General features: G+C 40.4%; 42 protein-coding genes (1 of these 42 running past the window's edge). 33 read left to right on the top strand and 9 right to left on the bottom strand.

Features of this window, described 5'->3' with window-relative positions; genetic code table 11:
- From nadB to QAI40_RS01070, 8 genes are all read left to right on the top strand, one after another.
- Nucleotides 1-798: the 3' end of an L-aspartate oxidase gene (nadB, locus tag QAI40_RS01105; RefSeq protein WP_299976293.1), read on the top strand. It extends 822 nt beyond the left edge of the window; 798 of the gene's 1,620 nt are visible here — the last part of the coding sequence; the start codon falls outside the window, past its left edge; it ends in the stop codon at nucleotides 796-798.
- A 303-nt stretch (nucleotides 799-1,101) separates the two neighbouring features.
- Nucleotides 1,102-3,957, top strand: a complete 2,856-nt coding sequence (locus QAI40_RS01100) for a helicase-related protein (RefSeq protein ID WP_299976290.1) — start codon at nucleotides 1,102-1,104, stop codon at nucleotides 3,955-3,957.
- Entirely contained in the window at nucleotides 3,948-8,642 is a 4,695-nt protein-coding gene (locus QAI40_RS01095) for an Eco57I restriction-modification methylase domain-containing protein (protein ID WP_299976287.1), read from the top strand. Before QAI40_RS01100 ends, QAI40_RS01095 begins: the two co-directional genes overlap by 10 nt.
- A 47-nt stretch (nucleotides 8,643-8,689) precedes the next feature.
- Nucleotides 8,690-10,951, top strand: coding sequence for an ATP-dependent nuclease (locus QAI40_RS01090; protein WP_299976284.1), 2,262 nt, complete (start codon nucleotides 8,690-8,692; stop codon nucleotides 10,949-10,951).
- A complete protein-coding gene (locus QAI40_RS01085; RefSeq protein WP_299976281.1) occupies nucleotides 10,944-12,815 on the top strand; it encodes a UvrD-helicase domain-containing protein in 1,872 nt (623 codons plus the stop codon). Before QAI40_RS01090 ends, QAI40_RS01085 begins: the two co-directional genes overlap by 8 nt.
- 168 nt (nucleotides 12,816-12,983) lie before the next feature.
- Nucleotides 12,984-14,405, top strand: coding sequence for an RNA-binding domain-containing protein (locus QAI40_RS01080; protein WP_299976278.1), 1,422 nt, complete (start codon nucleotides 12,984-12,986; stop codon nucleotides 14,403-14,405).
- Nucleotides 14,402-20,704: a DEAD/DEAH box helicase gene (locus QAI40_RS01075; RefSeq protein WP_299976275.1), complete on the top strand. Its 6,303-nt coding sequence runs from the start codon at nucleotides 14,402-14,404 to the stop codon at nucleotides 20,702-20,704. Before QAI40_RS01080 ends, QAI40_RS01075 begins: the two co-directional genes overlap by 4 nt.
- Before the next feature lie 11 nt (nucleotides 20,705-20,715).
- Nucleotides 20,716-22,845 carry a UvrD-helicase domain-containing protein gene (locus QAI40_RS01070; RefSeq protein ID WP_299976272.1) on the top strand — a complete coding sequence of 710 codons (2,130 nt, stop codon included), beginning with the start codon at nucleotides 20,716-20,718 and terminating at the stop codon, nucleotides 22,843-22,845.
- 162 nt (nucleotides 22,846-23,007) lie between these two features.
- Here the strand turns inward: QAI40_RS01070 and ubiE are convergent, their stop codons facing one another.
- Nucleotides 23,008-23,709 carry a bifunctional demethylmenaquinone methyltransferase/2-methoxy-6-polyprenyl-1,4-benzoquinol methylase UbiE gene (gene ubiE, locus QAI40_RS01065; protein ID WP_299976269.1) on the bottom strand — a complete coding sequence of 234 codons (702 nt, stop codon included), beginning with the start codon at nucleotides 23,707-23,709 and terminating at the stop codon, nucleotides 23,008-23,010.
- Between the two features lie 103 nt (nucleotides 23,710-23,812).
- On the opposite strand from ubiE, the gene dnaJ reads away from it, so the two are divergent.
- Both dnaJ and queD read left to right on the top strand, forming a co-directional pair.
- A complete protein-coding gene (gene dnaJ / locus QAI40_RS01060; protein ID WP_299976266.1) occupies nucleotides 23,813-24,913 on the top strand; it encodes a molecular chaperone DnaJ in 1,101 nt (366 codons plus the stop codon).
- A gap of 21 nt (nucleotides 24,914-24,934) precedes the next feature.
- Entirely contained in the window at nucleotides 24,935-25,330 is a 396-nt protein-coding gene (gene queD / locus QAI40_RS01055) for a 6-carboxytetrahydropterin synthase QueD (RefSeq protein ID WP_299976263.1), read from the top strand.
- Between the two features lie 23 nt (nucleotides 25,331-25,353).
- Here the strand turns inward: queD and QAI40_RS01050 are convergent, their stop codons facing one another.
- Entirely contained in the window at nucleotides 25,354-26,736 is a 1,383-nt protein-coding gene (locus QAI40_RS01050) for an NAD(P)/FAD-dependent oxidoreductase (RefSeq protein WP_299976260.1), read from the bottom strand.
- A 214-nt stretch (nucleotides 26,737-26,950) separates the two neighbouring features.
- On the opposite strand from QAI40_RS01050, the gene tmk reads away from it, so the two are divergent.
- From tmk to QAI40_RS01035, 3 genes are read left to right on the top strand one after another with little or no spacing between them, the layout of a single operon-like run.
- The gene (tmk, locus tag QAI40_RS01045) at nucleotides 26,951-27,592 is read left to right on the top strand and encodes a dTMP kinase (protein WP_299976257.1); all 642 of its coding nucleotides are present in this window, start codon (nucleotides 26,951-26,953) and stop codon (nucleotides 27,590-27,592) included.
- A 20-nt stretch (nucleotides 27,593-27,612) separates the two neighbouring features.
- Nucleotides 27,613-28,038, top strand: coding sequence for a DUF3842 family protein (locus tag QAI40_RS01040; RefSeq protein ID WP_299976254.1), 426 nt, complete (start codon nucleotides 27,613-27,615; stop codon nucleotides 28,036-28,038).
- Nucleotides 28,039-28,059: 21 nt separating this feature from the next.
- Nucleotides 28,060-28,263: a CooT family nickel-binding protein gene (locus tag QAI40_RS01035; RefSeq protein ID WP_299976251.1), complete on the top strand. Its 204-nt coding sequence runs from the start codon at nucleotides 28,060-28,062 to the stop codon at nucleotides 28,261-28,263.
- A gap of 77 nt (nucleotides 28,264-28,340) precedes the next feature.
- Here the strand turns inward: QAI40_RS01035 and gltA are convergent, their stop codons facing one another.
- Both gltA and QAI40_RS01025 read right to left on the bottom strand, forming a co-directional pair.
- Nucleotides 28,341-29,753 (bottom strand): NADPH-dependent glutamate synthase, encoded by a 1,413-nt coding sequence (gene gltA, locus QAI40_RS01030; protein ID WP_299976248.1) that lies wholly within the window; start codon nucleotides 29,751-29,753, stop codon nucleotides 28,341-28,343.
- Between the two features lie 35 nt (nucleotides 29,754-29,788).
- Nucleotides 29,789-30,622: a sulfide/dihydroorotate dehydrogenase-like FAD/NAD-binding protein gene (locus QAI40_RS01025; RefSeq protein WP_299976245.1), complete on the bottom strand. Its 834-nt coding sequence runs from the start codon at nucleotides 30,620-30,622 to the stop codon at nucleotides 29,789-29,791.
- A gap of 423 nt (nucleotides 30,623-31,045) precedes the next feature.
- Between QAI40_RS01025 and hmcA the strand changes: the two genes are divergently transcribed.
- The 17 genes from hmcA (at nucleotide 31,046) to QAI40_RS00940 (ending at nucleotide 47,270) form a co-directional block, all read left to right on the top strand.
- Nucleotides 31,046-32,611 (top strand): sulfate respiration complex hexadecaheme cytochrome HmcA, encoded by a 1,566-nt coding sequence (hmcA, locus tag QAI40_RS01020; RefSeq protein ID WP_299976242.1) that lies wholly within the window; start codon nucleotides 31,046-31,048, stop codon nucleotides 32,609-32,611.
- 35 nt (nucleotides 32,612-32,646) lie between these two features.
- Nucleotides 32,647-33,762: a sulfate respiration complex iron-sulfur protein HmcB gene (gene hmcB, locus QAI40_RS01015; protein WP_299976239.1), complete on the top strand. Its 1,116-nt coding sequence runs from the start codon at nucleotides 32,647-32,649 to the stop codon at nucleotides 33,760-33,762.
- Complete coding sequence (gene hmcC / locus QAI40_RS01010) at nucleotides 33,763-34,932, top strand: sulfate respiration complex protein HmcC (protein ID WP_299976236.1); 1,170 nt, start codon at nucleotides 33,763-33,765, stop codon at nucleotides 34,930-34,932. It abuts the gene before it with no gap.
- Nucleotides 34,933-34,952: 20 nt separating this feature from the next.
- A complete protein-coding gene (hmcD, locus tag QAI40_RS01005) occupies nucleotides 34,953-35,084 on the top strand; it encodes a sulfate respiration complex protein HmcD (RefSeq protein WP_299976234.1) in 132 nt (43 codons plus the stop codon).
- Nucleotides 35,085-35,113: 29 nt separating this feature from the next.
- Complete coding sequence (gene hmcE / locus QAI40_RS01000; protein WP_299976231.1) at nucleotides 35,114-35,791, top strand: sulfate respiration complex protein HmcE; 678 nt, start codon at nucleotides 35,114-35,116, stop codon at nucleotides 35,789-35,791.
- A 39-nt stretch (nucleotides 35,792-35,830) separates the two neighbouring features.
- Complete coding sequence (hmcF, locus tag QAI40_RS00995; protein WP_299976228.1) at nucleotides 35,831-37,219, top strand: sulfate respiration complex iron-sulfur protein HmcF; 1,389 nt, start codon at nucleotides 35,831-35,833, stop codon at nucleotides 37,217-37,219.
- Between the two features lie 34 nt (nucleotides 37,220-37,253).
- Nucleotides 37,254-38,153 (top strand): universal stress protein, encoded by a 900-nt coding sequence (locus QAI40_RS00990; RefSeq protein ID WP_299976225.1) that lies wholly within the window; start codon nucleotides 37,254-37,256, stop codon nucleotides 38,151-38,153.
- Nucleotides 38,154-38,168: 15 nt separating this feature from the next.
- Nucleotides 38,169-38,522: a DVU0259 family response regulator domain-containing protein gene (gene divK, locus QAI40_RS00985; protein ID WP_299976222.1), complete on the top strand. Its 354-nt coding sequence runs from the start codon at nucleotides 38,169-38,171 to the stop codon at nucleotides 38,520-38,522.
- Between the two features lie 21 nt (nucleotides 38,523-38,543).
- The gene (locus QAI40_RS00980; RefSeq protein WP_299976219.1) at nucleotides 38,544-40,037 is read left to right on the top strand and encodes a hybrid sensor histidine kinase/response regulator; all 1,494 of its coding nucleotides are present in this window, start codon (nucleotides 38,544-38,546) and stop codon (nucleotides 40,035-40,037) included.
- Between the two features lie 120 nt (nucleotides 40,038-40,157).
- Nucleotides 40,158-40,595 (top strand): RrF2 family transcriptional regulator, encoded by a 438-nt coding sequence (locus QAI40_RS00975; protein WP_299976216.1) that lies wholly within the window; start codon nucleotides 40,158-40,160, stop codon nucleotides 40,593-40,595.
- A 182-nt stretch (nucleotides 40,596-40,777) separates the two neighbouring features.
- Complete coding sequence (locus QAI40_RS00970; RefSeq protein WP_299976213.1) at nucleotides 40,778-42,574, top strand: acyl-CoA dehydrogenase; 1,797 nt, start codon at nucleotides 40,778-40,780, stop codon at nucleotides 42,572-42,574.
- Nucleotides 42,575-42,616: 42 nt separating this feature from the next.
- The gene (locus QAI40_RS00965) at nucleotides 42,617-43,867 is read left to right on the top strand and encodes a thiolase family protein (RefSeq protein WP_299976210.1); all 1,251 of its coding nucleotides are present in this window, start codon (nucleotides 42,617-42,619) and stop codon (nucleotides 43,865-43,867) included.
- 309 nt (nucleotides 43,868-44,176) lie between these two features.
- Nucleotides 44,177-44,830: a hypothetical protein gene (locus QAI40_RS00960; RefSeq protein WP_299976207.1), complete on the top strand. Its 654-nt coding sequence runs from the start codon at nucleotides 44,177-44,179 to the stop codon at nucleotides 44,828-44,830.
- Between the two features lies 1 nt (nucleotide 44,831).
- Nucleotides 44,832-45,296 carry a hypothetical protein gene (locus QAI40_RS00955; RefSeq protein ID WP_299976204.1) on the top strand — a complete coding sequence of 155 codons (465 nt, stop codon included), beginning with the start codon at nucleotides 44,832-44,834 and terminating at the stop codon, nucleotides 45,294-45,296.
- 2 nt (nucleotides 45,297-45,298) lie between these two features.
- A complete protein-coding gene (locus QAI40_RS00950; protein WP_299976201.1) occupies nucleotides 45,299-45,571 on the top strand; it encodes a hypothetical protein in 273 nt (90 codons plus the stop codon).
- A 421-nt stretch (nucleotides 45,572-45,992) separates the two neighbouring features.
- On the top strand, nucleotides 45,993-46,700 hold the full coding sequence (locus QAI40_RS00945; protein ID WP_299976198.1) for an FKBP-type peptidyl-prolyl cis-trans isomerase: 708 nt from the start codon (nucleotides 45,993-45,995) through the stop codon (nucleotides 46,698-46,700).
- A 6-nt stretch (nucleotides 46,701-46,706) separates the two neighbouring features.
- Nucleotides 46,707-47,270, top strand: coding sequence for a flavodoxin family protein (locus QAI40_RS00940; protein ID WP_299976195.1), 564 nt, complete (start codon nucleotides 46,707-46,709; stop codon nucleotides 47,268-47,270).
- Here the strand turns inward: QAI40_RS00940 and QAI40_RS00935 are convergent.
- Both QAI40_RS00935 and QAI40_RS00930 read right to left on the bottom strand, forming a co-directional pair.
- On the bottom strand, nucleotides 47,267-48,526 hold the full coding sequence (locus QAI40_RS00935) for a mandelate racemase/muconate lactonizing enzyme family protein (protein WP_299976192.1): 1,260 nt from the start codon (nucleotides 48,524-48,526) through the stop codon (nucleotides 47,267-47,269). The genes QAI40_RS00940 and QAI40_RS00935 overlap by 4 nt on opposite strands.
- Nucleotides 48,527-48,535: 9 nt before the next feature.
- A complete protein-coding gene (locus QAI40_RS00930; protein ID WP_299976190.1) occupies nucleotides 48,536-50,494 on the bottom strand; it encodes a phosphoenolpyruvate carboxykinase (GTP) in 1,959 nt (652 codons plus the stop codon).
- 182 nt (nucleotides 50,495-50,676) lie between these two features.
- Here QAI40_RS00930 and QAI40_RS00925 point away from each other — a divergent pair, with 182 nt between their 5' ends.
- The 3 genes from QAI40_RS00925 (at nucleotide 50,677) to QAI40_RS00915 (ending at nucleotide 52,705) form a co-directional block, all read left to right on the top strand.
- Nucleotides 50,677-51,585, top strand: a complete 909-nt coding sequence (locus tag QAI40_RS00925) for a PHP domain-containing protein (RefSeq protein WP_299976188.1) — start codon at nucleotides 50,677-50,679, stop codon at nucleotides 51,583-51,585.
- On the top strand, nucleotides 51,582-52,034 hold the full coding sequence (locus QAI40_RS00920) for a pyridoxamine 5'-phosphate oxidase family protein (RefSeq protein WP_299976186.1): 453 nt from the start codon (nucleotides 51,582-51,584) through the stop codon (nucleotides 52,032-52,034). Before QAI40_RS00925 ends, QAI40_RS00920 begins: the two co-directional genes overlap by 4 nt.
- Before the next feature lie 77 nt (nucleotides 52,035-52,111).
- Nucleotides 52,112-52,705, top strand: coding sequence for a DUF3786 domain-containing protein (locus QAI40_RS00915; RefSeq protein ID WP_299976184.1), 594 nt, complete (start codon nucleotides 52,112-52,114; stop codon nucleotides 52,703-52,705).
- On the opposite strand, the gene gcvT is transcribed toward QAI40_RS00915, so the two are convergent.
- The 3 genes from gcvT to QAI40_RS00900 form a co-directional block, all read right to left on the bottom strand.
- Complete coding sequence (gene gcvT, locus QAI40_RS00910) at nucleotides 52,706-55,357, bottom strand: glycine cleavage system aminomethyltransferase GcvT (RefSeq protein ID WP_299976182.1); 2,652 nt, start codon at nucleotides 55,355-55,357, stop codon at nucleotides 52,706-52,708.
- A gap of 224 nt (nucleotides 55,358-55,581) precedes the next feature.
- Nucleotides 55,582-55,836 (bottom strand): hypothetical protein, encoded by a 255-nt coding sequence (locus QAI40_RS00905; RefSeq protein ID WP_299976181.1) that lies wholly within the window; start codon nucleotides 55,834-55,836, stop codon nucleotides 55,582-55,584.
- Nucleotides 55,837-56,056: 220 nt separating this feature from the next.
- Nucleotides 56,057-57,385 (bottom strand): DUF2971 domain-containing protein, encoded by a 1,329-nt coding sequence (locus tag QAI40_RS00900; protein ID WP_299976179.1) that lies wholly within the window; start codon nucleotides 57,383-57,385, stop codon nucleotides 56,057-56,059.
- Between the last annotated feature and the right edge of the window lie 286 nt (nucleotides 57,386-57,671).

Genomic DNA, 57,671 nt, shown 5'->3' with positions numbered 1-57,671 from the left:
AAACGGTTTATGGAAAAATATTCTCCTGACAAGGAACTTGCCTGCAGGGACGTTGTTGCAAGGGCCATTGACACTGAATTGAAGAAAACCGGTGCAGACGCTGTTTTTTTGGATATTTCCCATAAAGATCCTGGCTTTATTAAAAAAAGATTCCCCAACATTTATTCTAAATGCCTTGAGCATGGGATTGACATGACAAAAGATCCTATTCCGGTTGTTCCGGCGGCCCATTACATGTGCGGCGGAGTGGCCACTGACCTGAATGGGAAAACAGATGTTCAACGCCTTTATGCAGTCGGTGAAACCGCATGCACAGGATTTCATGGTGCCAACAGGCTTGCCTCAAATTCCCTGCTGGAAGCATTGGTCTATTCCCACAGGGCATATCAAGCATCAATCGAAGAGTTTAAGACCATTGAAAATAAGGTAAGCACTACCCTTGAACTGTGGGATGAAGCCGATACAACAGACAGTGATGAGGCCATTGTTGTCTCCCATAACTGGGATGAGATCAGACGGTTGATGTGGAATTATGTCGGTATTGTCAGATCAGACAAGCGCCTGCAAAGGGCATTAAGAAGAATCCAGAATATCCAGAAAGAAATCAATGAGTATTATTGGAATTTTAAGATAACATTTGATTTAATAGAACTTCGAAATCTTGCCACAGTGGCGGAACTGATTATTGAATCCGCTTTGATGAGAAAGGAGAGCCGGGGACTGCATTATAATATTGAATATCCTGAAAAAGATGATCAAAACTGGCTGCAACCAACCATCCTTAAAAAACGTTTTTGAAGAATTGAATTCCAGGTTTCATTACTTATCGCTATTTGTCGGAAATGCCAATATTGGCATTTCCGACAAATGATAGTGGATACTTACTGAACCTTGAAAACAGATATCAACAAGATAATCTTCCTATTTTAAATAAGGGAGGTCGTAGCTGGCAGCAGTATATAAAAACACCTGTTATAAGTGCAATTGCTTGACATGTCAGTGTTCGCATACTAAAAAAAATAACTACAAAAAAATGAATCGTTAAGCTAAATTTGTGTCTGCAAATAATGATATTTAAGTGGAGACCTGAAAAAGGATAAGATGAGCCTATCATATTCGATCATAGCTCCTGGTGCAAGAATCGTCATCCGGGATGCTGAGTGGATCGTACGAAGAGTTGATAAGACATCAACAGGCGGTCAGGCGCTTGATGTGATTGGCATATCAGAGCTGGTTAAGGACAAAGAAGCAATTTTTCTGGATGAAATAGAAAAAAAGATTGAAATCCTTGATCCGGCAGAAACCAGATTAGTTCAGGATAACTCCAGCTCATATCAGGCCTCATTGTTATATATCGAGAGCCTTTTGAGGAAGACACCACCCACAGATGAAAATTTGTATGTCGGTCATAAGGGAGCCATGGATTCTGTCCCTTACCAGCTTGACCCGGCGATTCAGGCATTAAAACAACCCCGACAAAGAATATTGATTGCAGATGCAGTTGGGCTTGGAAAAACTCTGGAAGCAGGCATACTGCTCAGTGAACTTATCAGGCGCGGCAAAGGAAAACGCATCCTTGTCCTTGCCGTAAAAAGCATGCTGACACAATTTCAAAAAGAAATGTGGGCAAGGTTTACCATCCCATTGACCCGGCTTGATTCTTCCGGCATTCAACGTATCAGATCCCAGATTCCAACCAACCACAATCCTTTTTATTATTATGACAAATCCATTATTTCCATTGATACATTAAAGCAGGATATTGAGTACAGAACCTATATCGAAAATGCCTATTGGGATGTGATCGTTATTGATGAAGCCCATAATGTAGCCGAAAGGGGCAATAATTCATCTTTAAGGGCAAAACTGGCTAAACTTTTATCCAGAAGATCAGATACATTGATTATGCTCTCTGCAACACCCCACGACGGGAAGGCAAAAAGCTTTGCCAGCCTGATGAACATGCTGGACCCGACGGCAATTGCCAATCCCGAGGATTATGGACCGGAAGATATCAAGGGCCTTTATATCAGACGTTTTAAAAAAGATATTCAAGCCCAGGTAGAATCGGCATTCAAGGAAAGACAAATCAGCGTTGCCAATTGTGAGGCAGGTTTAGAAGAAGAGATAGCTTTTAATATATTCACAAAATTAAAATTTACTTCCATAGATCAGAAAAGAACCGGAAGACAGCTTTTTAAAACAACCCTTGAAAAATCTCTTTTTTCAAGCCCGGCCGCATGCCTTGATACCATTTACAATAGAATAGAACGGCTTGGTAAAAAAGATGCAGGATACAACAGGGATATTGAATCCCTGCAGGAATTGCACGAAACCGTCAGCAAAATTTCACCAGCGGCTTTTTCTAAATATCAAAAACTATTAGACACGATTAAAGACAAGCATAAAGGATTTGGCTGGGCAGGTAAAGATAAGACAGACCGCCTTGTTATATTCACCGAGCGAATTGAAACTCTTAAATTTCTACAGGTTAACCTTTTAAGAGACTTAAACCTTAAAGATAAGCAGATACATATTCTCCATGGCGCCCTGTCAGACATGGATCAGCAACATATTGTTGAAGACTTTGGCAAAGAAGAGTCTCCTGTCAGACTATTGATTGCATCGGATGTGGCTTCGGAAGGCATCAACCTGCATTACCTGTGTCATCGAATGGTTCACTTTGATATCCCCTGGTCTTTGATGGTTTTCCAGCAGCGCAATGGCCGTATTGACAGATATGGCCAGGAAAGAACCCCTCAAATTGTTTACCTTGTTACTAAAAGTGAAAATGAAAAAATCCGGGGAGATATGCGTATCCTTGAGCTTTTAATTCAAAAAGATAATGAAGCAGTTAAAAATATTGGAGATCCGGCTGAGTTCTATGGTGTTTATGATATTGATGAAGAAGAGAGCATCACTGCAAAGGCCATGGAAACAGGCCAGAATCCCAAGAGCTTTGAAGCGTCTATTGCCAAGAAAGCGTTGGACCCGCTGGCAATTCTTTTTGGAGACGCTCAGCCGCCCAAAGGCGAGGATGCCAAAATAAAAACCGTATCAATGCCATCCTTGTTCCCTGATAATTATTCATATATGAAGGCATCCATTACCCATCTGGGCCGACAGAATTTCCAGGCAGCCTTTTATCCGGATGAACAACGCATTGATATGACAGCTCCCAATGATTTAAAGCACAGGTTCCGGTTCCTGCCAAGAGAAGTCTGGCCGGAAAACGGCTCTTTTATCTTGTCAGAGGACAAGGATACCATTCAAAAAGAGATCAAAAGAAGCAGGAAAGATGAGAAAGCATGGCCTCGGATTCATTATCTGTGGAGCCTGAATCCTGTTGTGGAATGGATTAACGATAAGCTTCTGGCTGCATTTGGAAGGCATGAAGCCCCGGTAATCGAACTTGAAAATTCCCTCAAACCCGATGAAACAGTTTTTATTATTTCCGGCCTTATCCCGAATCAAAAAGGTCATCCCCTTGTTCACAGATGGTTTGGAACAACTTTTCTGGAGGGAAACTTTAAAAAGATAGAAGCCTTTGAAAGCCTTGTTAAAAGAGTATCTCTCGGTAAAAATAATATATCCAATGCCCGGAAAACTCTTGATATCGCGCCATTACAAAAAATACTGCCAAATGCCATTGAACAGGCAAAAAAATGGATGAGTGAACAAAGAAACATTTTTGAAGACCAGATCAATGAAAAACTCCAGGACCACCTGGATGCCCTTGAAAGATTAAAGGAAAAACAGCATGTTCAGCTTGAGTTTAAATTTGAAACCAGCAGAATGTCGGAAAAAAGAATACACTCCACAAAAGAAATCAAACGCAGAGAGATAAAAGCCATTTTTGATGAGTACATGGAATGGATTGAACAGACCATGACCACAGAGGACAATCCCTATATCCAGGTTGTTGCGGTACTTAAAGGAAGTCACTCATGTCAATAGATTTTACCGGCATCATCAATGAGAATGAATTTTACAGTCATCACTACCTTTCCGCCATTCTTGAAAGTGATTTGAAAAATGTATTAAAGGGATGGAAAGATGCTGAAAAAGATAAAGATATCAAACCCCCATATGCAAAACTTAAAGGGCTTTCAAAAGAGTATTTCAATCTTTACACTTTAAAAAAAAAGGCCCGCACCCCCGAAGAAAACCTTTTGGTTCAACACCAATTTATTCAAAAACTCCTTCCCATATTTGGGTTTGAATTCAACCCTGAAATAAAAGAACTGGAAGATGGTGCAGTCATGCCTGTCATCCGTGCCGTCAACAAGCAGAGTGGTGCACCCGAGCTATGGATAATTGAAGGCCTTGATATCTCAAATGATGATATGAATCCCCTTGAATATAAACTGTTACCCTGTCAGTTTTCAAAAGATTCTGATTTTAAGGCGAATGTAACGGATGAGTCTCTTTCGACACTCATCAGCCGCCAGATTTTTTCAATGTCGGAACCGCCCCGCTGGGTTATCCTGATCAGCATGTCCCAGATCCTGCTCATTGACCGCACAAAATGGAACCAGAAGCGGATCATGCGCTTTGACCTGTACGAGATTTTCAGCCGAAAGGAGCTGTCCACACTCCAGGTTTTTTGTGCATTATTACACCGGAAAAGCATTTGCCCCAAACAAGGATTAAGCCTCTTGGACAATTTGGATGAAAATTCCCACAAACATGCTTTTTCTGTTTCCGAAGATCTTAAGTATGCCCTGCGGAAGGCTATTGAACTTCTGGGCAATGAAGCCATATCCTATTTAAAAGAAAAAAAGACAAGGGTGTATGACAGAAACCTTGCCGAGGATCTCACGAACGAATGTCTAAGATACATGTACCGGCTTTTATTTATTTTCTATATTGAAGCAAGGCCAGAGCTTGGATATGCCCAACTAAAATCGCCAGCCTACCGAAAAGGCTACAGCCTTGAAACACTCCGGGATATTGAAATGGTTCAGCTGACCACACAAGAATCCCTTAACGGATATTTTATCCATGAATCGCTACAGATACTTTTTAATCTGATTTACAATGGGACCCCGAACAACGACCTTGAGCTTACCCTTGGTATCCAATCTCCTTTCAATATTTTTAATATGTCGCCTCTACAGTCCCATTTGTTTGATCCTGACAGAACAAAGATCCTGAACAGCGTCAAGTTTAAAAATTCTGTCCTCCAGGAAATCATCAAAAAAATGTCCCTTTCCCGGCCCAAATCCAGAAAAGAGAGAAGAGGAAGAATTTCTTATGCACAGCTTGGGATCAACCAGCTGGGCGCGGTCTATGAGGCGCTTTTGTCCTATCGGGGATTTTTTGCGGAACATACGCTTTACGAGGTCAAAAAAGCAAAAGATTCCCATAATGAGCTTGAAACCGCATATTTTGTCCGGGAAGATGATTTAAAAAAATATACAGAGGATGAAAAAGTATTCAACAAGGACGGCACCCTGGCAAGATATCCAAAAGGCACCTTTATTTACCGTCTTGCTGGCCGGGATCGTGAAAAATCAGCCTCCTACTATACCCCGGAAGTGCTTACTCAATGCCTGGTCAAATATGCCCTTAAAGAGCTTTTAAAACATAAAAAAGCAGATGATATTTTAAAGCTCACTATCTGTGAGCCTGCCATGGGAAGTGCAGCCTTCCTTAATGAGGCTATTAATCAGCTTGCAGAAGAATATCTTCAGATGAAACAAAAAGAGCTGAACCAGATGATTCCCCATGAAGACTATATTCTGGAAAAACAGAAGGTCAAAATGTTCCTTGCAGACAATAATGTATTCGGGATTGACCTCAATCCAACAGCTGTGGAGCTTGCCGAAGTTTCTTTGTGGCTGAACACCATCCATGAGGGTGCCTATGTTCCCTGGTTTGGAATGCAGCTGGTCTGCGGAAATTCCCTTATCGGCGCACGAAAACAGGTATTTGCTTCATTGCTGCTTAAAAAAAGTCGGAGAACCGCCCCGCTGTGGTTAGATGAAGTTCCGACAAGGGTTCATCCCGGCAAAAAAAGACCTGAAAGCCATATATACCATTTTCTTCTCCCGGACAGGGGCATGGCCAGCTATAAAGACAAGGTCATCAAAAAATTGGCATTCGATGAAATAGAAACCATCAAGGAGTGGAAAAAAGAGTTTATAAAGCCTTTTACAAGAGGTGAGATTGGTCAATTAGAAAGATTGTCAGAATCCATTGATAAACTCTGGAAACGCCATGCTGATGAGCTGAAAATAATGCGCAAAAGAACAACAGATTCCATCCATGTGTTTGGCCAAAAGCCACAAGACAAAAAATTTACTGACAATAAATGGAAGGACAAAGTCTACAACCAGGAATTGATGTCGGAAAATATCCGGAATTCAAGTTTCTATCGAAGACTGCGCCTGGTAATGAATTACTGGTGCGCACTATGGTTCTGGCCCATTGAAAAGGCAGATCTGCTGCCAACCCGGTATGAAATGCTGCTGGAACTGTCTTTAATCCTGGAAGGCAATGTATATGATTCCGGGTTCAGGGTTGAAGAGGAAATGTCACTTTTCCCTGAAACCCAGCCTAAACAGCAGAATTTAAACTTTATGGATGAATTCGGGTTTGTGGATGTGGACAGGCTCTGCCGGGAAAATGAACGGCTGGGGCTGATAAAAAGTCTTGGTGTTAAATACAGGTTCCTGCACTGGGAACTTGAGTTTGCAGATATCTTTGAAGAAAAAGGCGGGTTTGATCTTGTGTTGGGTAATCCGCCCTGGATAAAAGTGGAATGGAAGGAAGCCGGTGTGCTGGGCGATGCAGAGCCCCAGTTTGTTTTAAGGAAATACTCTGCCTCAAAACTCAATGATCTGAGAGCTGAAACCATTGATCAGTTTGATTTAAAAAGTTCGTATTTAAACGAATTTGAAGCAGCCGACGGCACCCAGAATTTCCTGAACGGTTATCAGAATTACCCCCAATTGTTAGGTATGAAAGCCAATCTTTATAAATGTTTCCTTCCCCAAGCCTGGATGATAGAGAATAAAAATGGGATATCTGGTTTTTTGCATCCAGAAGGAATATATGATGACCCAAATGGTGGCATTTTTCGAGAAGAAGTCTATCCAAGATTAAGAACCCATTTTCAATTTCAAAATGAACTGAAGCTTTTTCCTGAAGTTGACCATCATGCGAAATTCAGTATCAATATTTATAAAAACAATCCGATAAAACCCAATTTTCTCCATATTGCAAATTTATTTGCACCCAAAACAGTGTACTCTTGTTTTGATCATAACTGGCAAGGACTGATCCCTGGAATTAAAGACGATGCAAACAAATGGAATATTAAAGGCCATCATGACCGAATAATACAAACGACGGAAGTAGAATTAAGATTGTTTTCTAAGATGTATGATAAAGATGGTACCCCTTCTCTCCAAGCTCGACTCCCGGCATTACATTCCCATCAACTGATAAGCGTGTTGCAAAAATTTGCGGAAAATCCAAAAAAGCTTAAAGATTTAGATAATGACATTCATCCTACCCAGCATTGGAATGAAACTACATCGCAAAGTGACGGAACAATCCGTCGTGAAACGACTTTCCCTAAGAAAGACTCTCAGTGGATACTATCAGGCCCTCATTTTTTTTTAGGGAACCCATTCAATAAATCACCGCGTGAAAAATGCACAAAAAATTCAGATTATGATGTACTTGATTTAACGATTCTCCCTGATAATTATTTGCCTCGTTCAAATTATATCCCGAATTGTGATAATGATCATTACATTAAGAAAACACCCCGCGTCTTGTGGGAAGATAAAAAACCAGTGTCAACGTTTTATAGGTATATTAACAGAGAAATGTTAAGCCAGTCAGGGGAAAGAACGCTCATTTCTGCCATAATTCCTAAAGATGTTGCCCATATTAATACCATAATAGCGTTGTGTTTTAAAAATTTAAAAACGATGTTGGATTTATATTGTTTTTCTCTTTCTTTACCTGTTGATTTTAGGGTTAAAACTACGGGGATGGGGCATGCCAATATTACGCTTATCAATCAATTACCGATATTGTGCAATGAAAAATTTCGGTTAGAGCTTCATCTTAGATCTCTTTTACTTCAATGTATTACAAAACATTTTAAAGGCCTATGGGACAATTGCTGGAAAGATTCTTTTATTGTCGATTACTGGGCAAAAGCCGACCCCCGCCTTTCAAACGATCACTTTAAAAGTCTCACTCCTGAATGGCAAAGAAATATTGCCCTGCGCACAGATTATGCACGCAGACAGGCGTTAGTAGAGATTGATGTTCTTACTTCCATGGCTTTGGGCCTGACCCTGAAGGAACTAAAAACCATATATCGGGTTCAATTTCCAGTTATGCGGCAATATGAATCTGACACATGGTACGACCAAAACGGCAGAATCGTTTTCACTTCCAGCAAGGGGCTGCCTGGTGTTGGATTTTCCCGTTCGGAATGGGATGAAATCAAAGATATGGAACCCGGCACAGTGGAACGAACGATTATGGATGACACTTTACCCGTAGGACCAAAAGAGAGAACCATTGCATATGAAGCCCCCTTCGACCGGTGTGATCGGGAAAAGGATTATGAGGAAGTCTGGAACGAATTTGCAAGACGTTTAAAAATTAGTTAAGAAATGGGCCAAGTTAAAGAAAAGGAATTAACAATGGACATTAAAATATGAAAATTAAATTTGTTGAAATACAGAATTTCAGAAAGTTGAAATCATGTCGCATCGAATTTGGTGACAAAGAGACAGTTTTAGTAGGTGCTAATAATAGTGGCAAAACATCTGCAATGGATGCATTGATACTATTCCTTAAACAAAACCGACATAAAGAAATAACGACGACCGACATAACTCTTTCTAACTGGTATGGTATAAATGAAATAGGCTCTACTTGGGTTAAGTGTAACAACTCGGCAGAGCTTAATTTGGATATCGGCCAATGGCTATCATTCCTCCCTTCTATTGACATCTGGATTGATGTTGATATGAGCCAAATTCACTATGTAAGCCATCTTATTCCTACTCTTTCTTGGAATGGAGGGACACTTGGGGTTCGTCTAAGTTTTGAACCAAGAGATATTGAAAAATTATATAAGGAATTTAAAGAAGCTTTTAATTCTGCCACTGAAACAGCTTTAAAAAATAGTAGCGAAACCAAACTATCATTATGGCCTCAGTCCCTGAAGGAATTTTTAGAGAAACGTTTATATAGTCGCTTTAAAATTAAACCTTATTTGCTTGACCCGTCAAAGCTTGCTGATCCTGTTGACGGTGTAGCTAATTTACAAAAATTACCAGATAATTTTGTATCTCTTGATATAGAACCGTTTAAAGGTCTTTTTAAAATAGATATTATAAATGCTCAAAGAGGTTTTTCTGATGCAAAAACATCCGATATAACCAATTCTGGAAATAGTATCGGCAATTTGTCCAGTCAACTTAGAGGCTATTTTGACAAGCACCTTAACCCTTATGAACAACCAACTTTAGGTGACTTAGATGCATTGACTGCTATCGAAAATGCAAAAAATGAATTTGATAAAAAACTTAAAACAAGCTTTAGGTCTGCAATATCTGAATTGGAAAGTCTTGGCTATCCGGGATTTAGTGATCCTCAAATTACATTAACCAGTAAAATCAATCCAATTGATGGCCTTAGTCATGATAGTGCCGTGCAATTTAGTATAACAAAGGGCAAAAATTCTACTAAGGAGCCACCTCTTTTTCTTCCTGAAAAATATAATGGGCTAGGTTATCAAAATCTTGTTTCCATGGTGTTTAAATTAATTCGCTTTAGAGATGAATGGATGAGAAAAGGAAAAGCTGGCAAATCTCTTGAAACAGTTGACAATATCATCGAACCATTACATCTTGTTTTCATTGAAGAGCCAGAAGCCCATTTACACGCACAAGTGCAGCAGGTATTTATAAAAAAAGCTTACAATGTATTGCGTAATCATAAGAATTTAAAAGATTCAGCAAAACATTCAACACAAATGATTGTCAGCACGCATTCAAGCCATATAGCACACGAAAATGATTTTGGATGTTTGAGATATTTTCGCAAGAATCCGGCTAACAATAAAAATGAAGTACCTAATGCTACAGTTGTTAACTTATCGAAAACCTTCGGACAGGAAGATGACACATCCAAGTTTGCGACTCGCTACTTAAAAACAACACATTGTGATTTGTTTTTTGCAGATGCAGTTATTTTAGTGGAGGGACCGGCTGAGCGTATCCTTTTCCCCCATTTTATATCTCAAAAATATCCTGAACTAGATTCTCGATATATAACGATTCTTGAAATAGGAGGAAGTCATGCCCATAGGCTGAAACCATTAATCGAAGATTTAGGTTTAATTACTCTTGTCATAACAGATATTGATTCTATTAATAGTGACAGTATCAACAAAATTCAACCTGAGCGAAACAAAAGTTATAGATCGGGTAATTACACTCTTAAGAACTGGATACCTCAAAAAGAAAATCTGGATGAATTGTTGGATTTTCCTATGGATAAAAAAGTCTCCGAGAACGCTTTAGTCCGAGTTGCCTATCAGTATCCGTTTAAAATTACATGGGACAATAAAAACCAGGAGGTTATCCCATATACTTTTGAAGATGCTTTAACTTTTTCTAATGTTGAACTGTTCAGGGATTTGACCAAACCAACCGGACTTATAAAAAAAATGTCGGAGGCACTATCAAAACCGACCTTACCTGAAGCTATGACCGCAATGTTTGATGCCCTTGGTACTGGGAAAAAAGCAGAAATGGCTTTGGATCTTTTATATCTTCAAGAACCAAGCGGAATTGAACCTCCGAAATATATTGCCGAAGGATTAGAATGGTTGCAAGAAAAATTAGAATATAAGGATAACGACTATTTAGGCTCAGGTACAACATCACAGGAGGTTCTTGATGAGTAACTCCTCCATCAGTGTTGATGATCAAATATATTCCTGTTTAAATTTAGAAAAGCCAACTAGTTTTTTTCTTTTTGCTGGAGCTGGTTCAGGAAAAACCCGGTCGCTTGTAGAAGTCCTAAAAAAATTTAAAAAAGAAAATATTCATCATTTAAAAATTAGCGGTCAAAAAGTGGCAATAATCACGTATACTAATGCTGCCAGCGATGAGATCAAAAGACGTCTTGAGTTTGATTCAAACTTTGCTGTTTCAACGATACATAGTTTTTCTTGGGAATTGATTCGGCCATTTCAGAGGGACATTAAAGGATGGATTCGTAGTGATACCCAAAATGTAATATCTGATCTTGAAGAAAAACAGCGTAAAGGACGATTAGGAACAAAAGCTGCAAGTGATAGAGCCTCAAAAATTGAGTCGAAGAAAAAAAGATTAGAGACCTTGGATAAAATCAAATCATTTACATACAATCCGAATGGTACAAATAGTTCCCGTGATTCGTTAAACCATGCAGAAGTGATTAAAATAGCATCAGTTTTTCTATCGAATAAGCCATTGATGCAACAGATTCTTATTAAGAAATATCCAATATTGCTTATTGACGAGAGTCAAGATACAAAAAAAGAATTGATAGAAGCATTTTTTACAATTCAAACAATCCATCAAGACAAATTTGTGTTGGGATTGTTTGGGGATACTATGCAACGAATTTACACTGACGGGAAACTTGATTTGGGAACTAATATTCCCGATTCTTGGGAAACACCCAAAAAGGTAATTAATTACAGGTGTCCAAGGCGAGTTATTACACTTATTAATAAAATAAGGTCAGATGTTGATGGACAGATACAGGAACCTGCAAGTACAAATATTGAGGGTGTCGTTCGTATCTTCATTGTTGATTCAAATATTGAATTGGATAAGCAGGCCATAGAAAAACAGATTTCTGAACAAATGTCTGAATTTACAAACGATGACTCTTGGAAAAATTTGCATTCAGCGGTTAAAACCTTAACGCTTGAACATCATATGGCAGCAAGAAGAAGCGGATTTATTGATTTTTTTGAACCTCTATATAAATCCACAAGTGATTCAACTGGATTGCTTGATGGCAGCATGACAGGTATTCCATTTTTTATTCGTGAAGTTTTACCGCTGATTAAAGCCAAACAATTGGGCGATGAATTTGCTGTTGCACAGATAATGAAAAAATACTCTCCATTGCTGGATAAAAATTTCCTAAAAGGTTGTGATAGTCCTATTGAGCAAATAAAAAATGCAAATACAGCATTAGAAACACTATTAATGCTATGGAACAATAAATCAGAACCATCTCTTTTAGATATTTTAAGAAAAATTAGAGAATTAAACATTTTTACTCTTCCTGATCAATTTGCAATGATTGTTGATCGTTCAGATAAAACTTTTGAAGATAATTCAAAAAATGATAATGATAAAAGTATTGATGCTTGGGAAGGAGCATTAAACTGTCAATTCACGCAATTAGAAAAATACGCTGATTATATTTCTGACAATTCAGCATTTGGAACCCATCAAGGCATTAAAGGATTAGAATTTCCTCGTGTAATGGTAATTTTGGATGATGCCGAAGCACGGGGATTTTTGTTTAGCTATGAAAAACTCTTTGGAGCAAAAAGTCGTACTACAACAGATATAAAAAATGAATCAGAAGGTAAAGAAACCGGTATTGATAGAACACGTAGATTTTTCTATGTAACTTGTAGTAGAGCAGAAAAAAGTTTAGCAATTGTTGCTTACACAAAAAATCCAGATGCCGTAAAGCACTTTGCTATTCACCAAGACTGGTTTGAAAATAATGAGGTGATAATGGAAAGTGAGAATGAATAATTCGCATAAAGAAATCAGTGAGTTCAGTCGGTCACGGTGGTTACACCGCTATTGAGGATAACTGATTGAAAAGATTGAAAAAATCAATTTTAAGCCGGGATGTTCCCGAAATAGATTTCGGGAACATCTCAAGAATCCCGCAAATAGGGGCTAAAGCAGGGGAATCATATGGATTTTAAAAATTTAAAAGAATCCCGGAAGGTTGAATTTAAATCAACCTTTGGAAAAGAAGTGATTATCACTTTGGTGGCCTTTGCCAATACCAGGGGTGGAAAGGTTATCCTGGGCCTGGATGATAAAGGGAAGGTCAAAGGTATTGAGTTGGGAGCTGAGACAGAACAAAAATACCTCAATGACATCAAGACATCTACCTATCCCCAGCTTCTTCCCCATTCTGATACTTATGAAGTTGACGGCAAGACCATATTGGTACTTGAGATAAATGAATATCCTGTAAAGCCGGTTGCTTATAAAAACAGATATTACAAGCGGGTTAAAAACAGCAATCACATGTTAAGCCTGGAGGAGATCGTTGACCTTCGGCAGCAGAGCCTTGATATCTCCTTTGATGCCCATATAGTTGATGAAAGCCTGCCTGATCTTGATACAACACTCATGGAAAAATTCATTGAAAAGGTGAACTCCAAAGGACGGATAAGCCTTCTCGATGACATGGCGACCAATATGACCAAGCTTAAATTCATCAAAGCCGGCAAAACCACTCTTGCCGGTATGCTCTTATTCGGGAATCACGGGTATTCAATTCATATTGGCCGTTTTAAAGCAGAAGATACCATTATAGACGATCTTTTGATTAAAGCACCGCTTTTGACTGCTCTTGAAGAGGCAATGATTTTTATTAAAAAACATATCAATCTTTCCTATGAATTTGACGGGAGCCTTGAGCGTAAGGAAGTATGGCAGTATCCCTTAGACGTGATCAGGGAATTTTTATTAAATGCTGTGGTGCACAGGGATTATAAACACTCCACTGATATTGTGATTAAAATCTTTGATAACCGGATCATCTTTTCAAATCCTGGAACCTTATTCGGCAAGCTTACCCTCAAGGACCTGGAAAAGGATGATTATATCTCTTCCATCCGGAATAAGATTGTGGCAGAAGCCTTTTTTTTGACAGGAGATATTGAAAAATACGGCACCGGGTTTATTCGCATCAGAAAACAACTTAAAGAATTAAAGACAGCGACCTACAAAATCAGTGAGATTGGAGATTTTTTCAGGGTCGAATTATTGGATACACGGTCATACGACCTGGAAAAAGACCCTGTAAAAGAGTCTAACGACCTAGAAAAAGACGTAAGAAACATCACAAACGACGTAAGAAAAGACGTAAGAAACATCACAAACGACGTAGAAAAAAAAATCAGTCTGTCCAAAAATCAAATCTTGATTTTAAAGAGCATAAAAAAAAATAGAAAACTTACCCAGGAAAATTTGTCTGAAATTGTAGGAATCACTTTGAGAAACATACAAAATAATATGGAAAAACTAAAAAAAATGGGGGCGTTAAAAAGAGTTGGTTCTACAAAGGGCGGATATTGGAAAGTGCTGGTGAAGCTCAAATGATACCATCCATACTCTCACAACAGTTAAAACAAGGCGTAGAGGATTTTTTAAAGACCACCTTTCCTGTGTCCACGCCATTTTTCCACGGGATTGTTGATGACTTGTTATCTGAAGATGACAAGGTGTTTAAAGGCCCTTATTTGTCTGTCCAGCTTCCGTTTAAAAAAGGGTCGGGCAGGCCGGATTATTTTATTGATGTTCCCATGAGTTTTGCACCCCATCTTCATCAGGAGCAAATCTTTGAACGTCTTTCAGGGGAAAAACCAAGATCCACCATTGTAGCTACGGGAACCGGTTCCGGTAAAACAGAAAGTTTTTTATATCCTGTGCTCAATTTTTGCTATCAGCACAGGGGTGAACCAGGAATCAAGGCTATTTTTATTTATCCCATGAATGCACTTGCCACTGACCAGGCCGGACGGCTCGCCACGGCCATATACGACAATCCAAATCTGAAAGGGATGGTCACGGCAGGGCTGTATGTCGGTCAGAGTGAAAAAGAACCCCACATGGTGATGGGTCAGGATTTTATCATCACCCACAAAGAGACATTAAGGGCAAACCCACCGGATATTCTGCTGACAAACTATAAAATGCTGGACTATCTTCTCATACGGGCAAAAGATTATCCATTGTGGTCACAGGCAGTACCTGAAACCCTTCAATTCCTGGTTGTTGATGAACTGCATACATTTGACGGGGCTCAAGGCTCTGATCTTGCCTGTCTTGTCCGAAGGTTAAAAGCCCGTCTGAATACACCAAAAGATTTTTTATGCTGTATCGGAACATCAGCTACTCTTGGCAGTGAAGAACAAAAGGATTGTCTTGTTGAATATGCCCGGGAAGTGTTTGGGGAACCGTTTGATGAAAATGCCGTGATCACTGAATCCAGAATTTCACCCGGTGAATTTTTAGAAAAGAGTATGATCACACGGGTAGATCTTGTCGCCCCTGACTTGATGGACAGATTAAACCCTGGAGTCTACGACAATTTCAAAGCTTATGCCCTGATGCAGTATCAGCTCTGGTTTGATGAAATCATTTTGGAAAAAGATTTTGAAGATATGGAGTGGCGGTTTGAACTGGGTGAAAAGCTCAAGGGCCACAGTTTTTTCCAGAACCTGCTCAAGGTACTCAAGGGTGAAAGCAAAAGCTATGGGGACATATTGTTTGAGCTGGAAAAATGTACTGCCGATTTAAAATCGCTTGCCCCGGCGCATAAAATAAATCTTTTCGCAAGTCTTCTGACCCTTGTCTCCATTGCACGAATCAAAATAAATGATACGATTTTTCCCTTTCTTCATGTCAGGTATCAACACTGGATGAGGGAGCTTCGGCGCATGGTGGGTGAGGTTTCGGCAAAACCCTGTATCAATTTTGCTGATGATCTGAATGAAGAGCAGCTGAAAAAGCATTTGCCCCTTATCCATTGCAGAGATTGCAACAGCATGGGATGGGCCGGTCTTAAACGGGAAATGGATAATGAGATTAATCCGGATCTTCAATCATTTTATATTGCCTTTTTTAAGAATGATCCTAAAGTGACTTTTATTTTTCCGGAAAAGAAAAATTCGACACAGTTCTTCATGGATGGACTATTCAACAGCCTTTGCACGGATTGTCTTCATTTGGTTTCAGGCTCAGATAAAAAAGACTGCCCCAATTGCGGCGGCAGCAAAATGATACCTGTTTTCATCCCAAACACGAAAATCCGAAGGAACGACCGAATCTTTGGTACGCACAATTGCCCTTATTGCGGGGGATATAACAGCCTTACCATTCTCGGATCAAGGGCGGCCAGCCTGACCAGTGTGCTGATTGCTCAATTGTATTCTTCCACTTTTAATGATGACAAAAAGCTTTTAACTTTTTCAGACTCTGTACAGGATGCAGCCCATCGAGCCGGTTTTTTTGAGGGAAGGACATTCCGTTTCAATTTTAGAGGTGCTTTGCAGCATTTTATTGAGGATACAAAAGAGATATCTCTTGATCAGGTGTCTGAAAAATTTATCAGGTACTGGTCGGATAAAATGGATGAGAACAGGTTTATTTCAACGTTTCTTGCGCCAAACATGGCATGGCTTCCAGACTATGCTAAATTAAAAAAGGATGGAATTCTTCCCAAAGGTTCCGACCTGAAACATCAGGTACATAAGCGGATCGAATGGGAAATATACAGCGAATATGGTTTTAGAACCCGCATCGGGCGTACCCTTGAAAAAACAAGTTCATCCATTGTCCATGTCAATCCTGTCCTGCTTGATGCAATGTCCCAAAAGCTTTTAGAAATATTGAAAAATGAAATCGGCGGTTTTGAAAAATTAAACACAAAGAGTGTGAAACTGTTTCTTTCAGGATTTCTAACACACCTGAAAAATGTAGGCGGACTTTATTATACAGAGCTGGATGCTTTTATAGAACGATGGGGCGAGCCCTATATTATCAACCGGATTCCCTGGATGCCGAATTTCAGTATTAATGCCAGGACGCCTGCGTTTCTGACTGCAAAAAAATCATATCGGTTTGATCAGATTTTCAGTAAAAAAAACAGCCGCATGACCTGGTATGAATTCTGGGCGGATAAATGCTTTTCTCCTTTTTATCCCCTTGTGGGAGAGCTGATACGTTCAATTTATGAATTCACACTGAAAAGCCTTGTTGAGGATAAAATTTTATATGAGCATAAAATCAATAATGAGCCGGTATGGGGAATCTATCCAAAAAGTTTTAATGTAAGCAAAGATGTTATCCAGTTTACCTGCAGGGAATGCAGTCACAACCTGTCTGTCTCATTGCAGGAACAAACTTTCTGGGAGAATGCTTATTGCATCAGGCAAAATTGCCCGGGAACCTACACCTTGATGGATACCGGGCCTGATTATTATGGGAAATTATATGCGTCAGGAGATATAGAACGGATATTTGCAGCAGAACATACAGGTCTTCTTGAAAGAGATGTAAGAGAAACCCTTGAGAAAGATTTTAAGAGAAAAGATCGAAACCCCTGGGACCCCAATCTTCTATCATGTACCCCCACCCTTGAGATGGGGATTGATATTGGTGATCTTTCCTCGATCATACTTTGTTCTGTACCTCCAGCCCAGGCAAATTATCTCCAGAGAATCGGCAGGGCCGGAAGAGAAAATGGAAATTCACTGAATTATACTGTGGCAAATGCAAGCCCCCATGATCTTTATTTTTTTGCAGACCCCAAAGCCATGATTTCAGGTCAAATCGAACCTCCGGGCATTTTTTTAAATGCTTCGGCAGTACTTGAGCGGCAGTTCACAGCATTTTGCTTTGACAAGTGGGTTGAAAACGGTATCAGTGATAATGCGATTCCACAACAACTCAGGCATGTTTTGAGCAATCTTGTACCTGTTGATATCAATAAATTTCCCCATAGTTTTTTAAATTTCATTGAAACTAACCAGACCATTATCCTTGATGAATTTATTCAATTGTTTTCAAAAACTTTAACTTCGGAGTCCATTTTGTTTCTTAAAAAATTTGTCCGGGGTAATGATGAGAGTGAGGGAAGCCTTGCATACCGGATCATTGATCAGTTGGCTTACCATTACAAGGCAAGAGAGTCTCTTAAAAAGAAAGTCTATGCGCTAAATGCCAAAATCAGAAAGAAAAAGAGAGAAAAGGCAAAAGACAAAAATTATGAAAAAGAGCTTGGAGAGCTTGTTATTGAAAAAAAAGGGCTTCATTCACTTGTCACACGGATTAATGATAAACATACCTTAAATTTTTTTACAGATGAAGGACTGCTGCCGAATTATGCATTCCCCCAGGCCGGTGTCATGCTTCGTTCCATCATTCACAGAAGAAAGGCAAAGACTCAGGAGCAAGGCAGCAATTACGACATATTCACCTATGATTTTGAAAGACCGGCTGTGAGTGCCATCAGTGAGCTTGCACCAGCCAGCACTTTTTATGCTGGTGGCCGCAAAGTGGTGATCGACCAAGTTGATTTGTCCGTTTCGGAAGTTGAAATATGGCGGTTGTGCGACAAGTGTTCGTTTATGGCCATTGAAGGTACTATCTCTGAGTATTCATCCTGTCCCCAGTGTGGAAGTCCATTGTGGTCAGATGCAGGCCAGAAAAGAAATATGCTGAGGATGCGGCAAATGTTTGCCACGACCTCTGATAGAGAGAGTCGTATCAGTGACGATAATGATGAACGAAATACAAGTTTTTTCAATAAACAGATGGTTGTGGGGTTTAAAGAAACAGATATAACAGATGCGTACAAAGTAAAAACAGATGACTTGCCATTTGGTTTTGAATTTTTATCCAAAGCAAATTTCAGGGAAATTAATTTTGGAGAAAAGGAGGAAATCGGTGAGAAAGTAAGTATTGCAGGTTTGGAGCTGCCCAGAAAGGGTTTTTTAATCTGCAAATATTGTGGGAAAATTCAAGATAGAAAAGGTGAGATTAAACACTCCTTAACCTGCCCGTCACGCAAAAAAGATTCAGAAAAAAATCTTGCTGATTGTGTCTATTTGTATAGAGAATTTGCATCTGAAGCTATCATGATGTTATTGCCCATTATATCCCTTGAAAGCTCGGATAAAAAACTCCATAGTTTTATTGCTGCATTGCATCTCGGGCTGAAACAGATGTTTGGCGGCAATATTGACCACATCCAGACGGCGCTGCATGAAGAGCCGGTTGCAGGCTCAAGTCATAGAAAACAATTTATTGTTATTTACGATACCGTTCCCGGCGGTACGGGTTATTTGAAACAATTGATGCGGAGCAAAAAACCATTGATGATAGTTTTTGAAAAAGCCATTGAAGTTCTAAAATCCTGTTCCTGTAACCAGAATCCTGAAAAAGACGGATGTTACAAATGTCTTTTTGCTTATCGCAGAAACTACACCATGTCCGGGACATCCCGGGATACAGCAATTGAGATGCTGTCTGAGATCTTGAAGTACAAGGATCTTTTAATCCAGACAAAAACCTTGAAAGATATCAAGATCAATTCACTTTTTGACAGTGTTCTTGAGGCCCGTTTTATTGAGGCCTTAAGAAGGGTAAAAAAAGAAAACCTGCCGGTTTCGCTTAAGAAAGAAGTGGTCAATGGAAAACCAGGATATTTTTATAAAATTGGTGACAGAGCCTGGTATATTGAATTGCAGGTTGATTTAGGGCAGCCGGACGGTGTTCTGGTTAAATCAAGGGCGGATTTTGTATTCAGGCCAGCCCGTGCCAGGGAGGGGCTTCAACCCATTGCTGTTTTTACCGATGGATTTGCTTTTCATAAAGACCGTATTGGAAAAGACATGCATCAAAGGTGTGCAATTGCACAAAGCAATAATTTCTATGTATGGTCATTGTCCTGGAAAGATATTGAAAATCAATATAAAAATCAGAACTCGTTTTTTGAAAATTATACCCATATTCAAAAAGAAGAAAAGATTTTAAAATATAATCAACTGACTGAACTATACGAAATAAAAAATTTAAGAAAAACAAATAATATTGACAGCTTTGAGTGGCTGATTCGTTTTTTAGTTAATCCAGATGCTGAAAAGTGGAGCTGTCATGCTTTTATCCACGGCCTGATTCATCTTGATAATGTCACATATGGAACGTCCGAGGGTGAATCAAAATGGTTTGAAAATTTAGAAACAAGATTTCCTGTAGAGGTAAACGAGATTATTAAAGATGCTTTTGAAGTTAAGCAGGATCAATGGTTTTATGGTTTGTTCCAGCCAAAGTTAAAAAATAGTTTTTTACAAATCAGTATTGCTGTTCAGAAAGATGCGATTCAGACAAATAAGGCATCTGAAATGTATATTGCCTGCAGACTGGAAGATCTTGATGAATTTCAGGAGAACAAAGAATTTGAAGTGGCCTGGAATGGATTTCTTCGCTTGTATAATCTTTTTCAGTTTATTCCACACTCGTATTTCATAACCGGGCAGGATATGGCCAATGGTGTTGCATACAAAGGATTTAGAGATACAGAACCAGAAGATGTTTCTGGGACGAAGAGTGAGTGGGACGAAGTTTTTGAGTTAGTAGATCCTGCCTTGCATAAACTTATAAAACAACTGGCTGAAATGAACTGCTCGGTCCCGGAAGCCGGATTTGAGCTTGTTGATGGGAAAGGACAAATTGTCGCAGAAGCAGAACTGGGCTGGATTGAAAAGAGAGTGGCATTTTTATTATCCAGCCAGATTGAATTTACATCGATATTTCAAAAAGCAGGCTGGAAAGTAGCAATGATAGATGACGTTTTAAATAATAAAGCAGAATATATCGATTTGCTTAGTGATTAGGAGGAATGAGTATGGCTGGTCCTATAAATAAGATCAAAGTGGCAATTGCTTCTGATTTTCTATTATCTTTTTCAAAAATACCAAGAAAACAACAGGCCAAAGTGATGGATTTTGTAACAAAATTCAGATCAAATCCAAGTCTGTCAGGTATAAATTATGAAAAAATCATGAATTCAAAAGATAAAAATATGAGATCTGTTCGTATTGATAATACTTACAGAGGAATTGTGCTTAAACCTGAAAAAGGGAATGTTTATGTACTTCTCTGGGTGGCCCATCATGATAAAGCATACAAATGGGCTGAAAATAAATTTTATAGGATACACCCTGAGACCGGGAGTCTGCAGGTTATCGAGATAGAAGAGGCAGCCAAAGAAAAGCCAATCAGCCATGATACTAAAAAAGCATTGTTTGACAATATTCGGGACAGACATCTTTTAAAACTCGGGCTTCCAAAATTGCAGATACCACTTATCAGAAGCTTGGAGACCGTTGGAGAGCTTGATCAGATATCAACTCAAATACCCCAGGAAGCATATGAATCTCTTTTTTTTCTTGCTGAAGGGTTTTCTTTGGAAGAAGTGCTTCAGGAAATAGAATCTACTGAGAAAACAAAGGCTGTAGATACAGATGATTTTAGTTCAGCCCTGGAAAACCCGGATTCACGCCGCAGGTTTTATATTGTTGAAGATGACCTGGAACTTGCAGCCATATTAAATGAACCCTTGGAAAAATGGCGGATTTTTCTTCACCCTTCCCAGCAGAAACTCGTTGAGCGTAATTGGAATGGTCCGGTTCGGGTCCTTGGTGGTGCCGGCACCGGGAAAACAGTTGCTGCCATGCACCGGGCAAAATGGCTTGTCCGAAATAAGTTTACAAAAGATAAAGACCGAATTTTGTTTACAACATTTACCCGGAACCTTGCTGCTGATATTCAGGAGAACCTGTCAAAAATTTGCACAAAGGATATGATGCGCAGAATTGAGGTCGTTAATTTGGACAGGTGGGTATCCCGATTCTTAAATAAAAATGGATATGATTACACAATTGATTACGGCAATCGAACCAGATCTCTCTGGAATAAAGCATTGGATTTAGTCCCTGCAGATCTTGATTTTGATTTGTCTTTTTACAGGGAAGAATGGACGCGGGTAATCCAGCCCCAGGCAATTACTTCTTTTGAAGAATACATAAAAGCCTCCCGTGTCGGCAGAGGAACACGGTTGAGTCGAAAGATACGAAAACTGGTTTGGACTGTATTTGAGGAATATCGAATTCTACTCAACGAAGAAGGCCTTCGGGAAGGGGATGATGCAATGAGAGATGCCAGGCTGTTACTCCGGGAAAAGGAGCAGAACCTTTCCTATCGTTCAATAATTGTGGATGAAGCCCAGGATATGGGGGTGCAGGCTTTTAAACTTATACGACAAATAATTCCGCAGGAGACTAAAAACGATATATTTATTGTCGGTGATGCTCACCAGCGTATTTATAAACACAGGGTTGTGCTTGGGCAGTGCGGCATCAAAATTATTGGGCGGGGAAGAAAACTTAGAATAAATTACCGTACAACCGATGAAACACAGAAGTGGGCTGTGGGCCTTTTAAAAAATATTAAGGTCGATGATCTTGATGGGGGGGATGATGATCAAAAAGGGTATAAATCACTGCTTCATGGTTCATCGCCCGAAGTAAAATTTTTTGACACATTTCAAGAAGAAATTGATTATATAACCCAATACCTTCAACAGATGAACAAAGATGATATTCAGATAAAGGAAATTTGTCTGGTTGCCAGAACGAACAACCTTATAAACCAATACAAAAATGTTATTGAAGATAAAGGTTTTGAAACATATTTAATAAAGCGGACTGAAGCCGAAGATCAAAATGCTCCCGGGCTTAGGCTTGCCACAATGCATAGAGTCAAAGGCCTTGAATTTGACAGAGTTATCATTGCCGGGGTGAATCAGGGAATTGTCCCCTTTGAAAGTTCAAATATCCAAACATATGATCCAGTGATTAAGCAAGAGGCTGAGGTTCATGAAAGGGCATTGCTTTATGTTGCAGCTACCAGAGCAAAGAAGGAAGTTATTGTAACAAGTTTTGGATCACCAAGTAAATTTATAATGGCAGTATAATGAGGAGAAGGCCCCTAATTGGTCACCCACTGGGTGACGTATCTGAACAAAAGGCAATTGGAATTGCAAAATCACTCCCTGTTTTATGAACGGCTTATGGCAGAAGCAGGGGATATTGAGAAATGGTTAAAATACAGCTAATATATGTGTCAAAAGGATAAATTAAGGTTTATTGCCGACAAACAGAGTTACAATTCCAAATGTCATTTGTTTGAATCGGATGTTTTTAAATCCTGCCTGTTTCATGATTTTTGAAAATTCTAGAGGGGTGGGGAACTTTAATACAGAGTCGGGCAGATAACTATATGCATTATTGTCTTTTGAAAAAAAGGAGCCGATCATAGGCAATATTTTTTGAAAATATAGAAGGTAAAATGAACGGAGAATCCCTTTTTCAGGTGTGGTTAATTCAAGAACCGCAAGCCGTCCCCCGCTTTTTAAAGCATCAAAAAATTCTTTGATGGCCCTTTGCCGATCCATGATGTTTCTGATACCAAAGGCAATAAATACAGCATCAAAAATATTATGCTGAAAAGGGAGATTAAGAGCATCCGCGTTCAAGATAATTATGTTTTTTTTGTCCTGGTTTATTAATTTTTGTTTTCCAAGTCTTAACATGCCAAAGGAAAAATCAAGCCCGAAAATTTGGGGATGACCCATGAGTTGAGAGCTTACCTCCAAAGCCACATCACAGGTTCCGCAGGCCACATCCAGAACCCGGCTGTTTTTTTGAAGATTTGCAGCCTTTACCATCTGGGTTCTCCAGGCAATGTCCTGCCGCATACTTAAAAGGCGGTTTAAAAAATCGTATTTTGGTGCAATGCGGTCAAACATGTCTTTTACAAAATCAAGTTCTTTATTCATCGTTGACAACCTGGATTTCTGAGTTAGTTTAAGATATTTATCAAGGCAGGTTGGAAAAATATCATAATAAAGGGAAGAATACAATAGAATGGTTGGAGCCCAGATGACTGAAAAACGTGACTATTATGAAATACTTGGCGTTGCAAAAGATGTTTCAAAGCCGGAATTAAAAAAAGCATATCGGAAGCTTGCCATTAAATACCATCCAGATAAGAACCCGGATAATAAAGAAGCAGAAGAAAAATTCAAAGAAGCATCTGAAGCCTATGAAGTGATCAATGATGATAGCAAACGCCAGATTTATGATCAATTCGGTCACCGGGGGCTTGAGGGTGCCGGTCATACAGGCCCGAGCGGGTTTGAGGATATTTTTTCAAGTTTTGGTGATATTTTTGAAGATTTTTTTGGATTTGGTTCAGGAGGCAGTCGTGGTAACAGGGTTAGAAAAGGTTCTGATCTTCAGTATAACATGACCATAGATTTTATGGAGGCTGCCTTTGGTACTGAAAAGACCATTTCTATTCCAAAAATGGATATATGCGAGGTTTGTAAAGGGTCAGGATGTCAGGAAGGCTCAAGCCCCGAGACCTGTTCCCATTGTCATGGCTCAGGACAGTTTATTCAGAGCCAGGGTTTTTTCAAGGTAAAAACAACCTGTCCTTATTGTAAGGGCCAGGGGCGCATTATCCCGAATCCCTGTAGAAAATGCAGAGGGGCCGGCAGGGTCGAGATAACGCGGAAGGTTCAGGTTAAGATCCCGGCAGGAGTGGATGTCGGATCAAAACTTCGGCTGTCCGGCGAGGGAGAAGCTTCGCCTTCTTCTGAAGGACCTTCCGGGGACCTTTATGTGGTGATCAATGTCAAACCCCATAAGTTTTTTCAACGGGATAACATGGATATTATCTGTGCCATTGACATCTCTTTTATCCAGGCAGCTCTTGGAGATGATATTAGGATTCCAACCCTTGTGGGTGAGGAAAAATTGAAAATTCCAAAAGGAACCCAGTATGGGGATGTTTTCAGACTGAGAGGTGAGGGGATTGCCTCGCTTAGAAGCGGTCGAAGAGGCGATCAGATTATTAAAGTGATCATAAAAACACCAAACAGGTTGAATCAAAAGCAGGTAAAATTGCTAAAAGAGTTTGACAAGCTTGATTCAAATAAAATATCAAACAAACTGAAAAATCTATTTAAGAACCTTTAAGGCATTTAAAGGACAAAAATAATGTTTGAACTCAAAGTAAAAAGTCATTTTGCAGGTGCCCATCAATTGACCATGGTGGGGGAAAAATGTGAAAATTTGCATGGGCATAACTGGCATGTAGAAGTCTGTGTTACAGGGGAAAAGTTGAATTCAGCAGGAGTGCTTGCTGATTTTGGTGATATAAAAAAGGCTGTGAGAAAGGTTGTTGAAGGAGAGCTGGATCATAAATTTTTAAATGAGCTCGAAATATTTGAGGGAATGCAGCCCACATCAGAGCGCATTGCCGTATATATTGCTCAAAGAGTCCAGGCCCTTTTAGATCAGGACCTGGAAAAAGATATAAGGGTGTCAAAACTCATGGTCTGGGAATCGGATGATACTTGCGCCACTTATTTTCCAGAGAGTATTGGGAAATAAATTTTATATTTTGGCTTCTATCGCTAGTCACAACTCATTTCAATAATCCGTTTAGCCGGAATGATGCCTGTTGCTGCGGCAGATACGATGTTGCCTGCCACGCCCGGTCCATCCCCTGCCACATACATTCCCTTAATGGCAGTCTCAAGATAATTGTTTGTTTCCACCTGTGTGGCAAAAAATTTTATTTCCGGTGCATAAAGCAGGGTTTCATCGTTGGCAACACCCGGAATAACTAAATTTAAGGATTCCAGACCTTCCCTCAGGTTTGTCAGAATTCTTTCGGGCAGAGCCATGGCAATATCGCCACAAACCACATTGGTCATGGTCGGTTCAATATACCCTTTGCCGATTCTGTTCCAGGTTGAGCGCCGTCCTCTCTTTAGATCTCCAAATCTTTGCAAAATAGGTTTCCCACCGCCGATAATGGTGGCCAGTTTTCCAATGGACTCGCCATAGGCCTGGTTGTCGGTGACCGGCTCGGTTAAAACCACCTTTGAAAGAAATGCAAAATTTGTATTTGCTGATTTTTTATCTGAATAGGCATGGCCGTTTACACAGACAAAATCAGTATAGTTTTCAAGGGTAATAAATCCACCCTGATTGGTGCAAAAGGTCCTGGTCTGGTCATCATAAGTGGATGTCTGAATAAAAAAAGTGGGATCATAAATAATATTGCAAAGATCCTCCATGATGTCATTATGGACTTCAACCCTGACCCCGACTTCTATCCCCCTCTGGCTTAAATTAATTTTGTGTTTCCGGGCAACCCGGGCCATCCATTTTGCACCGATTCTTCCCGGTGCAAGAATAACATTGGCTGCCTTGTATTCAGCTTTATCCGTTATAACACCCCGGATATGGCCGTCTTTTTTAAGGATATCAATGACAGTCTCTTCGGTTTTTATTTTAACCTCTTTTGTCTGAATATATTCTGCCATTCCGGCAATAAAGCGGGGCAGATTATCAGATCCTAAATGCTTTTGTTTGATCAGCAAAAGATCAATTCCAAACCGCTTTGCCTCTTTTCGGATCTGTTTTGCCTCTTTCATGTCGGTGGGGAAAACAGTCCCGTCCATTTTAAATTTCGTAAAAATTTTTTCTGTCTCATCAATCAGGTCTTGGGCAGAATCCATCGGCATAAATTGGGTTAAATCCGTTTTGCCAAGCCGTGGGATGAAATTGAGCTTTCCATCGGAATAAAGACCGGCACCGCCGATCCCGGACAGAATGTTGCAGGGATCACACTGGATACATTTTTGGAGATTATGATTTGGACATTTTCTTTTTAAAGGACTTTTGCCTTTTTCGATTAACAATACATTCAACTTGGAATATTCTTTTAAATGATAGGCCGCAAAAAGCCCGGCAGGTCCACCGCCCACGATGATTACATCATACTTCATATATCACCTAAATATTTAAAATTAGAATCATACTTTAATAAACCGGTTTCATAAGGATAGCAAGACCTCTTTTTATGTCAAATACTTGTAAAGAAATCCGTATATTGTTATAGATTGTGTTCCGGTGGATGAACCGGTAATGTGAGCGGAAGAAAATCAGGTTCTCCTTCTTACTGGAGAATCTTCAATAATTTGGAAGTATGGGATTTACAAATTGGGTAATAAAACTAACGGCAGATTTATTGTTTTTGAAGGAATTGACGGGTCTGGAAAAAGCACTCAGATAAAGAAGATATCAAAGCGGCTGGAAGCATTTGGTTATAAAGTCTATTCGACATTTGAACCCACTGACGGACCTGTCGGATCATTAATCCGGCAGATGCTTTCAGGAAAAGTCCCGACTGATCAAAGAACCATTGCCTCTCTTTTTGCAGCGGACAGAACAGATCATCTGGTGAATAAAGTGAGTGGAATCCGCCATAAAGTCGATCAGGGTGAGATTGTATTATGTGACAGGTATTATTTTTCATCATACGCGTATCATGCCCAATATATCGATATGAAATGGGTGATCCATGCAAACGCCCTGAATGCAGAGATTTTAAGGCCTGATGTGACAATTTTTATTGATGTTGATCCTGATATTTGTCTTGAAAGAATAAAAAACAGCCGCAGCAATTTTGAAATGTATGAGAAAATAGATATCATGAAAAAAGTCAGGGCCAGCTATTTTAAAGCCTTTGATGCATTAAAGGACCTTGAGAAAATTGTCATCATTGATGGAAACAGCACCAAGGGGAAAGTCGAAGATGCGATTTTAAATGAAGTCAAAAAGGTATTGAGTGAAATAAAATAAACTAAAGGCAAATAACAGGTATGAGAGTGAACAAGCAAAAAAAAGTTTGTGTCATAGATGGTCAGGGGGGTGGAATCGGATCCACAATTATTAAAAAACTCAAAGAACGGTTTGAAGAGAGAATAGAAGTTTTTGCCCTGGGAACCAATGCCATTGCTACGGCTCAGATGTTAAAGGCAAAGGCAAACAAGGGGGCTTCCGGCACTAATGCAATTGTTCAGACTGTGAAAAAAGCGGATATCATTATCGGGCCTGTGGGGATTATCATGCCCCATGCAATGATGGGAGAGGTGACCCCCTTGATGGCAGAAGCCGTATGTTCTGCCGATGCAAAAAAAATTCTTCTGCCGTTGACCCAGGAAAACCTGAAAATTGTTGGGGTGAGCGATCTGCCCCTGCCTCAACTGGTGGATGAATTATTGGATAAACATTTATCTTTTTTATAATATACGAGGAGAGAAGGCGTTATGTGCGAAGCAAATGCATATTTACTTGAAAATGACGGCAAGCCTGGCGAGCCTAATGAAACACTGTTAATGGAAGCTGTTGACAAGGTTGAACCGGAGGAAAACGGTATCCTTCTTATTTCTATCTTTGGCGAGCAAAAATTTATCAAAGGCCATATCCACGCATTGTCACTGGTGGATCACAAGATATATATTAAACAATAGAAAATTGTTATAAAAATAAGGTTAACCATTGAAAAAAAATTCAATGGTTAACCTTTAGTCTTGTTATGTCTTATGAGTTACCAGCCCAGGGTCAGGTAATCGTGCATTGAAGTGGCAGCCTTTCTTCCGGCACCCATGGCCAGAATAACTGTCGCAGCGCCGGTTACAATATCTCCACCTGCCCATACACCTTTCTTGGATGTTTTCCCGTTTTCAGGATCGGCCACAATATTACCCCATCTGTTAAGGGAAATATCAGGTGTTGAATTTGTCAGCAGAGGATTGGCGTTTGAACCAACGGATACAACCACAAGATCGCAGTCAAATTTATATTCAGAGCCTTCAATGGGTATGGGCCGTCGTCTGCCTGAATCATCCGGCTCTCCAAGTTCCATTTTAAGGCATTCCATTCCTGTCAGGCGACCATTCTCATCTCCAAAAAATTGAGTGGGATTGGTCAGAAGAACAAATTCAATCTTTTCTTCTTCAGCATGATGAAGTTCTTCTTCCCTTGCCGGCATTTCGTTACGGGATCTTCTGTAAACGATTTTTACAGAGTCCGCTCCAAGCCTCATGGCTGTTCTTGCCGAGTCCATGGCAACATTTCCTGCCCCTAAGACAACCACATTTTTACCCCGGGCAACGGGGGTGTCATATTCAGGGAAAAGATACCCTTTCATCAGATTGGTACGGGTCAGGTACTCATTTGCTGAATAGATGCCGATCATGTTTTCTCCGGGAAGGTTCATGAACATTGGAAGACCAGCTCCAACTCCGATATATGCAGCATTATACCCTTCTTCGAAAAGCTCATCAATGGTGACGGAAGCTCCGACCACGGAATTGCATTCAATGTTTGCACCCATTTTTTCAAGTGTGGCAACTTCTGAGGCAACAATCTCTTTTGGAAGCCTGAACTCAGGGATTCCATATACCAATACTCCGCCGGGTTTGTGGAATGCTTCAAAAATTGTGACATCATGCCCTTTGAGTAAAAGGTCTCCGGCAACAGTAAGGCCGGATGGGCCGGAACCTATGACGGCTACTTTCTTGCCGGTTTTTTTAGCGACAACAGGGGATTCTCCTGAGCCGTTTTGCCTTTCCCAGTCAGCTGCAAATCTTTCAAGATATCCAATGGCTACAGGCTCACCTTTTTTGCCCACAATACATTTTATCTCGCATTGTTCTTCCTGGGGACAGACACGTCCGCAAACAGCCGGAAGTGCATTTGTTTCCCATAATTTTTTTGCAGCGCCTGAAAAGTCATTTTCAGCAATCAGTTTAATAAACTCTGGTATTTTAACAGAAACCGGGCATCCTTCTATACATAGCGGCTTTTTGCATTGAAGACATCTTGAGGCTTCAACCATAGCCATTTCCGGGGTAAGCCCCAGGGGAACTTCTTCAAAATTTCTTCTTCTTACATTGGGATCCTGTTCAGGCATTTTTGCCCTTGGCACCTTTATTTTTTTTGGTTTCTTATCTGCCATTTATTCCTCCATATATACAACCATGATGGTATATTTTATTGTGCTTTACATTTCTCATAGGCGTCATAGCTTGCCTTTTCATCATCAAGATAAGAAGCAAGACGCTTGGCCAGTTCATCAAAGTCTACTTTATGACCGTCAAATTCCGGGCCATCCACGCAGGCGAATTTAGTATCATTACCTATAGTTACGCGGCAGCAGCCGCACATGCCTGTGCCATCCACCATAATCGGGTTAAGGCTGACAAGGGTTTTGACATTCTTTTCCTTGGTGATAAGGCTACAGAATTTCATCATGGGGATAGGGCCTATGGCAACAACAAGGTCAATCTCTTCTTTTTCCAGGACATCTTTTAATACATCGGTCACAAATCCATGGTGGCCATGAGAACCGTCATCTGTACAGATATGCAGCGTATTGGATGCAGCCTTCATTTTTTCTTCCATGATCAAAAGATCATAGCTTCTGGCACCCAATATGGTAGTAACTTCATTGCCTGCTGCTTTAAGAGCCTGGGCGATGGGGTGAAGAACTGCGATCCCGGTTCCGCCGCCGACACAGACAACTTTTCCAACTTTTTCAACATGGGTGGGCTTTCCAAGAGGGCCAATCAGGGCGTAATATTCATCACCAACCTTTAAATCTTTAAACCGGGCCGTGGATTTTCCAATTACCATGTAAATAATTGTGATTGTACCTTTGTCCGGATTTGTGTCTGCCATCGTCAAAGGGATGCGCTCTCCTGTTTCATCGGCTTGAAGTATCACAAATTGACCGGGTTTGGCTTTTTGTGATATGCGGGGTGCTTTTATTTCGTTAAGAATAATGGTTCCTTGAGCCATCTCTTCACGATTTACAATTTTTGCCATTCCTTCCTCCTGTTCTATATATCTATATTCTAATCAGCATTCGGTTGAAAAAGTCAATTCAGTTTGTGCCCGAATTAAAAGGGTTAATTTTACTCAGAAAAATTTAATAAAATCAAGTAGAAAAGATGCCAGTCGGGCAGAAAAGATGCCCAGGAATAAAAAATAAATAAAATGGCAGATTTAATATCAACTGACATTTGGTCCAACCCGCCTGAAAGAACAATGAAATTGATGGTCAGAAAATGATTCAGGCTGGAAATTTTATTTGGTAACTTCTTGATATAATAATAATTTTTATAAATATATAGAGAGCGATCATTTTTTCTATTGACTTAATCATAGAAAAACAGTAGGAAATAATCCGATTAATTTGGTTGGGTTTATTGGAATTGAGTTTTTAAAAATCAATCAGGGGATTGAACCATGTCAAAAGTTAAACCATTTCAGCTGATTATTCTTGCGATGATTGTCTTATCCATTTTGTTTCCCTTAATAGGGCAAAGCACTACTAAAAAGAGCAATGATGATAAAAGACTGGATCGTATCAATATTCAGCTTGGGGCGGAGTTAAGCAAAAATGAAATGCCGGCAGTCGGTTTTCTGCATGATCTTCACACCCAGGCTGTTGATGGGAAATGCACAGCCTGTCATATTGAAAAAGAGGGTGGTTTCGTCTTTGAATTCAAAAGGACAACCGAAAAAGCGTCCATGGATTCTTATCATGCCGAATGTATTGCCTGTCATGTGGAGAAAAAAGCATCCAACGAAAAAGCAGGACCTGTTACTGCTGATTGCCGATCCTGTCATGCTACAACAAAGCCCATGGGATCCTCTTGGGAAGAAATCAAGTTTGACAAATCATTGCATTTTATCCATGAAAGTTCAGACCAGATTAAGGGTATGGACCCTTCAATTAAAGAAAATTGCAGTAGTTGTCATCATAAATATAATGAGAAAACAAAAGAGATTTTTTATATCAAAGGCGAGGAAGAATCCTGTTCTTATTGTCATAAATCAATAAAACAAGACGACATCAGGCCCATTCAAGAAGCCTCTCATGATGCTTGTGTAAAATGTCATCAAACCTTCAAAGACCAAAAGATTACTGCCGGCCCTACAACCTGCGAGGGTTGTCATGATAAAGGAAAGCAGCAAAAGATAAAAAAAGTTGTTGATATTCCCCGGCTCAAACGAAGCCAGCCGGACGAAGTTGCTATTACAGGTTGGGAGACTGGCAGTAAAGCGACAAAAAATTATATGAACGGTGTCGCGTTTAATCACAAAGTCCATGAAACAAGAACTGAAAGCTGTAAGGCATGTCACCACGAAACATTGAAAAAATGTAATGACTGCCATAAGACGGACGGAGGAGATTCAAAAGGCGGATTTGTCAGTCTTGCACAAGCGATGCACAATCTGGATAACACCAGGAGTTGTATCGGCTGCCACAAGGAATTTACAAAAAGCTCGGATTGTGCCGGCTGTCATTTTCAGGCACCCGCTGAAAAGGATAATTCCGACTCATGTAAAACATGTCATAATTTGCAGCAGGCGCAGCTTGAGGCCATGGAACCCGGGGAAGTTGCAAGAAAGGCGTTAACCGATCTTTCTTCAGATTATAACCTTGTTTTAGAAGACAAGATTCCTGAGGAAATCGTTATTGATGTGTTGGCCAATGAGTATAAACCCAGTCAGTTTCCACACCGAAAAATGGTTCAGGCTATATTCTTAAGAGTTGAGAAAAGCGATATGGCTAAGGCTTTTCATAAAGACCAGGCAGGGCTGTGTATGGGATGCCATCACAATAGCCCTAAAACGCTTGAGCCTCCCAGATGCGCATCCTGTCACAGTAAAAAAGGCCCGGATTCGGATGGCAGACCGGGATTGAAAGGTGCATATCATGGCCAGTGCATAACCTGCCATCAGAAAATGGAAGTTAAATCCGTTGCAGCAACCGACTGTGTCAAATGTCATGAAGAAAAGAAATAGAATATTCAAAGGATACAAATAATAAGGGTAAAATTATGGCTATTTCTCGTAGAAAGTTTTTGGGTTCATTTGGAGCGGCTATCGGCGCCACCACAACTGGTTCCCTGACAAAAGCCTATGGTGCCGCAAACAAACATTTCAAGGGATATCCGGGAAGTTCCGGAGTTCTGCATGACACAACCAAGTGTATTGGATGCAGAAAATGCGAACAGGCCTGCACCAAGGTAAATGATTTACCACAACCTGAAAAATCGTTTGAGGATTTAAGTGTTCTCGATAAAAAGAGGCGTACCCAGGCATATGAATATACCGTTGTTAACCAGTTTCAGGCCAAGGAAAAAGTCTTTGTAAAAAAACAGTGCAACCATTGCCTTGAGCCTGCATGTGCCTCTGCCTGTTTTGTTAAGGCATTTAAAAAAACACCGGCAGGACCGGTCGTGTATGATGATTCTCTCTGTGTGGGATGCCGGTATTGCATGGTAGCATGTCCTTTTGAGATTCCAGCCTATGAATATGATAAAGTCCTTACTCCCAGGGTGACTAAATGTACCATGTGCGCTCCCCGGTTAGAAGAAGGTAAACTTCCGGGTTGTGTGGAAGCCTGTCCCAGGGAAGCATTGATTTTTGGAGAAAGAGAAGCGCTTATAAAAATTGCAAAAATCAGAATTCAAAAACATCCTGATCAATATGTTGACCATGTATATGGCGAATATGAAATGGGCGGGACAAGCTGGCTTTACCTTTCCGGGCAACCGTTTGAAACCATTGGCATGAGAGAGGATTTGGGAACAAAATCAGCCCCTGAACTTACCTCGGGACCGCTTTCGGCTGTTCCAATCGTTGTCGGACTTTGGCCGGTATTATTGACCGGAGTATATGCCATTTCCAAGAGAAAAGATAAGATAGCCAAAGAAGAAAAAGATGAAGCATTGCAAGAGGCAAGAGTTCAGGCCAATGAAGAAATGAATCAAAAGATAGAAGAGCTCAGAGAGAAAATGACCAAAGAGAAAACTGCTGCAATCAATTTTGAAATAAAAAAAGCTCTTGAAGAAGCTGCAAAAGAAAAAGAAGCCGAAGCCGGGGAAGAACAGGACTCAAAAACGACTGAGAAGCTTGAAGATTCCGAAGATAAAGGTAAACAGGAGGAATAGATGGATTTGGATAACAGGATTCCTGAAAATTCAAAATTTACTGTGTTTAATGTGGTGACAGGTATCATCCTTGCGGGTGGACTTGTGTTAACCATTCTCAGGTTTACGATGGGCCTGGGTGTGGTGACCAACCTTGATAACAATAACCCCTGGGGGATATGGATCGGATTTGACCTGCTGTGTGGTGTCGCCCTTGCAGCGGGCGGTTATGTAACATCTGCGGCATGCTATCTCTTTGGACTGAAGCGGTTCCATTCAGCCGTCCGACCTGCTATTTTAACCGCATTTTTAGGTTATGCCCTTGTTGTTCTGGCCCTTCACTATGATGTTGGCCGTCCCTGGCGTTTGCCCTATCCAATATTCTATTCCCAGGGAACCTCTTCACTCTTGTTTGAAGTGGGACTTTGCGTGTTCCTTTATATTACCGTATTGTTCATCGAATTCAGTCCTTCTGCCATGGAATGGCTGGGGTTCAAGAAGCTACGCAATTGGGTGGTAAAATTAACCCTGTTGTTGACGATTTTCGGGGTCATTCTTTCCACCCTTCACCAGTCGTCTCTGGGTGCTCTTTTTATGATTGCGCCGTCAAAGCTTCACCCATTATGGTATTCGTCCTATCTGCCGGTATATTTTTTCATCTCCAGCATGTTTGCCGGCATGTCCATGGTTATTTTTGAAGGAAGTCTTGCACACCGCTATCTTAAACACAAAATGGATGAAACTCATTTGAGCGAAAGTCGCGGGGTTGCCTTCGGATTTGCCAAAGCGGCGTCATTCGTGATGATGGGATATGTTTGTATCAAGATCATCGGCCTTTCCATAGACGACAACTGGCATTATCTCTTCACAGGCTGGGGACTCTGGTTTCTTTTGGAACTGGTCGGATTTGTCCTTTTCCCTGCCATTTTATATGCTGTGGGTTCAAGGGAAAAGAACCTTGTGCTGGTTCGGCTGGCATCAATCTGGACGGTTCTGGGAATCGTACTGAACAGACTCAATATTTCCGTTGTAGCATTTAACTGGCATCTGCCCTCTGCTGAAAGGTATTGTCCAAGCTTTATGGAAATATCCACTTCTGTTTTTATCGTTACCCTGGGAATTGTGGTTTACAAATTTATTGCAACCCGGATGCCTATTCTTCATGAGCACCCTGATTACAAGGCCCATTAGAAGGGATAAAGGAGGATACTTTGGAAAATATTATTTTTACACTTCAGGATTTTATGACACATACCAAAGGAATAACGTATATCATTATGGGTGGGATTCTTGTTTTTATGCCGCTTTTCTGGAAATTCCTGACGGACAGAGAAGATGATTAGAGTTAATTTATTATATGGAGGATTAAACAATGCATGATCTTTTAACAGGCTTATTCTTCTGGATAGCTCTGGGAGTCTGTTTGATTGGAATGATTGTACGATTTATCATGTATTTCAAAGGCCTAAGCTGGCGGTTGGACAGGGTGGCGTATACCTCGTACCCGGCTGCGGGATTTAAGGGGGCTGTCCGGTCTATCTATAAATGGCTGATTCCTTTTGGAACATATGGATGGCGTACTCAGCCGTTCATTACCGTTGCCTTTTTCGGATTCCATATCGGAGCTGTTATGATTCCTCTTTTTCTGTTGGGGCATAGCCTGTTTCTTAAGGAAAAACTGGGAATTTCATTTTTTACTTTAAACGCTACTTTTGCGGACATATTAACTTGGACTGTGGTTGTCAGCGCCTTTTTTCTTGTGTTAAGACGAATGGTTCTTCCCGAGGTCAGGATAATGACCACACTCTATGATTATTTTATTTTACTTATATCCATTGCTCCTTTTATTACAGGTCTTCTTGCCCGGTATCAGGTCGGAGATTATTCATTCTGGCTGAATATGCATATTTTTTGTGGTGAGCTCCTTTTGATAGCCATACCCTTTACCAAGCTGTCACATGTCTTTTTGTTTTTTGCATCCCGTGCCCAGCTTGGAATGGATTTTGGAATTAAGAGGGGAGGAATGAAAGGGACAAAAATGGCTTGGTAGGCAATACCCGGCCCACCTAAGCTTTAAGGAGAATGATCCATGCCCGAAGGAAAATTTTGCAATAAAAAACCCATAGATACAGCAGAAGGCATTAATGAGCTGCTGTCAGATACCAGTGGGAATAACTACTATAAGGAAATGGAGAAACTGGAAATTGATTCTGACCTTTTGTGGAAAACCATACAAAATACCTGTAAGTCACGTATAAGAACCTGGCTTGAGATCTGTGCCCATTGCGGAATGTGCGCCGAATCCTGTTTTCTTTACCAGGTCAATGGCCGTGATCCCAAACAGGTACCGGCGTATAAGATTCAGTCAACCCTTGGTGAAATCATACGAAAAAAAGGAAAAGTAGACAATAAGTTCATGCGGGATACCATGGAGGTTGCATGGGCAAAATGCACCTGTTGCAACAGGTGCGGAACGTATTGTCCCCATGGGATTGATACGGGCATCATGTTTGGTTATCTTAGAGGTCTGTTGTACCAGCAGGGGTTTGTGCCATGGGAGTTGAAAATCGGTGCGGGAATGCACAGGGTGTACAGAGCGCAAATGGATGTCACAGATGAGGACTTTGTCGATACCTTTGAGTGGATGGTTGAGGAGTATGAAGATGACTATCCCGGGCTCACCGTTCCAGTTGACGTGGAAGGCGCCGATATCATGTACACAGTGAACGCAAGGGAAGTAAAACACTATCCCGAAGACCTTGCCGAAGCTGCTATCCTGTTCCATATAGCAGGTGAGAACTGGACGGTTCCATCAAAAGGATGGGAGCAGACAAGCCTTGCCATGTTTGCCGGTGACTGGGCTGCCTGCAAGATGCAGGTGGAAACTGTGTATGAGGCCATGGAAAGATTAAAACCTGTCAGGATGGTTGGAACTGAGTGCGGTCATGCCCACAGGGCAACCGTCATTGAAGGACCCTACTGGGCCGGACGAAAGAATGGTCAGCCGCCGGCTGAATCTATTCATTATGTAGAATGGCTGGCAGAAGCACTCAATACGGGAAAACTTAAAATTGACCCCCACAAAAGGATAAAAGAACCTGTAACACTTCAGGATTCATGCAATTACATAAGAAATCATGGCCTAAAGAAAGCAACACGAGATATTATGAAGCATATTGTTGAACCCGGATATTTTATTGAGATGTCCCCCAACAAAGAGCATAATTATTGCTGCGGCGGAGGCGGTGGGTTTAATGGTATCGGTCTTTTCAGGAAGCAGCGAAACATAGCGCTTATTACAAAGAGGGACCAGATCCTGGCTACCGGAGCAAAGCTTGTCTTAGCGCCCTGCCATAACTGCTGGGATGCCATAAGAGATCTTGAAGAAGAATATGAGATCGGTATCCGATGGTCGTTTTTAAAACCAATTGTAATAAAAATGCTGGAAATTCCAGAGCATTTACAACCCGAGGAATAGGGCCTTTTGATTATTTAATGAAATGGGGTTTGATATGTTTAAAAAAATTTTATTTGCAACATCCGCTACCGCTGCCAGCGACCATGCTGCAAGGGTTGCCTTTAACATTGCGAAAAGTTACCAGTCTAACTTGAATATTTTTCATGTTATGGGGGTCCCTACAAGGGGATACAGCCAGGTTGTCGTGGATGTAAAAACCAAAGAAGAAGTTAGTGTTGATGAAGATTATATCGCCTGGGTGACTGAAGAGATTAAAACCTATTATGAAAAATACCTGGATGAAAGTCTTAAATACTCAATTGATGTTGCAGTGGGACTGCCGGCTCGTGAAATATTAAGACAGGCAAAAACCATGAAACCGGATTTGATTCTGCTCGGCGGAACCACAGGGGACGAAGATGAAACGGTTTACAAAAAAAGCCTGGCAGGATCAACCCTTCAAAAAGTAGCCAAGGCAGCCAATTGTCCTGTTCTTGTTGTGAACAGACCTGCAGCCTCCTTTTGGGGAGGACTGTCCAATATTGTTTTTGGTACGGACTTTTCAAAAACTTCAGACAAGGCATTTGATTTTGCAATAAAGGTTGCCAAAGCTCTTGATTGTGAACTCAGTGTCTTTCACGCCCTTGATATTACCCCCTTGCATACCGGTAAAATGTTAAGCCAGGATGAAATTGAGCAGCAGATAAGAGAATCACTAAGAAAGATTCGGGCAAGGTATGAGTCCCGGTTAAAAGAGCTGAAAGGCTACTCCATGGATGTTTGGGAAGGTATTCCTTTTATAGAAATTGTTAAATATGCAAGGGATAAACATGCCGACCTGCTCATTATGGCTCATCATTCAAGGAAAGTCCCCTCGGGAGACATAAGATTGGGGGGAAATGTAGAACAGGTTATTGTCAGGGCGGGCTGTCCGGTAATAAGTATAAACAAATAAGAATCAGAGGATGTTATGAAAAAGAAAATTCTGGTGATTGATGACGATTTGAATATTAGAGATTATCTTGTTTCCCTGTTTAATGATAATGGTTATGACGCCTGTCTTGCCGGGGATGTAAAAGAAGGGCTTAAGGTAGCAAAAAAGAATAAGCCGGACCTTATTACTCTGGATATCGAAATGCCGGGAGAATGGGGGCCACGGCTTTACCGTCAGCTTTCACAGGACCCGCAGCTTAAAAATATTCCCGTCATTGTTATCAGTGGTCTTTCAGGTCATCAGTACGCAGTTGTCAAGGCAGTCGCTTCTCTTTCAAAACCTTTTGACCGTGATGAACTGCTGAAAATTGTAAAAGAAACACTTACTTGATTTAGGTATTTTTAATCGATTATGATAAAACAGATATTACTTATCAATGGTGATAAAGATCTTGCCGACGCTTTGAAAACATATATTGAGCGCCAGCAGTATGACGTCACCTGTGCCACCACCTTTGAAGAGGTGATGCATAAACTTGAAAAGAATATTTGGGATATTATTCTTGCCGATCCATTCATTAATGATGAAATGGTCTCCTGCCTTGAAGCGGTTAAAAAGAACTGTCCCCATGTTCAGATAATTATCCTTGCACAAAAAGACAGGCTTGATACTGCAATGGATATTTTTGAATCGAGTGTCATCCATTACCTTGAGACACCTGTTAACAGCAAAGCCCTGGATCTTGCTCTTATTACCGCCAGTAAAAATATTTCAAGGAAGAAGAAACTTGATCGATATTCAGAAAGGCTTGCCGAACTTCATGGTACACAGGATTTATTAAATCAATTATTTGAAGAAGTTCCCTGCTATATTTCGGTCCAGGACAAAAATCTCAGGATCACGGCATCCAACAAAAGATTTAGACGCCATTTCGGAGGCCAGATCGGCGGGGTTTGTTTTGAGATATATAAACACAGGACATCCCAATGTCATGAATGTCCCGTTGTCGCAACATTCCAGGATGGAAAATCTCATAGTACCGAAGAGATTGTTACGTCTAAATTCGGTAAACAGTATAATGTCCTGACCCTGACAGCACCCATCAAAAATGAAAAGGGTGAAATCAGCCAGGTGATGGAAATGTCTACCGATATTACCCAGATTCGGCAATTGCAGGATCATCTCGTTTCCCTTGGATTGATGCTGGGCTCCGTGTCCCACGGGGTTAAAGGCATGCTTACAGCACTGGATGGCGGTATTTACCAGCTTGAAACAGGTCTTGTCCAAAAAGATGATGACAGGGTTTTAATGGCATCTGGTCAGATTAAGCAGATGGCAGATAGAATTAAGAAAATGGTGCTTGAAATTTTATATTATGCCAAATCAAGGGAACTTCAATACGAAGAGATGAATGCTGGCACCCTTGCTGAAAACGTTGTTAACATTGTAAAGCCAATGGCTAAAAAGCAGGCTGTCGAGTTAGATATTTCTATTCCAAAAACCCTTGGAAAAATCGAAGTTGATCCCAACTGGATGGAGGCAGCTCTTGTCAATCTCCTTGAAAATGCTGTAGATGCATGTGTTTCTGAGAGGGATAAAAAAGACCATTACGTAAAATTTCATGTCCGTAAGAACTCAAAAAATCAAATTAGTTTTACTATCACAGATAATGGCATCGGTATGGATACTGAAACAAAAGAAAAAATGTTCACACTTTTTTTTACATCCAAAGGGTCACAGGGAACAGGCTTAGGCCTTTTTATCGCTAACAGGGTAATTAAACACCATGGCGGAACGGTTGAGGTTGAATCTAAACAGGGCAAAGGAAGTCAATTTTGTATCTGTCTCCCTTTGCATAAGCCGGATAATGCAAAGATCGTTGAGTTTCCCAGGTCAGACCGCTAATAATTGCCTCTTTTTGTCTGTTGGCGATGAATGATTATTAATACTAACAATTGAATCATTTGATTGAATGTCATATAAAAGACATAATAATGGGATTTGGAAATTAATTTAGGAAAGACAATGCGACTGACAACAAAAAGCAGATACGGTACAAGGCTTATCCTTGATATTACAGTTCATGGCAAGGACAAACCGGTTCCTTTGAGCGATGTTGCAGGTCGACAGAACATCTCGGTAAAATACCTGGAACAGCTTGTGTCTAAACTCAAGAAAGCAGGCATTATAAAAAGTCACAGGGGCCCTTTCGGCGGTCACATGCTTGCAAAATCCCCTGATGAAATAACCATTGGCACCATTGTACGAATTCTTGAGGAATCCACAGCCATTACAGATTGTGCAGAACAGGAAAACCAGGTCTGCGGTGTCTGTAACAGAGCAGGAGAATGTCTGTCCCGGTGGGTATGGGTTGAGGCCAGCCGCGCAATGTTTGATTGCCTGGATAAAATCACCATTTCAGGTCTTCTGGCGACCGAGAATGAAGTGTTCAAGAAAGATTAGAGAATATCCCACAAATTAAGTCGAAGTACCTTACCGCACCCTTGATTTCAAGAAGAACCATTTATTTTAATTTTATAAACACTGTTTACATAATTGATCCTTAATTATTTTTTTCTTGACAGGTTTATATTGGATAAGTAAATTTTATTTGCCCAATAGTTAACACATAAAAGAGGTGGAATATGGCTCCCAAACTTACTGATCAAAGAGATATCGATTTTGTCCTTTATGAACAATTCCAAGTGGATGCGTTTTTAACATCAGACAAATACAAAGCATTTAATAAGAAAATGTTTGATATGGTGGTAAAAGAAGCAAAAAATCTGGCAGTTAAAGAAATTTTCCCCACCTATACAGAATGCGACAAAGTGGGTGTGTCATTTGAAAATGGTATGGTCAAAGTGCCGGAATGTTTAAGAAAGCCCCACAAACTTCTGGTGGAAGGTGAATGGGGTGCGTTGACCGAAAGTCCTGAATATGGCGGGCAAGGGCTTCCTTTTTCCATTGCCCAGGCAGCCATGGAATACCTTACCGGTGCAAATTATATTTTAACAACCTATTCCATTCTTGGCCACGGGGCAGGAAAAATGATCGATCTTTTTGGGACCGGGGAGCAAAAAGATCTGTTTTTGGAAAAACTATATACCGGTGTCTGGGGTGGTACCATGCTGTTGACAGAGCCCGGCGCAGGGTCAGATGTCGGGGCATTGACCACCTCGGCAAAAAAAATGGATGATGGTACTTATGAAATCATTGGCAGTAAAATTTTTATTACAAACGGAGAACAGAACCTTACAGATAATATTATCCATCCGGTCCTTGCCAGAATTGAAGGGGCACCTGCCGGAACCAAAGGGATTTCCCTGTTTATTGTTCCCAAAATATGGGTCAATGCGGACGGGACGTTGGGCGAATCCAATGATGTGATCTGTACCGGTATTGAAGAAAAAATGGGACTCCACGGCAGCCCGACCTGCTCTCTGTCACTTGGCAGCAAAGGAAAATGCCGGGGATTTTTACTGGGCAATCCCAACCGGGGAATGGAAATCATGTTTCACATGATGAATGAAGTCCGCCTGGAAGTGGGGACACAGGCCTTTACAAGTGCAAACCTGGCCTATCTGCACGCCCTTGATTATGCAAAACAAAGACTTCAGGGAAGAAGTATTGAAGATCTTGGCGATCATGGTGCAAACCAGGTGCCGATTATCCGACATCCCGATGTAAAACGCATGCTGTTGAAGATGAAATCCTATGTGGAAGGCATGCGAAGTCTGGTTTATTATACAGCCTTTTGTTTTGATAAAATAGAAACGGTTGCGGATAAGAAGGAGTCCATGCACTATTCAAACCTGGTGGAAATTTTAACACCTCTGGTCAAAGCCTATTCCAGCGAAAAAGGGTTTGATGTTTGTGTCGAGGCCATGCAGGTTCTTGGCGGGTACGGCTACACCAAAGAGTATCCTGTGGAGCAGACGGTCAGGGATTGTAAAATCGCGTCCATTTATGAAGGTGCAAACGGTATCCAGGCCATGGATTTTCTGGGGCGTAAGATTGCAGGAAATAAGGGGCTGATGCTGGAGGCACTGATCAGTGAGATTAAAGCCACCATACTGACAGCCAAAGCCCAGGACAATTTAAAGGAGCTTGCAATAAAATTAGAAACCGCTCTTTTTTTGTTAGAAACCACTTGTAAAAATACCAGCAACGCATTCTTTTCAAAGCATATGGCATCGGCTTTTGCCTGTGCCCATCCATTGCTGGACGCAACAGGCGACATCATCATGGCATGGATGCTGCTGTGGAGAGCCGTCATTGCTGACAAAAAGCTTGAAACAAAAGAAAGTGCTTTTTATCAGGGAAAAATCAAGGCGGCTCAATTTTTTATCATGACCATCATTCCTGCGACCATGGGAAAATTGACTGCCATCACATATGAAAAGAATCCGGCAGCCAGTATGGAAGAACACTTATTTTAAAAATAGTTAAGGATCTAAATTAAAGTACAGGAGATAATAAAAATGGAAGATGTTGTCATAGTATCCGGCTGTAGAACAGCGATTGGCGCTTTTGGCGGAACACTGCTCCCTATGAATGGCGCAAGCCTTGCAGCGGTTACCATGAAAGAGGCAATTAAAAGAGCAAATATTGAGCCCGGGATGATAGATGATATACGATACGGGTGCTGCATGGAATCGTGTGATACGCTCAATGTGGCAAGAGTCGGTGCATTGCTTGCCGGTATTCCGGATGCAATACCTGCTGTTACCATCAACAGGGTCTGTATTTCCGGAATGGAAGCCATGATATCCGGGATGGCCATGATCCAGGCGGGCATGGCAGACATTATTCTGGCAGGCGGGACAGAGCATATGTCATCGGTGCCATACAGTGTTCCCAATGCCCGGTGGGGATGCAGACTCCAGGATCAGACATTTGTGGATGATATGATCCATGCCCTGCACTGCGGCTCCTACATTATCCCTCATCCCGAGGACGGGCCCGTGGATGAGACCCAGCCACCTTTGAGTTATTTTATAGGCAAACCTTATATCATGGGTCATACCACTGAATTTATAGCTCAGCATCTGGATATATCTCGAAAAGAGATGGATGAAGTCGCCTTAAGAAGTCACAACGAGGTGGAGCGCGCCACAAATGACGGATCATTCAAGGATGAAATTGTGCAGGTTCAAGTTCCTCAAAAAAGAAAAGATCCCATCATTTTTGATAAAGACGAACACTTCAGGCCTGGAATAACCATGGAACAACTTTCCGCCCTTCCTTCAGCCTTTGTTCCTAAAATCGGCAAAGTGACTGCCGGGAATTCTTCCGGCATTAATGACGGATCAACCGGTATGATTATCATGTCTGCCTCAAAAGCCAGAGAATTGGGACTGACACCCATTGCCAGGATAAAAACAACCTCAAGGGGCGCCTGCCACCCGTCTGTCATGGGGCTTTCACCGGTACCGGCGGTTAAAAATTTATTGAAATCATCCCATTTTAAAATGGATGATTTTGAACTCATTGAAGTGAATGAGGCATTTGCAGGGCAATATCTCGGATGTGAAAAAGAACTGGGGCTGAACCGGGAAATTACCAATGTCAATGGCTCGGGAATCGGGCTGGGTCACCCTGTGGGCTCCACCGGTGCAAGAATCGTGGTATCCTTGATGTATGCCATGAAAAACAGGAATAAATCCCTTGGCCTTGCCACCCTTTGCGGCGGCGGCGGTGTATCCATGGCATGCGTCATAGAAATGCTTTAATATAAAAGCAAAGACCCTGATTTTTATGACCGTAAATAGCTCAATTTCAAAAGTCGAGGTTTTTCACAGGGATTTTTCCGGCTGCCAGGATCGTTTGCTCAGCAGAGATTAAAGATACCGTTTGAATTGTTGAATATTGGGGAAGTTATGACTAATGCAAGTAATCTTGAGTTTCCGGCTCGCAATAAAAATTAAAAATTATTAATTTGCTCTATATAATCTTCTGTGATATTTGATTTACAAATAAAAATGGTTATTATTTGTTTAAATAATCCATAGCAAAAAAATATTCTTGGGAAAAACTATAAAATGAATCACGATATAGACTTTGTTGACTGTAACATAGTTATTATTGCGTCTACCTTCAACGTAAATATATTAAATACAGTTTGGCTATATAAAAATAAAATTTTTACGGAAAAAGAATTGCAAGGAGCAACGTGTTTACCCGTGATTGTTGAAGCTCAATCCGATGACTTTCGATTACATATTGTTCCTGATCGATTGCAATTTTCAATAAACCCTAAATATAAAAATACCAAAGAATTACTATCATCAAAAATTGGTCGGCTTGTTAAACTTTTACCCCACACTCCATTTACAGCAGCCGGGTTAAATTTTACATATCATGTAATTCCATTGGATAAAGATATCTATAAATTAACCCGATCATTATTTTGTAATGAACAATCAAAATTATTTAATGATCTTGAGGAAGAAAATGTTCGATTTGGCGGGTATTTTAGCAAGGATCTCTTAGGGACAAGATTTAGACTTGATGCAAAACCTATTTCCGTAGTGATGCAGAATAAAAAAAAGGAAATGCTTCAGCTCGCATATAATTTTAATATTAGCCTTAATGAAGAAGATGATCATAATACTGTTATTGGTTTATTCGACAAATGGGATGAGGCAAAACGTATTTGCCAAGAATTAACGAATAAAATAAATTCAAAGGATTGAAATGACCGGAACAGCAACAAATAGTGCCACTGATATCACTTCTCTTTCTGACTGGAAATATAAACATAATGAGTCAGACACTACATCAACTCCAGTGATTGCTGAAGAAGGAGTAGCAACAAGTATAGAATTGGAAAAGGTGATTCCTCATATTGCTACTTATATCGAACAAAAAAAATATGCTGAATCTAAAAAAAATGAAGCAATCATAATCAAATTAAATATGTTGGAAACAAAGCGATTGCAAAGTCCTTTAGATGTTATAATCGAGAAAGATAGCGAAGGGTTTATTGCTAGAGCTGTTGACTTTTCTTTATTCGGTTGTGGTGATGATAGAATTGAGGCTATAGATGCTCTTAAATTTGAAATTGAATCTTTATATTTTGATTTGATAGAAGATGACAATTTTACTGAAGAGTGGCTAAGTATAAAAAATTTCTTAAAAGAATTGATTATTGACTCCTGATTATGAAAAATGCCCAATTTAATGTAAGAGATGTTAAAAAAGTAGGGGAAAAGAAACTTCACATTGAATTTAAAAGCGGAAAAGAATTTAACGGCTGGTTCAAGCTAAACGGTGTAAAAGCAAAACGAATAACAGTCCCAAAAGGCCGTAAAAGCATTCCGAGAAAGACATATGCCTCAATGGCTAGACAGCTAGGCTTATCGGTTTCAGACTTTGATCAACTGTTGGAATGCCCTTTGACAAAAGCAAAATATGAAAAAATCATATCCAAATGAATCACTTCTCCAGATCAAACTCTCTTATCTTAGAAAAATATCAAAAGCTATTCTTTCAAATTATATTTTTTTTATCAAGTTTAATGCCTTGATCACACTCAAGTATCATTATCCCTGTACCGAGTATTCAGAGTCCCCAATTCTTGTGGATACCAAAAAGATACATCAATAGAATTTTAGTGGCAGGTACTATTGAAAAATGTAATAGTAAATGAACCATAAAATACCTAAGATTGACTACGACCAAAAAATGAACCGGTTTGCATTTCTTATGGTTCATTAGAAGTTACCTCTTAAAATTCATATTTTTTCATGCGATCGCTCTGTTTTAAGTCGGTACGCCCATTGCAAATTTTTGGTCTTTTTGTTACTCATATTAAGGCATGTCAATTTAAACTTTGTAAAATTTAAGGAGACCTTAATGCAAAATCGTAAAAGATGTTTTCTGGTTCTGATCATTCTGTTTTTTTTCAATATTCAATGTTTTGCAAATGAAGAGAAAGAACAATCCATTGAAAAAGCTGATCTTGAAAAGCAGATCAGTTATGCTCTTGGATATGATATTTTTGATAAATTAAGAGAAAACTTTGAACTTGATCCCACATTTTTTATCATGGGAGCCAGGGACAGCCATGAAAAGCAGTCCAAACTGACAGAAGAAAAGCTAAGACAGGCCCTGACATCTTATCAGCGGCTGGCAAGGCAAAAACAGATAGAGAGGGTTAAAATGGAATCCAAAGTAAACAGGGAAAAAGGAGCCAAGTTTTTAGAGGAAAACAAGCAAAAGGAGGGTGTCGTAACCCTGCCGTCCGGGCTTCAATATAAAATTATTACAGAGGGTGACGGTCCTTTGCCAAAGGCAACGGATACGGTAGAATGTCATTATAAAGGCACACTCATTGATGAAACAGTGTTTGACTCTTCCTATCGAAGGGGCAAACCGGCAACATTTCAGGTGGGCGGTGTGATCCAGGGTTGGATTGAGGCCTTGCAGATAATGAAGGTCGGATCAAAGTGGGAATTGTATATTCCGCCGGACCTGGCATATGGTGACAGGGGGGCAGGATCTCTCATAAAACCGGGTTCCACCCTGATTTTTGAAGTCGAAGTATTGGGCATTGTGGAGTAATCTATTATGCTGGTTCTTGGCATAAACGGCAGTCCGCGCCATAAAGGGAATTCTCAGCATCTTATGTCTTGTTTCATGGAAGAAATGAAAGTCAGGGGATATGACACTCAGGTGTTGAATGCCGTTAAACTCAAGATCAATCCCTGTATAGGATGCGGCAATTGTGAAACAGAAGGGGTGTGTATTTTTGAGGATGATTTTACCCATATTTTTCTCCCGGCAATGATAAAGGCCGATATTGTCGTCATCAGCTCACCGGTTTATTTTTACGCCTTTCCGGCAGTGCTTAAGGCTTTGATTGATCGTATTCAGGTGATGTGGTCCCGAAAATACAGGCTGAAAATGGATGAATTCAAGGACCGCAAACGCAAGGGAGTGCTTCTGGCATCAGGTGCCACCCATGGAAAAGATCTTTTTGACGGTTTGAAGCTGACAGCCAGGTACTTTTTTGATGCAGCAGATATTAAATACGAAACATCGCTCTGCTACAGGGGTATGGATGAAAAGGGTGAGATGGAAAATCAGCTCACCCTTTCTGAAGATATCAGGGATCTGGCCCGAAAGCTTTAATCTTTTTTCCGGGCATCCACCCCATACTTTTTTTTGTTTGAATTGAGTTTCAGCGCAGTGAGTAAGCCTTTGTCCTTTATGGTGTAAAACATGAGTTTTCTTTTATTCATGCTGAAGAATTTTTTGCCATATTTGGAAAGCTTGTCCAAATCAATTTCAAATCCAAGCCCGGGTGCATAGGTTGGGTGAAGAATACCTTTATCGTGCATAAAAGGTTTTTTCAAGATCCCGTCCCGCTTTTCTATGGTCCATGAAGGCGGGTTAATGGGGTATTCCAAAGGTTTGGTGCCGTTGAACCCGCTTGCCAGCAGAACATTAAGATTGACAGCAAACCCGATACCGTTTGTCCAGGTATGGGGTGTAAATTTTAAACCATGTTTTCTGCAATGGTCTGCCACTTCAAGTGCATGTTGAATACCACCGGTCATAATGGCATCCGGCTGAAAAATGTCATAACATTTTTTTTCAATCATGAATTTGAGTTCACTCTTCCCATTGGTGTGGATTTCACCGCCTGCAATGGGAATTCTGCTGTATTTTGTCAACTGGGAAAGGCTTTCGTAATCATCCATGGGAAGGGGTTCTTCAAGCCAGGCAATATTCATGTCTGCACAGGCATCGGCAAAATATTTGGCGCGTTCAAGGTCCCATAACGGGGCATCATTGATAATGGTCACCCGCCATCCCTGGTTGGCATCCACCCCAATGGTCATCTTGTCACCCACAGCCTCCACAACTGCCTTGACATGGCTGATGTCTTTTTCAACATCAAATTCATGGACACGGATTTTTATGGTTTTAAAGCCTTCTTCGTATCTTTTCCGGGCCTCAAAAACCCTTGAGTCTTTATCTTTGATTTCGCCGGTGGAAGCATAGAGTTCGACAGATTCCCGATGGCCACCCAAAAGTTTGTATACGGGTTTGTCTTCAAGTTTTCCCTTGATATCCCAGAATGCCGGTTCAATCCAGTTTGCCCGGACACCGAGATAGCTGACTTCCCGGAGCCGTTGAAGCATTAAATCGATATTAGTGGCATCATGGCCCAGAAGATAGGGAGCAATCAAATTGCCAAGCCCCAACCTTTCCGAAGCAATGGCAGGGCCTGCAGAATATCCTTGTATCCCATCCTCGGTGGTGATTTTTACAAGGTCAAACCGGTTGTCCATGGCCGGATATCCGGGAATCCAGCTTGGATAAAAGGGTTTATCCAGGGGGATTCTGACATGATACAGTTCAATACATGATATTTTACTCATGGGGTTTCTCTATGCCATAAATACATCCGGTAAAATAATGCTGCCATGAGCATCCTTTAGTGCTGACAGCTCCTTTTTCTGTTCGGCCAATATATCAAACAGGATCTGGGGGATTTCTTCTTCTTTAGAATATGCTTCCTGCTGGAGTTCAACCCTTTTGATAATATGATCCATATATAGGGAAAATTGTTTTGTATAAAGCTCTTTTGTATATTCTTTATCTATAATTTGTTTAAACAATGATTTCAGATCATCATATTTGGGAAGATTCCCAATGGGTGTTGAGATATATTCAATTTCATTGTGGGCATATCGTTCAAGCCAGGAAAGCCACACCTTTACATCTCTTTTTTCTCCCAGAAGCTTAGAAGAATCCCCGCCACGGGCCTTGTCCGTCAGAAAGTAATTAAGACCTGCCATCACAGGCTTGTATTCTTCTTTTATCTTATCATTTCCAAAGAATTTGAACTGGGCATCCATGTAATCCCCCAAGGAGCCCGGGATGAAGGGTGCATTGGCCCAGGGTGCTCTTTTAACACCTGTTACACCGACTTCAGTGGCAGTGGCTGCTGAAACAATGCAGGCCCCAATGACAACCCCGGCATCGGAACTTTTGGCCGCCCAGACCGGCGGCATGGTGTCGGCATCCCTTCCACTGTATGTAAATATTCTTGTCAGGGCACCTTCGGGATTTTCTGCTTCCCCAGAGTAATTGTCAAGTGAATCAGACCTTAATGTGCAACGCGAATTGGAATGGGATAAGGGGATGGCTTTGCCGTTTTCATCGGTTTTTCCTTTATGCCAGTCACCCTGAAAATTGAAGCCTTTGTCCGGATGGTCTTCATTGTTTCCCACCCAATGGGGTACCTTGTTTCCATCAATGAGTACATTGGACCATATTACTTCGCATCCGGGCTGCCTTAACACTTTCATCAGCAGCGGATCACCCTCAAGATTGACATCTTCAACAATGCCGAAAATTCCGCATTCCGGATTGATGGACCGGATACTGCCGTCATCTGCGATCCACATCTGGGCAAGATCATCACCAATAAATACATTTCCTGCCATGGCAGTGGTTGTTTTCCCGCATCCGCTGGGAGCGGCACCTGCAATCCAGGTCATACGATCATTCGGCCCATGAATTCCAGTGATAAACATGTGCTCGGACAATTCTTGCCCCAGATTCTCATAAACAGCCTTATCCACGGCAAATCGATGATTTCCTTTCTTAAGCAGCAGGGTGTTGCCGGCATAGGTACATTTCCAGCTATAGGTGGTCTTGAATTTTCGATCCATGAAAACCCTTGCATCGGGCAGATCCTGGGTTCTGTTCAGGCCTTCACTGTGAACATTTGTAAAGAAATGACCAAGGGTTTCTACTTCTTTATCAAAATCAGCATAGGCATTCCTGTAAAGCAGTTCCGCACTATGGGCAACATAGGTGGAACTTGTGATTTCCAAAGCCGGATTTGATACGGGAGACCCGACAGGACCTCTTATGTAAAATCCAATAATCATGGTCAAATCTTTCATGATATCCGTCATATTGGATTTGACTTGTTCAAGGGCAGTCGGTCTGTCCATCCGGTTGGCAAGAGAACTGACATGATCTTCCGGGTTTGCGATATAATAGGTTCTGTCAACGATTCTGCCTTGTTCGGAGGCCAGGTCATAATGAATGGTATGCCCTTCCATGGCAAGAGAGCTTTCCTCCTTTTTTTCAAGGGCAAGATTTTTGATAAATTCCCTGTCTTCGAATGATCCCGTATTGACAAAAACAGAAGAAGGATTGCAAAGAACAATTGAATCGGCAATTCTTTTTAAGACTTCGGGGTGTTTGATTTTTAAAATCCGGGTCAATTGCTCATCATCCATATATTGTTTAAATACGGCTTTGGCACTCTCTTCGGAATCCACTTTTCCAAGTTCATTAATAATATCTATATCATTACCGGTTTTAAGCATTTTAATTATCATCTCCAAATTAACGTTATTAAAAGAGCTTTCTCTTTTCTACCATTAAATTTATAAAAATTAAATATATCTTATTTTTTTTCAAAAAAAGTTAGATTGTGTTTTTATGATAACCGGTATAAAAATCAGGTACATGAATAAATTACTGGTGCCTGGCCGGTTAAAGGAAACAGATGACTCAAAAAATATTTGCGGATTTACACAATCATACCACAGCATCTGATGGAGATTTTACGCCCGATCAGATGGTTGAACAGGCAAAAGCCCTTGGAATAAAGGCAATTGGGATCACGGATCATGATACGCTGGAAGGGTTGAAAAATGCAGTGGCAGCAGGAAAAAAATATAATATTGAGGTAATTTGTGGTGTTGAAGTCTCTATTCGGTTTAAACGGTCATACTTTACAGGAACACTGCATCTCTTATGTTATTTTCCGGTAGGCAGACTTTTGGACAATCAATTTATAAAAGGATTTCAGAATATTCTGGCACGGGGAAGGGGAGAAAAACTTGTAAGGGCAAGGGTTGATAAAATCAATAAATTTTTCGGACCGGAAGGAAAAACAGCTTTATTAAAAAGAAATTTAGAATTGGAAGATATTGCCGCATTAAGTGATAATGCCACAAGACGTCACTTTGCCATTGCATTGAAGGAATGCTTTGGAATTACCGATGCCGATACCGTCAATTCAATTATTGGAAATGACAGTCCGGCTTACCTTCCTTCGGGGATAAAATTAGAAGCGGTGATTGATTTTATCCGGGAAAATAAGATTGTTGCAGTCCTGGCCCATCCGGCAGCCGGGTCTTTCCCGGGTAAAGGGCATTATAAAGAAGTTCTGCCCCCCCTGGAAATTGTTCAAAGAATTTTGCCGGAATTTATTGAAGCGGGTATTCATGGACTGGAAGTCTATTATCCCGGTCATACGAAAGAGCACCAGGTTTTGATGGCATCCTGGGCTAAAAAATATCATCTATTAAAAACCGGCGGCTCAGACTGCCATGATGAAACAGAGCGCCCCATAGGGGTGAAGGGTATATCAGAATCAGAATTTAAATTATTCAAGGAAGCACTGGAATGAGAAGAAAAGAAAAAGCAATTACAGACTCAAAAGAGATTGAAAAAATTTTACAGGAAAGCAATGTCTGTCGCCTGGCAATGGTGGATGGTGATAAACCCTATATGGTTCCGATGAATTTTGGATACCGTGATGCATGCCTTTTTTTTCACAGTGCAAAGGAGGGGCGGAAGATTGATTTGATTAAAAAAAATCCCAATGTCTGTTTTGAGGTTGATCAGCTTATTCGGCTTAAAAAGGCGAAGCTGGCCTGCGACTGGGGAGTTGAATATAAAAGTGTGATTGGATCAGGCAAGGCTCAATTGCTGGAAGATTCAAATGAAAAGAAAAAAGCATTAAATATTATTATGTCACAGTATTCAGACAGGACATTTGAATATCCTGATGATACGCTTGAAAAAACGCTTGTAATAAAAGTTGTCATTGATGAAATGACTGGGAAACAATCTTAAAAACTATGGATATGGGAGTTTTTATTTTAAAGGACTTGAAATAAGGGTGAGGCGTGTTGTTTTGATAAGGGGATGATATGAGTGAAGATATCGATAGAACTAATTTTTTGGACCTTAAATCCTGTGATCCTGAAGAGGTTGTTTCAAGAACTGGCTGTAGATTTGATAAAACCGGGGAGCAATATTTTGTAAATATATGGGGGCACAAGTATTGTGTTGATTTAAATAAATATGAAGTCCGACCTGAAGGGCCAGGGTTAAAAACCCATCATAATTGTTTGTATTTATTTATTTTGTATTATCTGATGAAATCAAAGAACATACCTCCTTCAGGGGTCTGGGTGTCTGAAAAAGATATCCCGGGAGGGGCTGCGTTTTTCAGAGGCCCGCATACCATTCCTGCGGATTTGATTACAGGCCGGTTTGGGGATAATATAGATCTTTTTAAAAAAGAAAGTGAAAAATCAGGCGGAATTCCCATTGAATTGGCAGATGCCTCCTTTTTATTTCAGATTACACCGACTATCCCGGTTGCCGTATTGTACTGGCAGGGTGATGAGGATTTCCCAAGCGAAGCAAGACTTTTGTTTGACAGGACAATAGAACAGCATTTGCCGTTAGATATTATCTATGCCCTTGCCGTGGAGATTTGTCATACACTTGGGAAATAGTTATTTAAAAGAACCCAACAAAGATGTCATCTCATCCTGAACCTCTGATTCTTTGAAACAAAATTGCATATCAACAAATGTTTCCCTGAATTTTATGATTTCATCTTTTATGATAGATCTGTTTTTAATGAGATCTGCCATTAACATCGCAAGCACTTCAAAGTCTTTTTCTTTCATGCCAAACCGTGTCATTTCAGACACCCCCATCCGAAGCGCTCCTGATGCCGTAAAACCTTCTTCAACAGGAGTTGCCTGATAGTTGACAATGATATTATTTTCTTCAAGGTCTTTGGCTATTTTTGCCCCTTTCCCATAGCCGACATTCAGAATTACCTGGTGGGTGTCGGTAAAAGAGATATCAGGATCACCCGCCACATCCAGGCCTTGTTCCTTTAATGCCCCGGCAAAAGCTTTGGCATTTGAAATGACGGCTTTCTGATAGTCTTCCTTAAAATGATTCATTTCATAGGCGGAAAATAATAGACCTGTCATGGTACCCAGGTGATGGTTGCTGACGCTTCCCGGAAACGTTCTTCTCTGGATTGCTTCCCAGAGCCCATATTCCAGGTCCTCTTCATTGAAATCAGATGCAATAACCCCGCGCTGGGTACCGAAATAGGTTTTATGGGTAGACCCTGTTACGATATGAGCGCCTTCTTTTAACGGCTCCTGGAAATGTGGACCATAGAGTCCCAATACATGGGCCATGTCATACATCACGAGACAACTCGGGGAAAATTCATCCACCAGTTTACGGATTTCGGCTACCGGTTCTTTGTGGAGAATCATGCTTTTGCCAAGAATGACCAGCTCGGGCCGGTGCTCTTTAATGATGGCCTTACAGGCTTGAATATCAATTTTATAAGGGTTGTCTTTTAATACCGGAAAATTAATAACGGCTGGTTTTTCTGTCTTGGGATCTCTTGCCACAAAATCACGAAGCGCTCCCATGGGTTGTGCACTTAAGTGCCCCCCCTTAATAATATGGTTGTTTATGATTTTACGGATTCTTCTCTGCTCATTTTTCCTGTCAGTCCGGTTGAGAAAATCCACAAGCGCACTGAAAAAAGCTGTATTGGCCATTTGACCGGAAATGACCCTTGATTCGATATTTTGGCATCCCAAGAAAGTCTGGAATTCCCTGTTTATAAGATGTTCAACCTCCCGGATAAATTCGGTTCCCTGGTAATAAAAAACATCTTCTCCAAAGAAGGCCTTAATCTCTTTATGTTCTGCATACCGGTTTACAGGGTCGCTGATGGATAAGAGTCTTGACAGGTACGATTGGCTCATTTCCGACGGGATCAGGTTGATGCACTCTTTCTGACGCCAGGTATGATTGTTTAACGCTTTTGATACCAGTTGCCGCGCAAGTTTAGGATAGTTTTCGTCATCTCCTGTCTGTTTTACAGATCTTAATTGATCATGGGGAATGGACCTGACAAAAGGCGGTGCTTCCGAACTCATGTGATAGGGAACAACAATACTTTCACACCGTTTTTTCCTGATTTGTATTTCAAGGGTTTCTCCTTCAAGAATACTGCTGTTAACCAAAGCCAGGGAAACGGCTCTTCTTTTAGGATCTTCTTTAAATTCAGAATTCAGCCCGCTTCCTTCAGGTTCCTGATACGGGATCATGGTTCCGGACGTAATATATCCCACGTGTCTGTCTTTTGAAAATACCTTGTATCCTTCTCGTGCTATCCCTTTTCCGGTGATGGCAAGGGGCATGACTATTTTTGGCAAATGGGAAATATTTTCAAATTTCTGATCCATAATATTTTTAAACGCAAAATATTGTTGGTAAAGAGCATCTTTTCCAATAAAATTCCCTTTAAGCGGTGAGAAACTGACAGCAAATTTGGATAATTTGGATGCAAATAGAGGGATTTCATTGCCATCATGATCCACACCCAATTCATGACCGTATAAGGGCAGACCTGCTTCAAGCCTCAAAGTGTCTCTTGCACCAAGCCCGATCGGCACAGCCCCTTTTTCCATTAAGAGATTCCAGATAAAAACGGCATGTTCGTTCTCTATAAAGAATTCAAATCCCAGGGGTTCACCTGTGTAGCCGGTTCTGGCAAGGCAGGTTTCAACGCCGCTGATATCTACAATGCTCAAACAGTTCCGGGCAGGTTCTGGCAGAACTCCTCCCGTAACAATCTCTTCGATAATAGATTTGGAAAGTGGGCCCTGCAAGGAAATCATGGCCATATCAAAGGTTCTGTCAACCATTTCAATATCCTGAAACAGCTTTAGATGCTTTTCAAAGTGGGCCACATCTTTCTTCCGGTTTGAAGCATTGACCACAAGCAGATACTCATCGGATTTAAACCGGTATAGATACGCATCATCAATAGCCCCTCCGTTTTCATTCTGGATCAGTGTATACTGGCTTTCACCTAATTCCAGGGCCATGGCATTGTTGGTCAAAACGTGTTGTAAAAAAGGCAGTGTGTCTTTGCCTTTGAAAAACAGTCTTCCCATGTGCGAAACATCAAAGATGCCGGCTTTTTTACGGGTTGTCATATGTTCATTAATGATGCCGGCAGGATATTGTATGGGCATTTCCCAGCCCCCGAATTCTACAATTTTTGCATCAAGATCCTGGTGTTTATTAAAAAATACGGTTTTTAGAAGTTCGCTCATAAGATTCTCTCTAAATAAAATAATGGTTTCAGGCAAAACAGCTAATATTAATTATAACAAAAAAAATCGTAATAAAAACAAAAAGATCTGTCAATACGTAATAGATTTGATCCCTCAGATCTTTAAAAAACTTCATCAAGAATTGAATTGATATCCTTGATGTCCTGGAAGGCTTATGGCAGTTTTCCTTGGGATAATTATTCTTGAGTGGTTTGTGTCAACGGTCATGGCAGGTGTTTGAGCCTCTGGCGGATCTGAACCTCAAGGTCTTTGACCACCAGTGAAAGGGCCCGGCTCTCACGGACAGGACCCGAGTTGTTCCATCCATTGGCCAGGCCCTTTTTCTTAATGTCCCGGAACTGGTCCAAAGATTCAACCATGGGGCCCCATGCCATTAATTTCTGTAAGATATGCCGCTCTTCCGGCCCCAAGTCTGTTGCCGTGTTAATAGATCTGCCGTCAGAGGTTTCGATTATCATTCCAGACTTTTTTTAATATTTTCTGATGGCTGCCCACCCTTAATCAATCTCTCAGAACCGTACCAGAAGTCTCGTCTTTTAAAGCTTTCCTTTTCGGCTTGTCTGATATCACAAACAAAATCAAGATTAGAAATTGTATTGTTGATATTTTGAAAGTCTCCTGACAATTCCAATTAGGATACCCTTTGACTTAATTATGAAAGAAATTGGCAGAAAGCTACTAAGATTTATAGGGCTTTAAACTCATAAACTCTTCTTCGGATGAAAAATAGTGAAGAACACCATCGCCATCAACAGTAAAATACTCACCGTGTGCATTATCTTCAATATCGTCATACCGAACCCACCCATCAATTTCAGAAGATTTCATCTCAGTAATTGAACTGCTTCCATTTGTGAATTTTCTTTCTAAAAACAAATTATTTTCTTTTTCAAAAAGAGTTAATCCATGATTAACATGTGGGGAAGTGTCAATCCATTGGCCGATTATATTTTGAGTATCCCCTTCAAAGTTGTTTTGTAATTCTATTTCTTGCTCAATAGTAAATCCCAATATCCTAATAGTATAATTGCCTGATTCAAAGTGGGTCGTTGCCCAAGTTTCACCATTCATCATTTCAGGCAAAAAATATGACATGAATACCCTTTTTGATTTCCGAAATATTTTGTTTTTTAAATCTAAGGCTATTTTTTGGAGCTGGGTTTCGGTAATTTTCTGCTCTAATTGTATCTCAATAGTTCCTTTTTTAGCAAATTGAGCATATTCTTTCTTTGAAATTTTATATTCTATTTTTTCTGTTTCTTGCGAAATTTGATATAGATACGGTTGAATTTTTTTATATTTATCTGTTAACGGCTGGGCTATGAATTGATAAGATCTATCTTTTAAAAACATTTGATAATATTTTATGCCACGCCCTTTTAACAAGTTCATCATCTTTTCTTTATATTCGTCGGGCATTCTGAGACCAAAATAAATGCCTGTCACCGCAGAATAATCATAATCATTCTCTCCAATTTTATCTGTTATAATTCTAATCTCTTTTTCATAATTCCAAGGCGTTGACTTAGTTCCAACTATTTTTTTAAAAACATTTTTTATTGTTGAAATATCTAAAGCTGTAAGATCTGGAGGTTTATCTCTATATGTTACGGGGACGAAATGGAGTGTCTGATATATGTTTCTTTTGATTAGTAAATCCAAGTTATATTGTATACAAAACCCTTTATGAGAATAAGCATAATGAGCCCAAAGTAACTCGTGTTTGTAAGACGATGATAAAGAGTAAATCCCAACCTCTGATCTTTTTTTCATCATTTTATCAATTGCCGAATATAGATGCTTCGTATCGATTTTTTTAGAGGGAGATAATTTTAGTACAGCATTAACTTGATTTTTTAATATTTCATCTGAAACTACAGTTTCACAAGGATCGTTTAATTCGAGATGATTCGGTGCCCAAAAATAGTTTTTGTTGAGAGCGTCAAGATCTCTTTCAAACAATTTTTTTTCTCCACCTCTATATTTATAAACAATATTTTGATTCACTTTGTTATTGACTCCACTACAGATTGTGAGATGCTTTATCTTTGCTACCAAAGGTATAAAATAAAAGCAAAGACAATCTAATATTCAATAGTTGAGATTACTTGTATTATGTCTTCAACTTTTACCAGAAAACAGTTTTGATTTCCTTCTGGTACTTTATTGAACTAAACCGCTCCGCAGTTGGTTATATTAAAGGGTGTTGAAACCATTCAAAATATAGCAGAAATATAATATCCCTATTAAATTTCACCCAATTTTTCAATTTTTTTTTGCTCATATCGTTTGC

The sequence above is a fragment of the Desulfobacula sp. genome, from assembly GCF_030611305.1.
Classification (GTDB): domain Bacteria; phylum Desulfobacterota; class Desulfobacteria; order Desulfobacterales; family Desulfobacteraceae; genus Desulfobacula.
This window is presented reverse-complemented; position numbering and strand designations above follow the sequence as displayed.

What these genes read in the sequence shown, in the direction of transcription:
- hmcC (WP_299976236.1), top strand. Translation starts at nt 33,763, where the DNA reads ATGGATTTGGATAACAGGATTCCTGAAAATTCAAAATTTACTGTGTTT.
- QAI40_RS00930 (WP_299976190.1), bottom strand. Translation starts at nt 50,494, where the DNA reads ATGCTTAAAACCGGTAATGATATAGATATTATTAATGAACTTGGAAAA.
- QAI40_RS00915 (WP_299976184.1), top strand. Translation starts at nt 52,112, where the DNA reads ATGAGTGAAGATATCGATAGAACTAATTTTTTGGACCTTAAATCCTGT.
- QAI40_RS00905 (WP_299976181.1), bottom strand. Translation starts at nt 55,836, where the DNA reads ATGATAATCGAAACCTCTGACGGCAGATCTATTAACACGGCAACAGAC.
- QAI40_RS00945 (WP_299976198.1), top strand. Translation starts at nt 45,993, where the DNA reads ATGCAAAATCGTAAAAGATGTTTTCTGGTTCTGATCATTCTGTTTTTT.
- QAI40_RS00970 (WP_299976213.1), top strand. Translation starts at nt 40,778, where the DNA reads ATGGCTCCCAAACTTACTGATCAAAGAGATATCGATTTTGTCCTTTAT.
- QAI40_RS01095 (WP_299976287.1), top strand. Translation starts at nt 3,948, where the DNA reads ATGTCAATAGATTTTACCGGCATCATCAATGAGAATGAATTTTACAGT.
- hmcF (WP_299976228.1), top strand. Translation starts at nt 35,831, where the DNA reads ATGCCCGAAGGAAAATTTTGCAATAAAAAACCCATAGATACAGCAGAA.
- QAI40_RS00925 (WP_299976188.1), top strand. Translation starts at nt 50,677, where the DNA reads ATGACTCAAAAAATATTTGCGGATTTACACAATCATACCACAGCATCT.
- dnaJ (WP_299976266.1), top strand. Translation starts at nt 23,813, where the DNA reads ATGACTGAAAAACGTGACTATTATGAAATACTTGGCGTTGCAAAAGAT.
- QAI40_RS00990 (WP_299976225.1), top strand. Translation starts at nt 37,254, where the DNA reads ATGTTTAAAAAAATTTTATTTGCAACATCCGCTACCGCTGCCAGCGAC.
- QAI40_RS01025 (WP_299976245.1), bottom strand. Translation starts at nt 30,622, where the DNA reads ATGGCAAAAATTGTAAATCGTGAAGAGATGGCTCAAGGAACCATTATT.
- QAI40_RS01035 (WP_299976251.1), top strand. Translation starts at nt 28,060, where the DNA reads ATGTGCGAAGCAAATGCATATTTACTTGAAAATGACGGCAAGCCTGGC.
- QAI40_RS01075 (WP_299976275.1), top strand. Translation starts at nt 14,402, where the DNA reads ATGATACCATCCATACTCTCACAACAGTTAAAACAAGGCGTAGAGGAT.
- QAI40_RS00920 (WP_299976186.1), top strand. Translation starts at nt 51,582, where the DNA reads ATGAGAAGAAAAGAAAAAGCAATTACAGACTCAAAAGAGATTGAAAAA.
- divK (WP_299976222.1), top strand. Translation starts at nt 38,169, where the DNA reads ATGAAAAAGAAAATTCTGGTGATTGATGACGATTTGAATATTAGAGAT.
- QAI40_RS00955 (WP_299976204.1), top strand. Translation starts at nt 44,832, where the DNA reads ATGACCGGAACAGCAACAAATAGTGCCACTGATATCACTTCTCTTTCT.
- queD (WP_299976263.1), top strand. Translation starts at nt 24,935, where the DNA reads ATGTTTGAACTCAAAGTAAAAAGTCATTTTGCAGGTGCCCATCAATTG.
- QAI40_RS00980 (WP_299976219.1), top strand. Translation starts at nt 38,544, where the DNA reads ATGATAAAACAGATATTACTTATCAATGGTGATAAAGATCTTGCCGAC.
- QAI40_RS01090 (WP_299976284.1), top strand. Translation starts at nt 8,690, where the DNA reads ATGAAAATTAAATTTGTTGAAATACAGAATTTCAGAAAGTTGAAATCA.
- QAI40_RS01080 (WP_299976278.1), top strand. Translation starts at nt 12,984, where the DNA reads ATGGATTTTAAAAATTTAAAAGAATCCCGGAAGGTTGAATTTAAATCA.
- QAI40_RS01070 (WP_299976272.1), top strand. Translation starts at nt 20,716, where the DNA reads ATGGCTGGTCCTATAAATAAGATCAAAGTGGCAATTGCTTCTGATTTT.
- QAI40_RS00965 (WP_299976210.1), top strand. Translation starts at nt 42,617, where the DNA reads ATGGAAGATGTTGTCATAGTATCCGGCTGTAGAACAGCGATTGGCGCT.
- QAI40_RS01085 (WP_299976281.1), top strand. Translation starts at nt 10,944, where the DNA reads ATGAGTAACTCCTCCATCAGTGTTGATGATCAAATATATTCCTGTTTA.
- hmcA (WP_299976242.1), top strand. Translation starts at nt 31,046, where the DNA reads ATGTCAAAAGTTAAACCATTTCAGCTGATTATTCTTGCGATGATTGTC.
- QAI40_RS00960 (WP_299976207.1), top strand. Translation starts at nt 44,177, where the DNA reads ATGAATCACGATATAGACTTTGTTGACTGTAACATAGTTATTATTGCG.
- ubiE (WP_299976269.1), bottom strand. Translation starts at nt 23,709, where the DNA reads ATGAATAAAGAACTTGATTTTGTAAAAGACATGTTTGACCGCATTGCA.
- gcvT (WP_299976182.1), bottom strand. Translation starts at nt 55,357, where the DNA reads ATGAGCGAACTTCTAAAAACCGTATTTTTTAATAAACACCAGGATCTT.
- QAI40_RS00975 (WP_299976216.1), top strand. Translation starts at nt 40,158, where the DNA reads ATGCGACTGACAACAAAAAGCAGATACGGTACAAGGCTTATCCTTGAT.
- QAI40_RS00940 (WP_299976195.1), top strand. Translation starts at nt 46,707, where the DNA reads ATGCTGGTTCTTGGCATAAACGGCAGTCCGCGCCATAAAGGGAATTCT.
- QAI40_RS00950 (WP_299976201.1), top strand. Translation starts at nt 45,299, where the DNA reads ATGAAAAATGCCCAATTTAATGTAAGAGATGTTAAAAAAGTAGGGGAA.
- QAI40_RS01040 (WP_299976254.1), top strand. Translation starts at nt 27,613, where the DNA reads ATGAGAGTGAACAAGCAAAAAAAAGTTTGTGTCATAGATGGTCAGGGG.
- hmcE (WP_299976231.1), top strand. Translation starts at nt 35,114, where the DNA reads ATGCATGATCTTTTAACAGGCTTATTCTTCTGGATAGCTCTGGGAGTC.
- QAI40_RS01100 (WP_299976290.1), top strand. Translation starts at nt 1,102, where the DNA reads ATGAGCCTATCATATTCGATCATAGCTCCTGGTGCAAGAATCGTCATC.
- QAI40_RS00935 (WP_299976192.1), bottom strand. Translation starts at nt 48,526, where the DNA reads ATGAGTAAAATATCATGTATTGAACTGTATCATGTCAGAATCCCCCTG.
- QAI40_RS01050 (WP_299976260.1), bottom strand. Translation starts at nt 26,736, where the DNA reads ATGAAGTATGATGTAATCATCGTGGGCGGTGGACCTGCCGGGCTTTTT.
- hmcB (WP_299976239.1), top strand. Translation starts at nt 32,647, where the DNA reads ATGGCTATTTCTCGTAGAAAGTTTTTGGGTTCATTTGGAGCGGCTATC.
- gltA (WP_299976248.1), bottom strand. Translation starts at nt 29,753, where the DNA reads ATGGCAGATAAGAAACCAAAAAAAATAAAGGTGCCAAGGGCAAAAATG.